Source organism: Kitasatospora sp. NPDC058444 (assembly GCF_042721415.1).
In the GTDB taxonomy this organism is placed as follows: Bacteria; Actinomycetota; Actinomycetes; order Streptomycetales; family Streptomycetaceae; genus Kitasatospora.
This window is the reverse complement of record NZ_JBHXLL010000051.1, coordinates 1-56039: the sequence shown is the minus strand read 5'-3', so window position 1 is coordinate 56039 and position 56039 is coordinate 1. Positions and strand designations below refer to the sequence as shown.

The 56039-nt window shown below is 72.4% G+C and carries 54 protein-coding genes and 1 rRNA gene (1 of these 55 running past the window's edge); 16 read left to right on the top strand and 39 right to left on the bottom strand.

Annotated features, from left to right (window positions below; all coding sequences use genetic code 11):
* The 3 genes from ACFWP2_RS34465 to ACFWP2_RS34455 form a co-directional block, all read right to left on the bottom strand.
* A protein-coding gene (locus ACFWP2_RS34465) for a nuclear transport factor 2 family protein (RefSeq protein ID WP_380458917.1) crosses the window boundary here: on the bottom strand, positions 1-14 show its start. It extends 466 nt beyond the left edge of the window; the window shows 14 of its 480 coding nt (coding positions 1-14); its start codon is at positions 12-14; its stop codon lies off the left edge, out of view.
* Between the two features lie 28 nt (positions 15-42).
* Positions 43-915, bottom strand: coding sequence for a dihydropteroate synthase (gene folP / locus ACFWP2_RS34460; protein WP_380458915.1), 873 nt, complete (start codon positions 913-915; stop codon positions 43-45).
* Between the two features lie 72 nt (positions 916-987).
* The gene (locus ACFWP2_RS34455) at positions 988-2829 is read right to left on the bottom strand and encodes a phosphatidylglycerol lysyltransferase domain-containing protein (RefSeq protein ID WP_380458912.1); all 1842 of its coding nucleotides are present in this window, start codon (positions 2827-2829) and stop codon (positions 988-990) included.
* 376 nt (positions 2830-3205) lie between these two features.
* Here ACFWP2_RS34455 and ACFWP2_RS34450 point away from each other — a divergent pair, with 376 nt between their 5' ends.
* On the top strand, positions 3206-4360 hold the full coding sequence (locus ACFWP2_RS34450; RefSeq protein ID WP_380458910.1) for an alpha/beta hydrolase: 1155 nt from the start codon (positions 3206-3208) through the stop codon (positions 4358-4360).
* Positions 4361-4511: 151 nt separating this feature from the next.
* Positions 4512-5300, top strand: coding sequence for a ferritin-like domain-containing protein (locus ACFWP2_RS34445; RefSeq protein ID WP_380458907.1), 789 nt, complete (start codon positions 4512-4514; stop codon positions 5298-5300).
* Between the two features lie 57 nt (positions 5301-5357).
* Here ACFWP2_RS34445 and folE read toward each other — a convergent pair whose 3' ends face one another.
* The 6 genes from folE to dacB all read right to left on the bottom strand — a co-directional run bounded on the left by folE (position 5358) and on the right by dacB (position 13354).
* The gene (gene folE, locus ACFWP2_RS34440) at positions 5358-5963 is read right to left on the bottom strand and encodes a GTP cyclohydrolase I FolE (RefSeq protein WP_380458905.1); all 606 of its coding nucleotides are present in this window, start codon (positions 5961-5963) and stop codon (positions 5358-5360) included.
* Between the two features lie 107 nt (positions 5964-6070).
* Positions 6071-8125, bottom strand: coding sequence for an ATP-dependent zinc metalloprotease FtsH (ftsH, locus tag ACFWP2_RS34435; protein WP_380458902.1), 2055 nt, complete (start codon positions 8123-8125; stop codon positions 6071-6073).
* A gap of 226 nt (positions 8126-8351) precedes the next feature.
* Positions 8352-8906: a hypoxanthine phosphoribosyltransferase gene (hpt, locus tag ACFWP2_RS34430; RefSeq protein WP_280685463.1), complete on the bottom strand. Its 555-nt coding sequence runs from the start codon at positions 8904-8906 to the stop codon at positions 8352-8354.
* Positions 8907-8978: 72 nt separating this feature from the next.
* Positions 8979-10106 (bottom strand): tRNA lysidine(34) synthetase TilS, encoded by a 1128-nt coding sequence (gene tilS, locus ACFWP2_RS34425; RefSeq protein WP_380458897.1) that lies wholly within the window; start codon positions 10104-10106, stop codon positions 8979-8981.
* A gap of 284 nt (positions 10107-10390) precedes the next feature.
* Positions 10391-11563, bottom strand: coding sequence for a zinc-dependent metalloprotease (locus ACFWP2_RS34420; RefSeq protein WP_380458895.1), 1173 nt, complete (start codon positions 11561-11563; stop codon positions 10391-10393).
* Positions 11564-11683: 120 nt separating this feature from the next.
* Positions 11684-13354, bottom strand: a complete 1671-nt coding sequence (gene dacB / locus ACFWP2_RS34415) for a D-alanyl-D-alanine carboxypeptidase/D-alanyl-D-alanine-endopeptidase (RefSeq protein ID WP_380458892.1) — start codon at positions 13352-13354, stop codon at positions 11684-11686.
* A gap of 76 nt (positions 13355-13430) precedes the next feature.
* Here dacB and ACFWP2_RS34410 point away from each other — a divergent pair, with 76 nt between their 5' ends.
* Positions 13431-13922 (top strand): inorganic diphosphatase, encoded by a 492-nt coding sequence (locus tag ACFWP2_RS34410; RefSeq protein ID WP_030059594.1) that lies wholly within the window; start codon positions 13431-13433, stop codon positions 13920-13922.
* A gap of 245 nt (positions 13923-14167) precedes the next feature.
* On the opposite strand, the gene ACFWP2_RS34405 is transcribed toward ACFWP2_RS34410, so the two are convergent.
* The 3 genes from ACFWP2_RS34405 to ACFWP2_RS34395 form a co-directional block, all read right to left on the bottom strand.
* Positions 14168-14377 (bottom strand): dodecin, encoded by a 210-nt coding sequence (locus ACFWP2_RS34405; RefSeq protein ID WP_360353677.1) that lies wholly within the window; start codon positions 14375-14377, stop codon positions 14168-14170.
* Positions 14378-14496: 119 nt separating this feature from the next.
* Entirely contained in the window at positions 14497-15456 is a 960-nt protein-coding gene (locus ACFWP2_RS34400; protein ID WP_380458888.1) for an asparaginase, read from the bottom strand.
* A 72-nt stretch (positions 15457-15528) separates the two neighbouring features.
* The gene (locus tag ACFWP2_RS34395) at positions 15529-16149 is read right to left on the bottom strand and encodes an ABC transporter substrate-binding protein (RefSeq protein ID WP_380458885.1); all 621 of its coding nucleotides are present in this window, start codon (positions 16147-16149) and stop codon (positions 15529-15531) included.
* A 664-nt stretch (positions 16150-16813) separates the two neighbouring features.
* Here ACFWP2_RS34395 and dtd point away from each other — a divergent pair.
* Positions 16814-17254, top strand: a complete 441-nt coding sequence (gene dtd / locus ACFWP2_RS34390; protein WP_380458882.1) for a D-aminoacyl-tRNA deacylase — start codon at positions 16814-16816, stop codon at positions 17252-17254.
* A gap of 21 nt (positions 17255-17275) precedes the next feature.
* Here dtd and ACFWP2_RS34385 read toward each other — a convergent pair whose 3' ends face one another.
* The 3 genes from ACFWP2_RS34385 to ACFWP2_RS34375 all read right to left on the bottom strand — a co-directional run bounded on the left by ACFWP2_RS34385 (position 17276) and on the right by ACFWP2_RS34375 (position 19509).
* Positions 17276-18238: a YgfZ/GcvT domain-containing protein gene (locus ACFWP2_RS34385; protein WP_380458954.1), complete on the bottom strand. Its 963-nt coding sequence runs from the start codon at positions 18236-18238 to the stop codon at positions 17276-17278.
* Positions 18239-18257: 19 nt separating this feature from the next.
* Entirely contained in the window at positions 18258-18740 is a 483-nt protein-coding gene (locus ACFWP2_RS34380) for a Fur family transcriptional regulator (RefSeq protein ID WP_380458879.1), read from the bottom strand.
* 166 nt (positions 18741-18906) lie between these two features.
* Positions 18907-19509: an FABP family protein gene (locus ACFWP2_RS34375; protein ID WP_380458876.1), complete on the bottom strand. Its 603-nt coding sequence runs from the start codon at positions 19507-19509 to the stop codon at positions 18907-18909.
* 348 nt (positions 19510-19857) lie between these two features.
* Here ACFWP2_RS34375 and ACFWP2_RS34370 point away from each other — a divergent pair, with 348 nt between their 5' ends.
* Positions 19858-20220, top strand: a complete 363-nt coding sequence (locus tag ACFWP2_RS34370; RefSeq protein ID WP_030059603.1) for a DsrE family protein — start codon at positions 19858-19860, stop codon at positions 20218-20220.
* A gap of 114 nt (positions 20221-20334) precedes the next feature.
* On the opposite strand, the gene ACFWP2_RS34365 is transcribed toward ACFWP2_RS34370, so the two are convergent.
* From ACFWP2_RS34365 to ACFWP2_RS34335, 7 genes are all read right to left on the bottom strand, one after another.
* Complete coding sequence (locus ACFWP2_RS34365) at positions 20335-20607, bottom strand: DUF3099 domain-containing protein (protein ID WP_380458872.1); 273 nt, start codon at positions 20605-20607, stop codon at positions 20335-20337.
* A gap of 73 nt (positions 20608-20680) precedes the next feature.
* A complete protein-coding gene (locus ACFWP2_RS34360) occupies positions 20681-20971 on the bottom strand; it encodes a DUF1416 domain-containing protein (protein WP_030059605.1) in 291 nt (96 codons plus the stop codon).
* A 39-nt stretch (positions 20972-21010) separates the two neighbouring features.
* A complete protein-coding gene (locus ACFWP2_RS34355; RefSeq protein ID WP_380458869.1) occupies positions 21011-21847 on the bottom strand; it encodes a sulfurtransferase in 837 nt (278 codons plus the stop codon).
* Between the two features lie 231 nt (positions 21848-22078).
* Positions 22079-22159, bottom strand: a complete 81-nt coding sequence (locus ACFWP2_RS34350; RefSeq protein ID WP_350517234.1) for an Ms5788A family Cys-rich leader peptide — start codon at positions 22157-22159, stop codon at positions 22079-22081.
* Positions 22160-22460: 301 nt separating this feature from the next.
* Complete coding sequence (locus ACFWP2_RS34345; RefSeq protein WP_380458867.1) at positions 22461-23192, bottom strand: DUF2993 domain-containing protein; 732 nt, start codon at positions 23190-23192, stop codon at positions 22461-22463.
* A gap of 251 nt (positions 23193-23443) precedes the next feature.
* Positions 23444-25027: a hypothetical protein gene (locus ACFWP2_RS34340; RefSeq protein ID WP_380458865.1), complete on the bottom strand. Its 1584-nt coding sequence runs from the start codon at positions 25025-25027 to the stop codon at positions 23444-23446.
* A 5-nt stretch (positions 25028-25032) separates the two neighbouring features.
* Positions 25033-25326 (bottom strand): MoaD/ThiS family protein, encoded by a 294-nt coding sequence (locus tag ACFWP2_RS34335; RefSeq protein ID WP_380458863.1) that lies wholly within the window; start codon positions 25324-25326, stop codon positions 25033-25035.
* A 730-nt stretch (positions 25327-26056) separates the two neighbouring features.
* On the opposite strand from ACFWP2_RS34335, the gene ACFWP2_RS34330 reads away from it, so the two are divergent.
* The 5 genes from ACFWP2_RS34330 (at position 26057) to ACFWP2_RS34310 (ending at position 31707) form a co-directional block, all read left to right on the top strand.
* Positions 26057-26788 carry a response regulator transcription factor gene (locus ACFWP2_RS34330; protein ID WP_380458861.1) on the top strand — a complete coding sequence of 244 codons (732 nt, stop codon included), beginning with the start codon at positions 26057-26059 and terminating at the stop codon, positions 26786-26788.
* A gap of 147 nt (positions 26789-26935) precedes the next feature.
* Entirely contained in the window at positions 26936-27994 is a 1059-nt protein-coding gene (locus ACFWP2_RS34325) for a LacI family DNA-binding transcriptional regulator (RefSeq protein WP_380458859.1), read from the top strand.
* Positions 27995-28109: 115 nt separating this feature from the next.
* Positions 28110-29366 carry a S1C family serine protease gene (locus ACFWP2_RS34320; RefSeq protein ID WP_380458857.1) on the top strand — a complete coding sequence of 419 codons (1257 nt, stop codon included), beginning with the start codon at positions 28110-28112 and terminating at the stop codon, positions 29364-29366.
* A gap of 68 nt (positions 29367-29434) precedes the next feature.
* Entirely contained in the window at positions 29435-30208 is a 774-nt protein-coding gene (locus ACFWP2_RS34315) for a response regulator transcription factor (protein ID WP_380458855.1), read from the top strand.
* Complete coding sequence (locus tag ACFWP2_RS34310) at positions 30205-31707, top strand: ATP-binding protein (protein WP_380458853.1); 1503 nt, start codon at positions 30205-30207, stop codon at positions 31705-31707. Before ACFWP2_RS34315 ends, ACFWP2_RS34310 begins: the two co-directional genes overlap by 4 nt.
* A 64-nt stretch (positions 31708-31771) precedes the next feature.
* Here ACFWP2_RS34310 and ACFWP2_RS34305 read toward each other — a convergent pair whose 3' ends face one another.
* The 6 genes from ACFWP2_RS34305 to ACFWP2_RS34280 form a co-directional block, all read right to left on the bottom strand.
* A complete protein-coding gene (locus ACFWP2_RS34305) occupies positions 31772-33571 on the bottom strand; it encodes a bifunctional metallophosphatase/5'-nucleotidase (protein WP_380458851.1) in 1800 nt (599 codons plus the stop codon).
* Between the two features lie 196 nt (positions 33572-33767).
* A complete protein-coding gene (locus ACFWP2_RS34300) occupies positions 33768-35117 on the bottom strand; it encodes an ATP-binding protein (RefSeq protein WP_380458849.1) in 1350 nt (449 codons plus the stop codon).
* A gap of 86 nt (positions 35118-35203) precedes the next feature.
* Entirely contained in the window at positions 35204-36778 is a 1575-nt protein-coding gene (locus ACFWP2_RS34295; protein WP_380458847.1) for an SCO6880 family protein, read from the bottom strand.
* A gap of 7 nt (positions 36779-36785) precedes the next feature.
* Entirely contained in the window at positions 36786-38060 is a 1275-nt protein-coding gene (locus ACFWP2_RS34290) for a hypothetical protein (RefSeq protein ID WP_380458845.1), read from the bottom strand.
* Positions 38050-38871 (bottom strand): hypothetical protein, encoded by an 822-nt coding sequence (locus ACFWP2_RS34285; protein WP_380458843.1) that lies wholly within the window; start codon positions 38869-38871, stop codon positions 38050-38052. The genes ACFWP2_RS34290 and ACFWP2_RS34285 overlap by 11 nt, the downstream gene beginning before the upstream one ends.
* Before the next feature lie 170 nt (positions 38872-39041).
* Positions 39042-39392, bottom strand: coding sequence for a hypothetical protein (locus tag ACFWP2_RS34280; protein WP_380458841.1), 351 nt, complete (start codon positions 39390-39392; stop codon positions 39042-39044).
* 323 nt (positions 39393-39715) lie between these two features.
* Between ACFWP2_RS34280 and ACFWP2_RS34275 the strand changes: the two genes are divergently transcribed.
* Both ACFWP2_RS34275 and ACFWP2_RS34270 read left to right on the top strand, forming a co-directional pair.
* The gene (locus ACFWP2_RS34275) at positions 39716-40828 is read left to right on the top strand and encodes an NlpC/P60 family protein (RefSeq protein WP_380458951.1); all 1113 of its coding nucleotides are present in this window, start codon (positions 39716-39718) and stop codon (positions 40826-40828) included.
* Between the two features lie 193 nt (positions 40829-41021).
* Entirely contained in the window at positions 41022-41744 is a 723-nt protein-coding gene (locus tag ACFWP2_RS34270) for a phosphatase PAP2 family protein (protein WP_380458839.1), read from the top strand.
* Positions 41745-41854: 110 nt separating this feature from the next.
* Here the strand turns inward: ACFWP2_RS34270 and ACFWP2_RS34265 are convergent, their stop codons facing one another.
* Entirely contained in the window at positions 41855-42046 is a 192-nt protein-coding gene (locus ACFWP2_RS34265) for a hypothetical protein (RefSeq protein ID WP_380458837.1), read from the bottom strand.
* Between the two features lie 160 nt (positions 42047-42206).
* Here ACFWP2_RS34265 and ACFWP2_RS34260 point away from each other — a divergent pair, with 160 nt between their 5' ends.
* Positions 42207-43106 carry a hypothetical protein gene (locus ACFWP2_RS34260; protein WP_380458835.1) on the top strand — a complete coding sequence of 300 codons (900 nt, stop codon included), beginning with the start codon at positions 42207-42209 and terminating at the stop codon, positions 43104-43106.
* Between the two features lie 217 nt (positions 43107-43323).
* Positions 43324-43524, top strand: coding sequence for a hypothetical protein (locus ACFWP2_RS34255; protein WP_380458833.1), 201 nt, complete (start codon positions 43324-43326; stop codon positions 43522-43524).
* Positions 43525-43620: 96 nt separating this feature from the next.
* Here ACFWP2_RS34255 and ACFWP2_RS34250 read toward each other — a convergent pair whose 3' ends face one another.
* The gene (locus ACFWP2_RS34250) at positions 43621-43989 is read right to left on the bottom strand and encodes a metal-sensitive transcriptional regulator (RefSeq protein ID WP_380458830.1); all 369 of its coding nucleotides are present in this window, start codon (positions 43987-43989) and stop codon (positions 43621-43623) included.
* A 359-nt stretch (positions 43990-44348) separates the two neighbouring features.
* On the opposite strand from ACFWP2_RS34250, the gene ACFWP2_RS34245 reads away from it, so the two are divergent.
* Complete coding sequence (locus ACFWP2_RS34245; protein WP_360263985.1) at positions 44349-44969, top strand: DUF47 family protein; 621 nt, start codon at positions 44349-44351, stop codon at positions 44967-44969.
* Between the two features lie 5 nt (positions 44970-44974).
* Complete coding sequence (locus ACFWP2_RS34240) at positions 44975-45970, top strand: anion permease (RefSeq protein ID WP_380458828.1); 996 nt, start codon at positions 44975-44977, stop codon at positions 45968-45970.
* Positions 45971-46198: 228 nt separating this feature from the next.
* On the opposite strand, the gene pstB is transcribed toward ACFWP2_RS34240, so the two are convergent.
* From pstB to rrf, 9 genes are all read right to left on the bottom strand, one after another.
* Positions 46199-46975 carry a phosphate ABC transporter ATP-binding protein PstB gene (gene pstB, locus ACFWP2_RS34235; RefSeq protein WP_380458826.1) on the bottom strand — a complete coding sequence of 259 codons (777 nt, stop codon included), beginning with the start codon at positions 46973-46975 and terminating at the stop codon, positions 46199-46201.
* A gap of 42 nt (positions 46976-47017) precedes the next feature.
* Positions 47018-48088: a phosphate ABC transporter permease PstA gene (gene pstA, locus ACFWP2_RS34230; protein WP_380458824.1), complete on the bottom strand. Its 1071-nt coding sequence runs from the start codon at positions 48086-48088 to the stop codon at positions 47018-47020.
* Complete coding sequence (gene pstC, locus ACFWP2_RS34225; protein WP_360355288.1) at positions 48085-49062, bottom strand: phosphate ABC transporter permease subunit PstC; 978 nt, start codon at positions 49060-49062, stop codon at positions 48085-48087. The genes pstA and pstC overlap by 4 nt, the downstream gene beginning before the upstream one ends.
* 150 nt (positions 49063-49212) lie before the next feature.
* Positions 49213-50349 (bottom strand): phosphate ABC transporter substrate-binding protein PstS, encoded by a 1137-nt coding sequence (gene pstS / locus ACFWP2_RS34220; protein WP_380458821.1) that lies wholly within the window; start codon positions 50347-50349, stop codon positions 49213-49215.
* Between the two features lie 227 nt (positions 50350-50576).
* Complete coding sequence (locus tag ACFWP2_RS34215; protein WP_380458948.1) at positions 50577-51086, bottom strand: NUDIX hydrolase; 510 nt, start codon at positions 51084-51086, stop codon at positions 50577-50579.
* A 19-nt stretch (positions 51087-51105) separates the two neighbouring features.
* Positions 51106-52194 (bottom strand): CHAD domain-containing protein, encoded by a 1089-nt coding sequence (locus ACFWP2_RS34210; protein ID WP_380458819.1) that lies wholly within the window; start codon positions 52192-52194, stop codon positions 51106-51108.
* A 103-nt stretch (positions 52195-52297) separates the two neighbouring features.
* Positions 52298-54475, bottom strand: a complete 2178-nt coding sequence (locus tag ACFWP2_RS34205) for an RNA degradosome polyphosphate kinase (protein WP_380458945.1) — start codon at positions 54473-54475, stop codon at positions 52298-52300.
* Positions 54476-54891: 416 nt separating this feature from the next.
* On the bottom strand, positions 54892-55884 hold the full coding sequence (gene mshD, locus ACFWP2_RS34200) for a mycothiol synthase (RefSeq protein ID WP_380458817.1): 993 nt from the start codon (positions 55882-55884) through the stop codon (positions 54892-54894).
* Between the two features lie 72 nt (positions 55885-55956).
* Positions 55957-56039: ribosomal RNA gene (gene rrf / locus ACFWP2_RS34195) — 5S ribosomal RNA — on the bottom strand; the annotation flags it as partial.

The window sequence follows — 56039 nt, the reverse complement described above, 5'->3', positions numbered from 1 at the left end:
GTACCGCCGCTCAACCTGCCGTCACCTGTCACAGACCCTCCCTCACCCCAACCGCGCCGCGTGCTGCCAGGCCGCGACCACCCGGACGGCATCCGCCGTGCCGGACACGTCGTGCACCCGCACCGCCCAGGCCCCGGCCCGCGCGGACAGCACCGACACCGCGGCCGTCGCGTCGTCGCGCTCCCGGGCCGGGCGCAGTTCCCCGGTTGCCGGGTCGGCGAGCAGCGTACCCAGGAACCGCTTGCGCGAAGCCGCCACGAGCACGGGACGGCCGAGCGCGGTGAGCGCGTCCAGCCGGCCGAGCAGCGCCCAGTTGTGCTCGGAGGTCTTGGCGAAGCCGAGCCCCGGGTCGAGGATCAGCTGGTCCTCCTTGACCCCTGCCGCCAGCAGGGCGTCCACCCGGTCGGTCAGCTCGGCGACCACGTCCCGCACCACGTCGCCGTAGACCGCCATCCGGTCCATGTCGGCGGACTGCCCGCGCCAGTGCATCACCACGAAGGGCGCGCCGGTCTCGGCGACCACCCGGGCCATCGCCGGGTCGGCGAGGCCGCCGGAGACGTCGTTGACGATCGTGGCGCCGGCCTCGACGGCCCGCTCGGCGACCGTGGCGCGCATGGTGTCCACGGAGACCATCACCCCGGCGTCGGCGAGCTCGCGCACCACCGGGAGCACCCGGCGCAGCTCCTCCTCCTCGGACACCCGCTGCGAGCCCGGCCGGGTGGACTCGCCGCCGACGTCGACCAGGTCCGCGCCGCGGGCCCGCAGCGCGAGGCCGTGCGCGATCGCCTTGGCGGGGTCGTGCCACATCCCGCCGTCCGAGAAGGAGTCGGGCGTGACGTTGACCACGCCCATCACGGCGCAGCGCTCCAGTCGCGGCAGACCGGCCGGCAGGGAGAAGGAGGGCGAATCGTTCATGTCTCCCATTATCGAACGGGGCCCCCGCCGAGGATTCCCGGCGGGGGCCCGTTCACGCGTCGGGGACGGGCGCTACGCGGCCTCGGTGACCTCGCGGGTCGACGGGACCGGCATCAGCCCCTCACGCTGGCGCCGGCGGCCGAAGCGCGGCATGCCGAGCGTGATGAACGCCTCCGCCTGCATCGCGGCGAAGCCGATCCGCGGCAGGTCCCGGGTGCTCGGGAAGACCAGGAAGCGCGGCTCCCACTCGGGCTGGAACTTGGCGTTGAACTTGTACAGCGACTCGATCTGGAACCAGCGCGACAGGAAGACCAGCAGCCCGCGCCAGGCGCGCAGCACCGGGCCGGCGCCGATCCGCTCGCCGCGGGCCAGCGCCGAGCGGAACATCGCGAAGTTGAGCGACACCCGGCGCACGCCCATCGCGGGCACCGCCTGCAGCGCGGCGACGATCAGCAGCTCGTTCAGGCCCGGGTCGGCGGCGCGGTCGCGGCGCATCAGCTCCAGCGAGATGCCGTCCGGCCCCCAGGGCACGAAGTGCAGCACGGCCTTCAGGTCGTCGCCCTCCTCGCCCTCCTCCGGGGCCTTGTGGGCGGTGACCACCACGCAGTCGTCGTCCAGCGGGTCGCCGAAGCGGCCGAGGGCCATCGAGAAGCCGCGCTCGGTGTCGGTGCCGCGCCAGCGGGCGGCGGCGTCGGCGACCCGGTACTTCTCCTCCGCGGTGAGCTCGGAGACCCTGCGCACCTTGCAGGAGTAGCCGTTGCGCTCGATCCGCTTGACCATCTGGCGCACGTTGCGCATGGCCCGGCCGGAGAGCGAGAAGGAGGCGGTGTCCACGATCGCCTCGTCGCCCAGCTCCAGCGCGTCCAGGCCCGCCTCACGGGTCCAGACCTCGCCGCCGACCTCGCTGCACCCCATCACGGCCGGCACCCAGGCGTGCTCGCGGGCCTCGGCCATGAACACCTTGATCGCGCCGGGCCAGGCCTCGACGTCGCCGACCGGGTCGCCGGAGGCCAGCATCACGCCGGAGACCACCCGGTAGGAGATCGCCGCCTTGCCGGTGGGCGAGAACAGCACGCTCTTGTCGCGGCGCAGCGCGAAGTAGCCGAGCGAGTCGCGCTCGCCGTGCCGCGCGAGCAGCTCGCGGACCTTCTCCTCGTCCTCCGCGGTCAGCTCGGGCTTGGGCTTGCCCGGGCGCAGCGCCAGGTAGGCGGTGGTGAAGGCGGTCAGCAGGCCGAGCCCGCCGAGCAGGTAGGCGACCAGGTCGGACATCCGGACGTTGTTGTACCGGACCGGGCCCTCGAAGCCGAACAGTCCGTACCCGACGTGCTGCAGGCGCTCGGTCAGGCCGGGGTGGCCGATCTCGTACTTCGTCCGGGTGCTCACGATCAGCAGGCCGAGCAGCACGCTGAGGACGCCCATGACGACCAGGTTGACCAGCGCCCGCCAGCGGGTGCGCGGGTCGGCCTTGGCGTAGAACTCGCGCTGGTGGACCAGCATCACGGCGAGGACCACCAGCGAGACGACCGCCGGGCCGATCTGGTGCCAGCGCACGATGTGCAGTCCGGCGCTGATCGGCAGCAGCACGCAGACCGCCCGCCAGGCCCGCCGCTTGCGCCGGCGCAGCGCGTGCGCCAGCGGCACCAGCAGGATGCCGACCATCAGCGCGCCGACCGCCGCCAGGCTGGTGGTGCCGCCCGGCAGCTGCCCCGCGAAGGTGTGCACCTTGGTGTGCCGGAGCTTGGGGAACACCGCGCTGGCGATGTCCATGAGCCCGATCAGCAGACAGGCGTAGCCGACCGCCCCGGGGAGCCAGGCCCTCGGGACGGCGGACGCCTGGTTGCGCAGCGTCTGCAGGCCGCGGCGACGGCGCGGCGGCTGCTCGGGGCTCGGCTCAACGGACACGGGAACGCTCATGGAAGCTCAGCGTAGAGGCTGCGGTGCGGTGTCCTGTCACTCCGGAGGAGGACGCGTGATGGACCTTCATGCCTATTCCTTCATCAGGCAATGCGCATACCAAGGACCCGGAAACGGTCGGTAAACCGGGTCCGTGGCGGCGCTGCGGGTTGAGCCGGCGGTGGGAGCCGGGGGTCCGCCGCAGCGTGGCGCGACGGGCCCCCCGGGACGCGTTACGTACGGTGGACGCCGCATTCTAGGGCGCCGGTTGCCTGCGGTTCGCCCCGCCCTTCCAGCCCGCCTGGGCGTCCGGACGGCCCAGCCGCGGTGGCCGGGCCTGACGGGTCGCCAGAGCATGAAGCCCGCACCGCCAGTGTCCCACCGGAAGGCCGACGGCATGGAACTGACCAGCGACGCGCTGGTGAACTCGCTGCTCGCACTCGGCGTCGCGGCCGTGGCCACGACCCTGTGGGTCTGGCCGCGGCTGGCGCCCCAGCGTCCACTGCCGGTGCTCGGCCGGATCGGCCTGCTGACGGTCGTTCAGGCCTCGGTCCTGGCCGTGCTCGCGCTGTCGGTGAACAACTCCTTCGGGTTCTACACCTCCTGGCACGACCTGCTCGGCTCGGGCGGCGCCAAGCTCGCGCTGACCAGCAACGAGAACCACAAGGGCGGCACCCCGGTCCCCGACGCGCTGGTCCAGCCCACCACCGAGGGCGGCCTGGAGACCATCACCGACCTGCCGAAGGGCCCGCCCGAGGAGGTCGGCAGGGTCGAGTCGGTCCGGGTCAGCGGCAAGGAGACCGGCTACTCCGACCAGATGTTCGTCTACCTGCCGCCCGCGTACTTCGACCAGAAGCTCGCCCTGGTCCGCTTCCCCGTCCTGCTGGCCATCGCCGGCTACCCGGGCACCACGCTGAACCTGCTGCACGAGTTCCCGTTCGCCCAGACCGCGATCGAACTCCAGCGCACCGGCAAGATGCCGCCGACCGTCCTGGTGATGGCCCGCCCGGCCCTCGACCCGTCCCGGGACACCGAGTGCGTGGACGTCCCCGGCGGGACGCGCACCGAGACCTGGTTCGTCAAGGACGTGCCCGAGGCCATCCGCAGCGGCTACCGGGTCGGCCGCACGGCCGGCTCCTGGGGCACCCTCGGCTACTCCACCGGCGGCAGCTGCGCGCTGCGCCTGGCGATGCGCTTCCCGAACGTCTACGGCAACGCGGCGAGCCTGCACGGCGACTTCACCGTGCGCCAGGACAACTACACCGGCGGGGACCTCTTCAACGGCGACAAGGCGCTGGCCCAGCAGCACGACCTCGGCTGGCGGCTGCAGAACCTGCCCGTCCCGGCGCTCAACCTGCTGGCGGTCTCCACCCGCACGGAGGGCGACTACCCCCAGACCGTCCAGTTCGTCGACCAGGCCACCCGGGCCGCGGCGGCCAACCCGCAGTTCACGATCGACTCGCTCTACCTGGACGACGGCGGGCACAACTTCGACAGCTGGACCAGGGAGCTCCCGGCCACGCTCGAATGGCTGGGCGCGCACCTGGGCTAGGGCCGGCACCGGGGCGGGCGCCGGGGCAGCCGCTAGGACAGGTGAGTGATTACCCGCCGGTCGGCCCGGACGGCCGGCGGCCCGGGGGAACGTATCGCGACCGCCCGGCGGTCACCGCCGGGCCCGCCCCGGACCCGCGCAAGGAGGCACCGTGCTGAGCACCCGCTCGCTCTTCGACGAGATCTACCGGAACGACCAGGCGTACCAGCTGTTCTGCAGCATCGCGGCCGACGGCGAGGACCAGGGCGGCTGGGAGAACGAGCGGATCACCGCGCTCACCCGGGATCCGGTCCTCGCCCCGAAGGTCGCCCGGCACGGTGCCGACGAGCGCAAGCACGGCCGGATCTTCGCCCAGCTGCTGCACAAGCGCGGCCTGCCCAAGGTGCCCGTGCCGGACGAGGCCGACTACTGCATGCTGCTGGAGCGCCAGGGCATCGGCCTCTCGCACGAGCGGCTGAACAGCGACGTCCCGCTGACCGACCGCGAGATCATCACCTACCTCGCGCACAGCCGGGTCACCGAACAGCGCGCCGCCGAGCAGATGCGCCAGCTGGTCCGGGTGTACGGGGAGAACCCCGACCTCGGCCGGGCGATGCGGATGATCTCCGCCGACGAGGACAACCACCTCGCCTACTGCCACGAGGAGCTGCTGCGGCTGGTCTCCGAGGGCCACGGCCCGTACATCCGGCACGCCCTGGAGACCAGCGCCCGCGGCGAGATCCGCACCCACCGGGACGTCGGCCTCGCCGTCACCGCCCGGATGGCCCGGATCCTGCGCTGGCCGCGCTGGCAGCTCGCCCTGGTCGCCCTCGGGGTGCACGCGCTCTACCTGTACGACCGCGCCTACGGCTGGCGCCGGATGGTCGCCCTGCGGATGCCCGAGCGGCGCAACGCGCTGGGCACCCCGGCTCCGCCGCACGCGGAGCACGAGGTGTTCTGAGCAGCGCCCGGCCGTGGCCACCGCCCGGCCGGCCGACGCTCCCGGGCCCGGGAGCGCTTAGCGGCCGATGATGAGGCTCATCGCCTCGGCGCGGGTGGCCGGGTCGCGCAGCTGGCCGCGCACGCAGGAGGTGATGGTCTTGGCACCGGGCTTGCGGATGCCGCGCATCGACATGCACATGTGCTCGCACTCGACCACGACGATCGCCCCGCGCGGCTCCAGGATCCGCATCAGCGCGTCGGCCACCTGGCTGGTCAGGCGTTCCTGCACCTGCGGCCGGCGGGCGTAGACGTCGACCAGCCGGGCGAGCTTGGACAGCCCGGTGATCTTGCCGCTCAGGGACGGGATGTACCCGACGTGGGCCACGCCGCGGAACGGCACCAGGTGGTGCTCACAGACCGAGGTCAGCTCGATGTCCTTGACCAGCACCATCTCGTCGTGGCCGAGGTCGAAGGTGGTGGTCAGGACGTCCTCGGGCTCCTGCCACAGGCCCGCGAATATCTCCTTGTAGGCCCGCGCGACCCGGGCCGGGGTCTCCAGCAGACCCTCGCGGTCCGGGTCCTCACCGACGGCGAGCAGCAGCTCGCGGATGGCGTTCTCGGCCCGCTTCTGGTCGAAGGTACCGACGGCGGGCGGACCGTCGAACGTCACCGGGTCGATCATGCGGGCCTCGCTTTTGTATCGGAAGACTCTGGCTGAACAGCACGGATGCCGCGCCTCCAGGGTACAAACCCTGGTGACGCGGCATCCATTCCCTGCGATTCGGGAGGTCAGCCCTCGGTCGGCGGCTCGCCGGCCGGCATCGGCGGGAGCTTCACGACGTCCACCGGAGCGCTCTCGCCGGAGGCGGCGCCGTTGGTGAGCGCCAGCTCCTTCGGGGACTGCACCGGCGGCCGGGTGGACGGCGTGCGGCGGGCGGAGCCCGTCCAGGCCGGCCGGGCCGGGCGCTTGACGATCGGGGCGAAGACCTCGGCGATCTGCTCCTTGTTCAGGGTCTCCTTCTCCAGGAGCTCCAGGACCAGGTTGTCGAGCACGTCGCGGTTCTCGACCAGGATCTCCCAGGCCTCGTTGTGCGCCGTGTCGATGAGCTTCTTGACCTCTTCGTCGACCAGCCCGGCGACCTCTTCCGAGTAGTCGCGCTGGTGGCCCATCTCACGGCCCAGGAACGGCTCCGAGTTGTCGCTGCCGAACTTGATGGCACCGAGGCGCTCGGTCATGCCGTACTGGGTGACCATGGCCCGGGCCGTCGCGGTGGCCTTCTCGATGTCGTTCGAGGCGCCCGTGGTCGGGTCGTGGAAGACCAGCTCCTCCGCCGCGCGCCCGCCCATCATGTAGGCGAGCTGGTCGAGCATCTCGTTGCGGGTGGTGGAGTACTTGTCCTCGTCCGGCAGCACCATGGTGTAGCCGAGGGCCCGGCCGCGGGACAGGATGGTGATCTTGTGCACCGGGTCGCTGTACTGGCAGGCCGCCGCGACCAGGGCGTGGCCGCCCTCGTGGTACGCGGTGATCTTCTTCTCCTTGTCGGACATGATCCGCGTGCGCTTCTGCGGACCGGCCACGACGCGGTCGATCGCCTCGTCCAGGATGCCGTTGTCGATCAGCTTCTTGTCCGAACGGGCGGTCAGCAGCGCCGCCTCGTTGAGGACGTTCGACAGGTCGGCACCGGTGAAGCCGGGGGTGCGCTTGGCGACGGCCGACAGGTCGACGTCGGGCGCGATCGGCTTGCCCTTCTGGTGCACCTTGAGGATGTCCAGCCGGCCCTGGAGGTCGGGGCGCTCCACCGCGATCTGGCGGTCGAAGCGGCCCGGGCGCAGCAGCGCCGGGTCCAGGATGTCGGGGCGGTTGGTCGCGGCGATCAGGATCACGCCGCCCTTGACGTCGAAGCCGTCCATCTCGACCAGCAGCTGGTTGAGGGTCTGCTCGCGCTCGTCGTGGCCGCCGCCGAGGCCCGCGCCGCGGTGCCGGCCGACGGCGTCGATCTCGTCGACGAAGACGATCGCCGGGGCGTTCGCCTTGGCCTGCTCGAAGAGGTCGCGGACGCGGCTGGCGCCGACGCCGACGAACATCTCGACGAAGTCCGAGCCGGAGATGGAGTAGAACGGCACCCCGGCCTCGCCCGCGACGGCGCGCGCCAGCAGGGTCTTGCCGGTACCGGGCGGGCCGTAGAGCAGCACGCCCTTGGGGATCTTGGCGCCGACGGCCTGGAACTTGGCCGGCTCCTGGAGGAACTCCTTGATCTCGTGGAGCTCCTCGACCGCCTCGTCCGCGCCGGCGACGTCGGCGAAGGTGGTCTTCGGGGTGTCCTTGGTGAGCAGCTTGGCCTTGGACTTGCCGAACTGCATGACCCGGGAGCCGCCGCCCTGCATCTGGTTCATCAGGAACAGGAAGACCAGGACGATGATCACGATCGGGAGCATCGACAGCAGCAGGCTGACGAAGGTGCTCTGCTTCTCGGGGCTGATCGTGTAGCCCTCGGCGAGCGTGCTCTGGTCCTTGTCGTTGACCTGGGCCTGGAGCTTGTCGGCGATGGCGACGCCCTGGTCGCCGATGTACGAGGCCTGGAACTTGCTGCCGGACGGGGTCTTGCCCGTACCGGCGCTGGGCAGCGTGGCGCCGTCCTTCAACTGGATCTTGATCGTGTTCGAGTCACCGGTGGTGATCTGCGCCGACTTGACGTTGTGCGCGTCGATCGCCGCGACGACCTGACCGGTGTCCACCGTCTTGTAGCCGTTCGAGTCCGAAACGACCTGCATCAGTACGATGACGGCGAGGACGGCCAGCACGATCCACATGATCGGCGCACGGAAGTATCGCTTGACGTCCATCCATGCGGGGCGTTGCCGCCCCGTCCCTCCTGCCACTCAACGGCGCCGGTGGTCTGTTGGCCGCGGCGCATCCGATTGGTGCTCATGTGAAGAGCGGTTTATTGGACCGTACCGCAGTCCGACCCACCCATGGCGGGAGCACGGCGACACGGCTTTGCTTCTTTGTCCCCCGGGTCCAACGGGCGGGAACGGCCCACTGTTCCCGCCCGTCGCCCGAACGGGGCCCTCAGCCGCCGTAGACGTGCGGGGCGAGGGTGCCGATGAAGGGAAGGTTGCGCAGCTTCTCCGCGTAGTCCAGGCCGTAACCGACCACGAACTCGTTGGGGATGTCGAAGCCGACGTACTTCACGTCGATCTCGACCTTGGCCGCGTCCGGCTTGCGGAGCAGGGTGCAGACCTCCAGCGAGGCCGGGCCGCGCGACCCCAGGTTGCCCAGCAGCCAGGACAGCGTCAGACCGGAGTCGATGATGTCCTCGACGATCAGGACGTCCCGGCCGGCGATGTCGGTGTCCAGGTCCTTCAGGATCCGCACCACGCCGGAGGACTTGGTGCCCATGCCGTACGAGGAGACCGCCATCCAGTCCATGGTGACCTGCGAGTGCAGGGTCCGGGCGAGGTCCGCCATGACCATCACGGCCCCCTTGAGGACGCCGACGATCAGCAGGTCCTTGCCTGCGTAGTCCCGGTCGATGCGCTCGGCCAGCTCCAGGAGCTTGGCGTCGATCTCGTCCTTGCTGATGAGCACCTTCGCGAGGTCAGCGCCCATGTCGTTCTGGTCCACCGGGGATACGTCCTCAAACGTTCGGGGTCTGTGTGGCCGGCGGCCGGCTCCCCCAGGGGCATGCCTCGCCCGTCAGTCGCCCTGCCGCCGAAAGACCAGCGTGCCACACCTGCGGGTGGCCTCGACGCCCCCGGGTAGGTGCAGCGGCCCCTGTCCGCGCCATCCGGTGACCAGCAGGTCGATCGTCTCCAGGTGCCGGGCGAACAGGTCCCCGGCCGGACAGCCCGCCCGCAGCGCGGCCCGGCGCAGCACCCGGCGGCGCACCGCGGGCGGCAGTTCGGCCAGTTTCACGGCGTCCAGGGCGCCGTCGCCCGTACGGAGGTCGCGTTCGGCCAACGAGGCCCACTGGTCGAGGGCGTCGGCGTCGTCGCGGAACAGCCGGGCGGTGCGGGCCAGCGCCTCGACCACTCCGCCGCCCAGGTGCTTCTCCAGGACCGGCAGCACCTCGTGGCGGACCCGGGAGCGGGTGTAGGCGGGATCACAGTTGTGCGGGTCGTCCCAGACCGGGATCGACTGGGCGGCGCAGGCCTGCCGGGTGGCGGCCCGGTCCAGTTCCAGCAGCGGGCGGCGGTAGCGGCCCTTCTGGGCGGGCATCCCGGCCAGCGAGCGGGCGCCGGAACCGCGGGCCAGGCCCAGCAGCACCGTCTCGGCCTGGTCGTCCCGGGTGTGGCCGAGCAGCACCGCGATCGCCCCGTGGCGGTCGGCGGCGGCGTCCAGGGCGGCGTAGCGGGCGTCCCGGGCGGCGGCCTCCGGGCCCCCGGCGCGGCCGACCCGCACCGGGACGGCCTCCACCGGGTCGAGGCCGAGCGTGCGCAGCCGGTCGGCCACCTGGTCGGCGCGCTCGGCGGAGCCGGCCTGGAGGCCGTGGTCGACGGTGACGGCGCCGACCCGCAGCCCGATCTTGGGGGCCTCGAAGGCGGCGGCGATGGCCAGCGCCATCGAGTCCGCGCCGCCGCTGACCGCGACCAGGACCAGCGGCGAGCCGGGCGCGGCCGGGGTGCGGGGCAGCCCGGAGGGGTGGCGCGCGGCGTTGCCGATCAGGGTGGTGCCGACCGCGGCACCGACCAGCGGCACCCCGGCCGGGCGCTCGCGCGGCTCGCGCACGGGTGCGGTGAAGGTGGAACCGGCCTCGGCGGCGAGGTCGGTGAGCGTACGGCGAACGGCCAGGCGTATCGCGGCGACAGCGGGGTGAGGGCCCACGGCGGACGACTCCTCGACGGAGGGGGACAGGACTCGCGGCGGACGCGGCGGGAACCGCGTACCGCATGAGCGCCCTGTTACCGGGCGCTCACAGATGGTGGCAGATAGTGGCCACCCACTACGCCACCCGCGCCCCCGGTACGACCACCGTCCCACGTTCGGGTGAATGAAGAAACGCTTCTTCACCCGTCGTCTGGCCTATTGGACCACTCGTACGAGCGGGTTTGACCGACGCGCGCCGCTTGCCGTCCGGCTCACGGCGCGCCCGCGCCACCAGGGGCCGCTCAGCGGGCCACCCGGGCCACCCAGGCGGCCGGGTCGTGGATCTCGTCCTTGGTCGGCAGGGTGTTCGGCGAGGTCCACACCCGGTTGAACCCCTCCATGCCGACCTGCTCCACCACGCCGCGCACGAACACCGCGCCGTCCTGGTACTGGCGCAGCTTCGCGTCCATGCCGAGCAGCCGGCGCAGCAGCAGGTCGAGCCGGTTGGCACCGCGGTCCCGGCGCTGCTGGAACTTCTCCCGGATCTCGGCGACCGTCGGCACCACGGCCGGGCCGACGCCGTCCATCACCACGTCCGCGTGGCCCTCCAGCAGCGACATCACGGCCGTCAGCCGGCCGAGGATCTCGCGCTGCGCGGGCGACTGGACGATCTCCAGCAGGTTCCCCGAGGAGGCGCCCTCCCGGCTGCCGCCGCCCGGCAGGCCGCCGAACGCGCCCGCCGCGTCCCGCAGCCGCTCCAGCAGGGCGCCCGGGTCGACGTCCGTCTCGGCGAGGAAGGACTGCACCTCGGACTGGATGTGGTCGCGCAGCCACGGCACCGCGGTGAACTGCGTCCGGTGCGTCTCCTCGTGCAGGCAGACCCAGAGCCGGAAGTCGGACGGGTCGACGTCCAGCTCCCGCTCGACGTGCACGATGTTCGGCGCCACCAGCAGCAGCCGGCCCGGCCCGGGACCGTCCGGCCCCAGCCGCGGCTTGTCGAACAGCGCGGCCGGGCTGTCCGGCGCCTCCAGCGGGGGCTCCGCCGGGGCGAAGGTCTCGTACTGGCCCAGCACCTTGGTCGACAGGAACGCCAGCAGCGCCCCGACCTCGATCCCGGTCGCCTTCTCGCCCACCGCGCCGAACACCCCGGCCGCCGCGCCGTTCGCCCGGCGCGCCTGGAGCTTCTCCACCAGCGGCTGGACGACCGTGCGGAAACCCGCCACGTTGGCCCGGATCCAGCCGGGCCGGTCGACCACCAGCACCGGCGTCGCCGCGGCCCGGGACAGGCTGGACGAACGCATGCCGGTGAACGCCCGCACGTGCTCCTCCGCCTCCAGGGCGTGCCGGCGCAACTCGGCGACCACCGCCGCCGCTTCCTCCCGGCTCACTTCCGGACCCGGCCGCACCAACCTGGTCGCGGTTGCGACCGCGAGGTTCCAGTCGACCATGTCAGCACCGCCACTCGCGCTCGTCATGCCCTCACCGTACGTGCTCCCCACCACCAACGGCAGCCACCCGCCGCCAAGACCTCTCCTCCGCCCCGCCCCCGGCACCGCGGGCGGCCCCGCCGGGGGCCGGCGGCGGCCGGGGCGGGGTCAGTGGCAGCCGCAGGCGGTGAGACGGCCGGCGAAACGGTCCATGGCGGCGCGCGCGGTGTCGACGGGGGCGGTGGTGCGGGTCATGACGGCGAAGGCGAGCAGCCGTCCGTCGGCGTCGACGACGGTGCCCGCGAGGGTGTTGACGCCGTTGAGGGTGCCGGTCTTGGCACGGATCAGGCCGGCCGCGTCGGCCGCGCCGGACCCGGAGCCGTAGCGCTTGTTGAGGGTCCCGGTGAAGCCGGCGACCGGGAGGCCGGTGAGCACCGGGCGCAGGGTGGGGTGCTGCTCGGAGGCGGCCAGCACGAGGAGCCGGGTCAGCACGGCGGGCGGGATCGCGTTGCCCGGGTGCAGGCCGCTCCCGTCGTTGAGGACCACGCCGCCCATCGGCACGCCGAGCCTGGTGAGCTCCTGGGTGACGGCGGCCGCGGCGCCCTCGAAACTCGCCGGCTGGTGGGCGGCGACGGCGACCTGACGGGCCATCGCCTCGGCGAGCTGGTTGTCGGAGGTGGTCAGCAGGCGTTCCACCAGCCGGGCGACCGTCGGCGAGAAGACGTCGCCGAGGGGAGCCGCGCCGCCGGCGGTCGGGGCGGGGGCGGGCGCCGCGGCGGGCTTGGGCTTGCCCGTCACGGTGATGCCGCGGGCGTTGAGCAGAGCGGCGAAGGTGTCGGCGGCCGCGGCCGCCGGGTTGGCGACCCGGTCCGGCGCGTCCTCCCGGCTCTTCGGGTCCACCTTGCCCTCGTCCACCATCAGCGGGACCACCAGGGCGATGTTCTGACCGTCGTGGTTCCTGTGCTGCGGGCTGCCCGCGTACAGCGACAGGTCGTAGTCCAGCTGGACCGTCGTGAGGCCGAGGTTCCGGAGGCTCTCGGCGGTCTGCCGGGCGAGGAGGTCCAGCGAGGCGGGGGCGGTGTCGGCGTCGGCCGGCTGTCCGCCGATCTGCACCTGGTCGGCGGGCAGCGCGGTGAGCGTCGGATCGCCGCCGCCGACCAGGGTGATCGTGCCCGGGTCCGCACCCCGGACCACCCGGGTGTGCAGCCGGGTGTCGCCCGGGATGAGGGACAGGGCCGCGACCGCGGTGGCCAGCTTGGTGGTGGAGGCGGGGGTGGCCGCGGCGTTCTCCCCCGAGCCGTACAGGAGTTGACCGGTCGCGACGTCCGCGACGGCGAAGTTGACCTCGCCGAGGCTCTGGTCGGCGCGGACGGCGGCGAGCGCCTGCTGGAGGCCCTGCGGGGTGGGGGCGGCGGCCCCCGTGGCACCGTCGACGGCGGCCAGCACGGCGCCCGGTGCGGGGGCCGGGCGTGCACCGGACGCGTCGCCACCGCCGGTGGCGGGGGCGGAACCGGTGGACGCGGAGCCGGTGGGCGCGGGGGCGGTGGGCGCGGGGGCGGTGGGCGACCCGGCCCGACGGCCGGGCGCGGCGATCGGGCCGTCGTCCGACCGGGATCCGGCGCCGCCCTTCCCTTGGTCGCCCTTCCTCCCGTCGCGGCCGCCCTGCCCGTCGTGGTCCTCGTCCTCGCCCTGCCCCGCACTGTGCCCGCCCGGCGGCGGGGACGGCTGCGCGTACGCACCGCCCGAGGTCAGGACCGTACCGACCACCAGCAGCGCCGCCCCGAACAGCCCCGCGGCCGTCCCCCCGCGGCGGCGCGGCGCCCCTCCCCCTGCTCCCACCGACCGGCCCCTTTCCCGAGCACTCACTCCCGTAGGAGACACTTGGATTCTGTCAGTCCCTACCTTGGAGGAACCGTTGGAGTTCGACGTCCTTATCGAAATCCCGAAGGGCTCTCGTAACAAGTACGAGGTCGACCACGAGACCGGCCGTCTGCGGCTCGACCGGATGCTCTTCACCTCGACCCGCTACCCGGCCGACTACGGCTACGTCGAGGGCACGCTCGGCGAGGACGGCGACCCGCTGGACGCCCTGGTCATCCTGGACGAGCCGACCTTCCCGGGCTGCCTGATCAAGTGCCGCGCCATCGGCATGTTCCACATGACCGACGAGGCCGGCGGCGACGACAAGCTGCTCTGCGTCCCGGCGACCGACCCGCGCTGGGAGCACCTGCGCGACATCCACCACGTGTCGGAGTTCGACCGCCTGGAGATCCAGCACTTCTTCGAGGTCTACAAGGACCTGGAGCCGGGCAAGTCCGTCGAGGGCGCCAACTGGGTCGGCCGCGCCGAGGCCGAGGCCGAGGTCACCGCTTCGATCAAGCGTCTGGCGGAGCAGGGCGGCCACTGAGCCGTCGTTCCGATCTCATTCGATCGAGGACGGTTCGAGGCAGGTCGGGACAGCCCGGGGCCGGGGTTCGCGGATTGCTCCGCGGGCCCCGGCCTCCGTCGTGTCCGGAGGCGGGACGGTTTGCCGACACCCGTCGGCATGACGCGGATCCGCGCCACCGGGAGCCGGCGCCGCGGGTCGCCCGGGCCCGGGTGGAACACCGGGCCCGGGCGGGCTTCCGGGCCTGGGTGGGCTTCCGGGCCCGGTCAGTCCTCCAGCCGGAAGCCGACCTTCATGCACACCTGGTAGTGCTTGATCCGGCCCTCCTCCAGGTGGCCCCGGACCTGCGAGACCTCGAACCAGTCGAGGTTGCGCAGCGTCCGGGAGGCCCGTTCCACCCCGTTGCGGATCGCGGCGTCGACGCTCTCGGTCGAGGACCCGACGATCTCGGTCACCCGGTACACATGGTCGGTCATGGCGGACTCCTCAGCTGTGCGACGGCCCCCGGTCCACCGTGCACCGGCCCGGGTCCGCCCGCACCCGGACGGGCGGCCGCCGACCGCCTCGGTCCTGGGGCGTGTCCGGCGGAAACGCCCTAGAAGGCCGCCCGCACCCCGCCGACCGGCACCCCGCCGCCGAGCAGCGGGGCGGCGCCTATCCGCTCGACGGTCTCCTCCGCCCCGGTCACCCCGAGCCGGCGCAGCGCGGCCGCCAGGACCGGGCCGCGGGCCCGCTCGGCGCCGTCCTCGATCTTGAAGGCCAGGGCCCGGCCGTCCGGCAGGGCGACCACCTGGACGGCCTCGGCGCCCATCTTGGACAGCGCGCCCGGCACCGCCCGCATCAGCCAGGTGTCGGCCCGGCGGGTGCCGGCCACGTACTCGGGGTGGGCGCGCATCGCGTCGGCGACGCGGCGCGGCTCGGTGCCCTCCGCGGCCAGCACCAGGCCGCGGTAGCCGCGGGCCAGCCCGGTCAGCGACACGGCCAGCAGCGGCGCGCCGCAGCCGTCCACCCCGGCGTGCGCGGCGGTCTCCCCGGTGGCCTCCTCCAGGGCCTCACGGGCCAGCCGCTGGATCGGGTGGGCCGGGTCGAGGTAGCTCGCGGTGTCCCAGCCGTTGGCCGTGCAGGCGGCCAGCCAGCCGGCGTGCTTGCCGGAGCAGTCCATCAGGATCGGGGCGCGCCCGCCGCCGGCGGCGAGCAGCAGTTCCGCCTCGGTGTCGTCCAGCGGCAGGTCGGCCGGGGTGCGCAGGGCCGACTCGTCGAGCCCGGCGGAGCCGAGGATGCTTCGGACACCATCGAGGTGAAACGATTCTGCGGAGTGGCTGGAGGCCGCCAGCGCCAGCATCGCGCCCTCGATCGCCAGCCCGGCCCGCAGCGTGGCCACCGCCTGGAACGGCTTGGCGGTCGACCGCGGGAAGACCGGGGCGTCCGGGTCACCGAGCGCGAACTCGACCGAGCCGTCGGCCGCGAGCAGCACCAGGGAGCCGTGGTGGCGGCCCTCGACGAAACCGGAGCGCACGACCTCGGCGAGAACGGGCGCGGTGGCGGGCAGGGACATGGCGGGTGAGCCTTCCGGGGCGAGGGTGGGCCGGGCGGGAGCAGGGCCCACCGCCCGCGGCGACTCACCCGGTCAGAGCGGCCCCCCTGCGAGCAGGTCGTCGACCCGTGCTTCCCCATCACGGTACCTGCGGGTGATCTCGGCACTGCAACCGTCGGCCGTGCGCAGCAGCAGCCGGCGCCGCCCGGACACCTCCCGCTCGTGCGCCCGCAGCCGCTCCAGCGCGGCCAGCAGCTCCTCGGCCGGGTGCGCCGCCAGGTCGGCGAGCTGGACGTCGCCCATCAGGGCGTCCGCCTCCAACCGGGACTCCTGGGTGCGCGGCGGGCCGAGGGTGACGTGCCGGGCCGAGCGCCGCACGGTGGAGGGCGCGTCGGTCAGGATGGCCGGCAGCCGGTCCAGCAGGTCGCCGGGGAGCGGATCGGAGCCGGACGGGTCGGCCGTACGGACCGGGCCCACGCCGGGCCGCCGGTCGAGTTCGGCGCGCAGGATGTCCATCCGCCCGTGCAGCAGCCGCCGCAGGTACGACAGGTCGGCCTCCTGCTCCAGGGTCTCCCGGCGCAGCACCCGCAGCTGCTCCAGACCCAGCCGTTCCAGGTCGGGCTCGTCACCAGCACCCGCCACCGGGCCGTGCGAACCCCCGGGGGCCCGCACCGCCGGCCCGGACCGGTCCCGCGCCGCGCTGCTCGCGTCCATCACCCAACCACCTGACGTCGTCCGATCCCGCCCGCTCGCGGCGCCCCGTCCCTGCCGCCGGTCCGGCCCGTCCCCCGACGGGCCGCGCGTCCCGTCCACCGGCACGCCCCGGGTACCCCGGAGGCTCCGGTCACGTGCCGCGACCGCCCACCGGGGCGGTGCTGCCGGACGCCTGACCCACCGGCTCGACCGCCCGGCCGAACCCGGCCCGGCGCGGCGGACCTCCTGGCGCCCCGGACCCTTCGTACGGTCCACCAGCGTGCCACCCCGCCCGGCGCACGCGCACCGCCCGTGCACCCGAACGGCCCCCTGGCGAACAGGGGTGGCTGATATGACCGGACCTTTCCGCAGGGAGAGCGGCGCCCGATTCAGCGCAGGCGCGCACCCCAGGGCGTGCACAGCCGCTGTACGCGCCCCTGGTGTGCGCCCCGGGGCGGCGGCTGAGGGGGCGGCGAAGGAGGCCGCCGGGGCGTACGGGACGGGTGCGGCGCGGACCCGGGAGCACGGCGGGTGCGGGGGGGGTGCGCGGGGGCGGGGAGAGGGCGGACGCACGGGGCCGCCACCGGCTCGGGGGCGCGACGGGTGCGCAGGGGGCGCGGATGCGGCGGATACGGGCCCCCAGGGGCCCTCCGGGGGCCGTACGGCCCTCCGGCACAATGGCGGCATGCGAGCAGTGGTGCAGCGAGTGACCGAGGCCCGGGTGACCGTGGCCGGTGAGACCGTCGGCGCGATCGAGGGGCCGGGGCTCTGCGTCCTGGTCGGCGCCACCCACGACGACACCCCCGCGAAGGCCGCCCAGCTGGCCCGCAAGCTCTGGACGCTGCGGCTGCTGCCCGCGAACGAGGAGGGCGTCGAGCAGAGCTGCTCGGACCTCGGCGCCCCGCTGCTGGTGATCAGCCAGTTCACGCTCTACGGCGACGCCCGCAAGGGGCGCCGCCCCACCTGGAACGCCGCCGCCCCCGGCCCCGTCGCCGAGCCGCTGGTGGACGAGGTGGTGGCGCAGCTGCGGGCACTGGGCGCCAAGGTGGAGACGGGCCGGTTCGGCGCCGACATGCAGGTGGCGCTGGTGAACGACGGCCCGTTCACCGTCCTCGTCGAGGTCTGAGCGGCCCCTTCCGCCCGCCCGCTACTGCGGGACGATCACGTCCTGGGTGCCGGGCACCGTCCCGGCCAGCAGCACGGCGTCCACCGGAACGTTCCGCTTCACGATCGCCAGCGCGATCGGCCCCAGCTCGTGGTGCCGGGCCGAGGAGGTCACGAAGCCCAGCGCCCGCCCGTCCGGGTCGGTGGCCAGCCGCACCTCGGTCCCGTGCGGGGGCAGCGACTCCTCGGTGCCGTCCAGGTGGAGGAAGACCAGCCGACGCGGCGGCCGGCCCAGGTTGTGCACCCGGGCGACGGTCTCCTGGCCGCGGTAGCAGCCCTTCTGCAGGTGGACGGCGGTGCGCAGCCAGTCCACCTCGTGCGGGATGGTCCGGTGGTCGGTCTCGAAGCCCAGCCGGGGCCGGTGGCCCTCGATCCGCAGCGCCTCGTACGCCCAGACCCCGGCCGCCGGGCCGAACCCGGCGGTGAGCCGCTCCAGCTCGCCGCGCGGCACGAACAGGTCACGCCCGTACGGGAGTTCGCGGACGGCGGCGGCGCCCTCGACCGAAGCGGTGGAGCCGGCCGGCAGGTGGACCACGGCGTACTCGGCGGTCGCGTCGGCGACCTCCACCCGGTAGAAGAACCGCATGCCGTCCAGGTAGGCCACCAGCGCCTCCTGGGTGCCCGGCTCGACGTGCGCCCAGGTGGTGGTGCCGTCGTCGACCAGGTAGAGCGCGTGCTCGACGTGCCCGTTCGGGGAGAGCACCAGCGCCTCGGCGGCCTGCTGCGGCGGCAGCTCGCTGACGTGCTGGGTGAGCAGCAGGTGCAGCCAGGAGAGCCGGTCCGGGCCGGTCACGGTGACCACGCCGCGGTGCGAGAGGTCGACGAAGCCGGCGCCCTGCGACAGGGCGCGTTGCTCGCGGAAGATGTCGCCGTAGTGGGCGGCGACCCCCTCGTCGGCCCCCTCGGCGGGGACGGCTCCGGGCAGGGAAAGCAGCGGGCTCTTCAGACCGGTCATACCGGCCAGCTTACGACCGGTCCCCGGCGGCCTCGGCGGCGCAGTCGGCACAGCGGCCGAAGATGGCGAAGTGCTTGAGGTCGGTGTCGAAGCCGTGCCGCTCGCGCAGGCTGTCGATCAGCGGCTGGGCGATCTCGGTACCGGTCTCGGTGACCTTCTCGCAGTCCCGGCAGACCAGGTGCAGGTGGTGGTGGCGGCCGGCCAGGTGGTAGGTCGGGGCGCCGTGGCCGAGGTGGGCGTGCGAGACCAGGCCCAGCTCCTCCAGCAGCTCCAGGGTCCGGTAGACGGTGGAGATGTTGACGCCGCTGGCGGTCCGGCGGACGTGGCAGAGGATGTCGTCGGGGGTGGCGTGGTCGAGCTCGTCGACGGCCTCCAGCACGAGCTGGCGCTGCGGGGTGAGCCGGTACCCGCGTTCGCGCAGGTCGGCCTTCCAGTCGTCGGAGAGGTGCCAGTCGCCGGAGAGCTGCCAGTCGGTGGTGCCGGTGTCCGCCACGGTACTCGTCCCTGCCAATGGTCGGGGGTCCTGAGGCAAGTGTAGGGACCGGCCGCGGGCCGGTCCCTACCTCGTGCACGGAAGTGCCGGTCGTGCGACCGGTCGCGCCACCGGCCTACGTGGACCGGCGACCTACCTGAACCGGCGGCCCACGTGAACCGGCGGCCTACTTGAAGAAGGCGATGCCGTCGTCCGGCAGGTCGTTGATGTCCTTGATCAGCTGGGCCGGGCTGAGCACCTTCTTCAGCTGCGCGGACATGTACGGGCGCAGCGGCACGTTCGGGGCGGCCTTCTCGCCGACCCAGAGCAGCTCGCCGTTGACGAAGCCGTACAGCCGCTTGCCGCCCGAGTACTCCGGGGAGCCCTCGATCCGGGCGACGGCGTCGGTGGAGACGTCGACCTGGGGCTTGCCGTCGGCCAGCTCGCCGTACCAGATCTCGACCGTGCCGTCGTCACGGACGGAGGAGATCTCGATCCCCCGGGCACCGCTGGTGCCGTCGTGGTTACTGGTGATGCGCCAGAACGCGTGCTCGTTCTCCAGCGGACGGACCTTCTCGCCCTCGCTGTTCAGCACCCAGGTGCGGGAGCGGAACTCCAGGAAGGGGCGGCCGTCGTGGCGGATCACGATCTCCTGGCCGAAGTTGCACTTCTCCGTGCCTGGGCCGCTTTCATCCGGGAGAGGGGCGAAGACTCCCGCGCCCTCCCAGGTGCCGAGGAGGAAGGCGAGCGGGACGACGTCCTTGTGGAGGTCAGAGGGGATCTCGATCATGTTCCTGGTCGCTGTTCTCGTCGGTGTGGGCCTGCCTCAACCGTACGGCAGGCTCAGCGCTGGCCCTGGTACAGCTTCATCACGGAGAAGATGGCGAACCAGGTGATCAGCACGGCCATGAGGGCCAGCAGACCGTCGAAGAAGATTTCCAGACCGGACACGGGTGGCTCCCAGGCGGCGACAGTGTGGTGGATTGTGCTCCGCTTACTCTATCGGCCGGGTTCCGGCCGGTCGCGGTGAGCCCCACCACGTCGCGCTTCGCGCCGTCTTCCGGCGGCTGCCCAAGCTTTGCCCAAGGGTTCCGGAGATGCCGGACGGCGGGAGCGGCGGGACCTCTAAGGTGGCGCCATGTCGAAGAAACTGGTCATCAAGGTCACCGCAGGGGCGGACGCGCCGGAGCGGTGCTCGCAGGCGTTCACGGTGGCGGCGGTGGCCGTCGCCAGCGGGATCGAGGTCTCGCTCTGGCTGACCGGGGAGTCCTCCTGGTTCGCGCTGCCGGGCCGGGCGGCGGAGTTCGAACTGCCGCACGCGGCGCCGCTGCCGGACCTGCTGGAGTCGATCCTGGCGGCCGGCTCGGTGACGCTCTGCACCCAGTGCGCGGCCCGGCGCGGGATCGAGCAGAAGGACACCGTCGAGGGCGTCCGCATCGCGGGCGCCCAGGTCTTCGTCAGCGAGATCATGGCGGACGGCGTCCAGGCGCTCGTGTACTGACGTCCGCCGTCTGACGTCCACCCTCTGAGGCCCGCTGCCTGAGGCCCACCGGCTGGGGCCCGTCGACTGGGGCCCGTCGACTGGGGCCCGCCGGCGCTTCCGGGCCGGGCGGGGCTACGGGCGCTGCTCGTGGTCGGGGCGGTCCCGGTCGTGGCCGGGCTCGTCCCACTTCGGGTCCTCCCAGCGCGGGTCGTCCCACCAGTCGTCCTCGGGGTCGCGCTTGTTGGCGAACACCGCGGCGGCGGGCGGGATGACCATCGCGACCACGCACATGCCGATCGCCGCGCCGACCGAGAAGAACCGCACCACGCCCCAGGCCATGACGAACAGGCCCAGGCACACGCCCATCATGGCGAAGTAGTAGCGACGCCGCCGCCTTGCCTGCACCCCTCCACGGTACGGCCGAGGGCCCCTGCACGGCAGGGGCCCTCGGGGTGGTCCGGAAGCTTCGCGGCTCCGGTCAGACCGCGATCGCGACCTCGACGGCGGTGCCCTGGGAGGCCACCACCTGGCGGTCCACGGTCTGGCCTGGCACCAGCGCGCGCAGGGTCCACTTGCCCGGGCGGGCGAAGAACCGGAACTGGCCGGTCGCCGAGGTGGGCACCTCGGCCGTGAACTCGCCGCCCTCGTCCAGCAGCCGGACGTAGCCGTTGACCGGCTCACCGTCGCGGGTCACCGAACCCTGGATGATCGTCTCGTTCGCCACGTCAACTCCTGCCAGGTCCGGGCCGCCGGCCTTCGCACCGCACATGTCTGTACTTCCCTTCTGACTTACGGGCTGAGCCGGGGCTCAGTTGCTGCCGAGCTCGATCGGCACGCCGACCAGGCTGCCGTACTCGGTCCACGAGCCGTCGTAGTTCTTGACGTTCTCCTGGCCGAGCAGCTCGTGCAGCACGAACCAGGTGAGCGCGGAGCGCTCGCCGATGCGGCAGTAGGCGATGGTGTCCTTCGCCAGGTCGATGCCCTCGGCCTCGTACAGCGCCTTGAGCTCGTCGTCGCTCTTGAAGGTGCCGTCGTCGTTGGCGTTCTTGGCCCACGGGATGTTGCGGGCGCTCGGCACGTGGCCGGGGCGCTGCGACTGCTCCTGCGGGAGGTGGGCCGGGGCCAGCAGCTTGCCGGAGAACTCGTCGGGCGAGCGGACGTCGACCAGGTTCAGGTTGCCGATGGCGGCGATCACGTCGTCGCGGAAGGCGCGGATCGAGGAGTCGGCGGCCTGCGCCGTGTACTCGGTGGCGGCGCGGGCCGGCACCTCGGCGACCAGGTCGCGGGAGTCCAGCTCCCACTTCTTGCGGCCGCCGTCCAGCAGGCGGACGTCGCCGTGGCCGTACAGCTTGAAGTACCAGTAGGCGTACGAGGCGAACCAGTTGTTGTTGCCGCCGTACAGGACCACGGTGTGGTCGTTGGCGATGCCCTTGGCGCTGAGCAGCGCCTCGAAGCCGGCCTGGTCGATGAAGTCGCGGCGGACCGGGTCCTGGAGGTCCTGCTTCCAGTCGATCCGGACGGCGTTGCGGATGTGGTTCTTCTCGTACGCGGAGGTGTCCTCGTCGACCTCGACGATCACGACCTTCGGGTCGTCCAGGTGGGCCTGGACCCAGTCGGCGTCGACCAGGACGTCGCTGCGGCTCATGGTGGTGTTCTCCATCCGAGGGCGGTTGTGCGGAAGGTGCTGCTCAGGAGGGTGCTGCAGGGGCCCGGATGGGTGCGGTCCGAAATCCTGTCCGAATGATGGGACGACGGGCGGACCGGCGCGGCCGGGCGGTGAACTGCGGAGTACATCGGCGGCCACCCGCTCACAGAGCCGGGCGCGATCGCCGGGAAGATCGGCGGCGGGCGTCAACTGCCCAGCCGGGGCGCCGAGTCAGCGCATTCGACACAGACAGGCGGCCACGCGGCACAGGTCTACCGCCCGCCGCTTCGTGAGGTCCGTCTGTCGCTTCATGCCGACGATGCTAGGGACACCGGAGGCCCGCTGTCATCAGCGTATCGAATGGTGGGATCCAAACAGCCGCATGGTGGGATTCTGCCCCGGATCGGCCTACCGGGGCCCGCCCGGAGGCCCTCCGACGGCACCCACGGGGCGGAAACGGCACCGCTCCGCGGTCCGCGCTGGACAGCGCGTCTCGCGGAGCGGAACGATTCGGCGGCACCGGGAACGGCCCGGCGGCCGGGATCGGAAAGCGGGATCGGAAAGCGGGATCGGAAGGCGGGATCAGGAAGCGGGACCGCCACCGGGCCGGGGATCAGCCCAGGAGCTTGACGTCCTTGCCGTCGAAGGACAGCTGGAGGCCCTCCGGCAGCGGCGTCACACCACCGCCGCCCTCCTTGTCGGCCAGCTTCAGCCCGGCCGGCAGCGTGTCCAGGATGAAGCTCATCGGCTCGAGCTGCTGACCGGTCGCACCGGCCACCATCCCCGCCAGCGAGCTCAGCCGGAAGCCGTCCACCGTGACGGTGTTCCCCTTGTTGTGCACGGTGCCCTCGCCGATCGCGACCGGCCCCAGTGAGGCCTTGACCTTGCCCGGACCGGCGTAGGCCAGGGTCAGCCGCGAGTTGCCGCCCACCGGCAGCTTGGCCCCGTGCAGCAGCTGGGAGGCCGGCGGCAGCAGCTGCCCGAGGTCCTGGTAGGAGATCACCCCGCTGCCGGTGCCGCTGTCCACCATGGCGTTGCTCATGCTGTCGCTGACCTTGACGCCGGAGAGCCGCGCCTCGAACGAGTGCAGCGCCACCCGGTGGCCGCCGTCGCCGACGGTCAGGCCGTCGGAGGAGATCCGGACGTCGTCCAGCTTCTTCGACAGCACCTGGGTGAGGAACGGGAAGCCCTCGATCGAGACGTCCGGGCGCTGGCTCATCCGGCCGCTCTTCACGATCCGGTCCGCGGCCTCGTCCTCGGCCACGCCCACCGCGATCCGGTCGGCCCCCAGCAGCAGGCCGGAGAGCACCGCCAGGCCGATCGTGGCCTTCAGCCATCCGCGCATCGTGTCCCCCGTCGTCGCCGCTCGCTGTGGTCGTCGTTCGCTGTGGTCGTTCGTCGCCGAAATCGTTCGCCGTGGGTGGTTCACCGTGGGTGGTGCGCCGTGGGTGGTTCACCGTGGGTGGTGCGCCGCGGGTCGTTCGCCGTTCCGCGGCGGACGCGGGACACGTCCGCCCTCGCACGACCGTACGACGTCCGGCCCCGGAACATGGTTCCGGGGCCGGAATCCGACCTGGCGACGACCCGGCGGAACGGTCAGGCCAGCAGCTCGGTGGCGATCCAGATCAGCGGCGCGGCCACCGCCAGCGGCAGCGCCACGCCCGCCGTCATGTGCACGAAGCGGGACGGGAAGTCGTACGCCGCGACCCGGCGGCCGACCAGCGCACCCAGCCCGGCCAGCGCGCCCAGCGCCACCGGCGCCCCGACCAGCAGGCCCAGCACCACCGCCGCGGCCAGGCCCAGCACCGGGCCCAGCTGCTTCGGCCCGGGCAGCGGCGCCGCGGCCAGCAGGGTGGCCAGCGCCACCGCGCCCACCGCGGCCGGCACCCAGTCGGCCAGCAGCAGCGTGGTGCACAGCACCGTCACCACGGTGGCCGAGCCGAGCACGGTCAGCGCGTAGAACCGCTCCTTCGGGTCCGACGGACGGAACGTCTGCAGCACCAGGACGAGCAGGAAGAAGCCGCCCAGGGTGCCCACCACGGCCGCCACGCCGCCGTCGGAGTCCGCCAGCAGCACCGCCACGTCCGCGGTGAAACCGGCCAGCGCGGCGAGCAGGATGCCCTGCCGGGCCGGCCACATGCCGTTCAGCCGGAACCAGCCGGCCGCCGTCAGCAGCTGGAGCAGCGCGACCACCAGGGCCAGCGCGACCTGCCCGAGCGCGGCACCGCCGGCCAGCAGCGCCGCCGCGCCGGCGGTGATCAGGGCCGGCTGCAGGCCCGGGTCGATGATCGGCGAGCCGGTCCGGCCGCGCGGGCCCGCGGGCGGCGCGGGCCGCGGCGGGACGGGTGCGAACGGCGCCGCGGCGGGGACGCCCAGCGGGCCGGGGGCCCCGGCCTGGCCCGGCGGGCCGGGGACCATCGGGCGCTTGAGCGTCATGGTCGGCGGATCGAAGGCCTCCGCCGGCTGCTGCCCGGGGGCCGGCTGCGGTGCGGGAGCCGACTGCGGCGCGGGGGCCGCGTGCCGGGCCCGCGGCCTCGGCGGCTGCTGGAGCTGGATCGTCGGGTCCGGCTGAGGCTGTACCGGCTGCTCCGGCTGCCGACGCCGCTGCTGCCGCGACTGCTGGGGCTGCTGGGGCTGCTGGGGCTGCTGGGCAGGCTGCGGCTGCTGCTGCTGGAAGGAATGCTGGGGCTGCTGGAACGACTGCTGCGGCTGCTGATGCTGCCGGGGCTGGTGCGGCGCGACCGGCATCGCACCGGACACCACCACCGGCGGCAGCAGCGTCGTCGCCTCGGCGTCGTCCAGGGCCACCACCGGCGGCAGCAGCGTCGTCGCCTCGGCGTCGTCCAGGGCCGGCACCGGCGGCAGCAGCGTGGTCGCGGCCGCGTCGTCGAACGCGGGCACCGCCGGCAGCACCGCGGTCGCCGCCGCGTCGTCCGCCGGGTAGCCGTACGGCGGCTGGTGGCCGGGCCGGCCGGGCTGCTGCGGCGGGAAGTACTGCTGCGGCTGGGGGTGCTGCTCTGCCTGCGGCGGGTACGGCTGCTGCTGGTGAGGGTGGGGCTGGTGAGGGTGGGGCTGGTGGGGCTGGGCCTGCTGGGGCTGAGGCTGGGGCTGGTGGGGCTGCTGCGGCCACTCGCCGTAGCCGCCGCGGTTCGGGTCGTTCGGGTTGTTCATGTCCGTCACGCCGCTCACCCTCCCGCGAACGGGGGGAGGACCTCCACCGTCCCGCCCTCGGTCAGGACGACGGTCGCGTGGTCGCGGCCGCCCACCTGGGCCCCGTCGACCAGGTACGAGCAGTGCCCGAGCAGCCGGACGAACGCCGGCCGGTCGGCGTGCCGCTCCCTGGCCGCCGTCAGCGCCTCGGCCAGGGTCGCCGCCTCGTACGGCTCCTCGGCCAGCCCGGCCTCGGACTTCGCCGCCGCCCAGTAGCGGATCGTCCCGCGCACCCGGGCGCCGCTCGCGGGCTCGGTGGTCGCGCCCATCGGGCCACCCCTTCTCGTCGTCCTCGCCCGGTCCCGGTGCCCCGGTCCGGCTCGCCACCGCGACGGCCGCCCGACCACCCGAACGATGGATCCGAACAGCGCCTTCGATGTGCGCCCCCATGATGGCGTGTCCGCCGCCACGAGCGGCAATCGCCCTGGCCGGGCCGGACCCGGGGAACGCGCCGGCCTCCCGCCGGTCCGCCCCCCGCGCGGCGCCGGACCGGCGCTCGAAGCTGTGTCCAGCCTCACCCGGCGCACGCCCGAATTGGGCGAACCGCCGGATTCCCGCACTCCCGGCGGCGGAGCCGGTCGGCTATCCTCGACCACCAAGAGGGATCCGGGCAGAGTCGCCCCCGGGTCCTTTTGTGCTTTCAGGACGCCAGTACGGACGTTCGTGCGATTCGTCGGCCCACCCCCGGCGCGCAGCAGGACCGCCCCGCCTGACGCGGCACAACGACGTGCCCCGGCCGGCCGGGGCACCGCCACCGGCACCGGGCCGCCACCCGGCACCGGACCAGACCGGAGGGTTCGCGGTGATGAACAGGGCAGAAACGGTGCGCCAGGGGTTGCGGGACCCCCGGCGAGCCCGCCGTCGCGCCCTGCACGCCGTCCGCTCCCTCGGTTCGCCGCGGCCGACCGTCGTCCTCCCCTCCCCCTCAGCACGTGCGCCATCCGGCTGTGGCGGCAGCCGTAACGCGACCGCGACGACCCGGAAAGGGGACCACCGGGCATGAGTTCTCTCCTCCTCCTCACCAATGCGCTGCAACCCTCCGCCGAGGTGCTGCCCGCCCTCGGACTGCTGCTGCACAACGTCAGGGTGGCTCCCGCCGAGGGCGCCGCCCTGGTGGACACCCCCAGCGCGGACGTCATCCTGGTCGACGGCCGGCGTGACCTGCCGCAGATCCGCAGCCTCTGCCAGCTGCTGCGCTCCACCGGCATCGGCTGCCCGCTGATCCTGGTGGTGACCGAGGGCGGCCTGGCCGCCGTCACCGCCGAGTGGGGCATCGACGACGTCCTGCTGGACACCGCCGGCCCGGCCGAGGTCGAGGCCCGGCTGCGACTCGCGCTCGGCCGGCTCCAGGTCGTCACCGACGACAGCCCGATGGAGATCCGCAACGGCGACCTCTCGGTCGACGAGGCCACCTACTCCGCCAAGCTCAAGGGCCGGGCGCTCGACCTCACGTTCAAGGAGTTCGAGCTGCTCAAGTACCTCGCACAGCACCCCGGCCGGGTCTTCACCCGGGCGCAGCTGCTCCAGGAGGTCTGGGGCTACGACTACTTCGGCGGCACCCGGACCGTGGACGTGCACGTCCGGCGGCTGCGCGCCAAGCTCGGCGTGGAGCACGAGCAGCTGATCGGCACCGTGCGCAACGTCGGCTACCGCTTCGTCGTCCCGGAGAAGCCCGAGAAGGGCGAGCGGCCGGAGCTCGCCCAGCGCCCCGCCACCCCCCTGGACGCCTGAGTCCGGGCCTGCCGGACAGCGCTCCGGAGCCGGGCGGGCCGTCCCCCGCCCGGCTTGTCCGGTTCCTCCCGGAGAGGCCCGTCGGCCTGCCGAACGGGGCCCCGGACCCCACTGCCGCCCCGGAGGCCACACGCGTAGACTCCCCCCGTGGCCAAAGTGACGCGCGACGATGTAGCCCGGCTGGCTGGTACCTCGACCGCGGTCGTCAGCTACGTCATCAACAACGGGCCGCGCCCGGTCGCGCCCGCGACCCGGGAGAAGGTCCTCGCGGCGATCGAGCAGCTCGGCTACCGGCCGAACAGCGTCGCCCAGGCGATGGCCTCCCGCCGCACCAACCTGATCGGCATGGTCGTCCCGGACGCCCGCCAGCCCTTCTTCGCCGAGATGGCGCACGCCGTGGAACGCGCCGCCTCCGAGCGCGGCAAGCTCGTGCTGATCGGCAACTCCGACTACGTGGACGACCGCGAGGTGCACTACGTCCGCGCCTTCCTCGGGATGCGGGTCTCCGGCCTGATCCTGGTCAGCCAGGGCCCCTCGCAGCGCGCCGCCGAGGAGTTCGCCGCGATGGAGGGCGCCAAGGTGGTGCTGCTGCACCGCCGCCCCGAGGCGATCGACGACGTCGCGGTGGTCACCGACGACGTCGCGGGCGCCGAGGCCGTCGTGCGCCACCTGCTGGAGGTGCACGGGCACCCGTACGTGGCCTGCTTCGGCGGCCCGGTCGAGTCCCCCGCTCCCGGCGACCCGGTCATCGACCACGTCGAGGGCTGGCAGCGCGCCATGGACGCGCACGGCGTCCCCAGCGAGCCGTACCTGATCGACGCGCCCTTCCACCGCTACGGCGCCTACGAGGTCGCGCTCGGCGTGCTCGGCTCGCCGGACCGGCCGCGGGCGATCTTCTGCTCCACCGACGACCAGGCGATCGGCGTGCTGCGGGCCGCCCGCGAGGTCGGCCTGCGGGTCCCGGAGGACCTCGCGGTGGCCGGCTTCGACGACGTGCCGGAGGCCGCGCTCGCCGACCCGCCGCTGACCACCGTCGCCTCCGACCGCGACGCGATGGCCCGGGCCGCGGTGGACCTGGTGCTGGACGACTCGCTGATGGTGCCCGGCTCGGACACCGAACGGGTCCGCACCTTCCCGTCCCGGCTGGTCATCCGCCGCTCCTGCGGCTGCGACGGCCCCGCCCCGGGCCGGTCCGTACCGGAGTAGCCGGTTCCGGCCGACAGGCGGGCTGACCAGGCTTTATGAGAATCGAACGGGCTTCTCTCCCCGTTCTGAGCCCGTTCTCATGAAGTCCTCATGCACCGGGCAGAGCTTGGTCGGCATGAGCGAACAGCAGCGGCACCCCGACGAGCAGTACGACCCGTACCAGCCCTACGCGCGGTACCAGCCCGACGCGCAGTACTCGCAGTACTCGCAGTACGAGTACGCGCAGGACGGCCAGCAGCACGCGCAGCACGACCCGCACCGGGCCCAGGAGCCCCGGGTGATCGAGGGCACCGTGCTCGGCAGCGGCCCGGCCACCGGCGGCCCCGACGCCACCGGCCCGGCCGGGTACGGCTACCGCGAGGACCACTCCGGCGGCGTCTTCGACGGCCCGCCGCCGCCCCCGCCCACCCCGCCCGAGCCGCCCACGATCCTCGGGCCGGGCTCCCCCGACGGCCCCGGCGACCACGGCAGCCGGGCCCGGCGCGGACTGCTGCGCGGCCGGCTCGTCCTGGTCACCGCCGTCGCCGCGATCGCCGCCGTCCTCGGCGGGGTCACCGGCGGCCTGGTCGCCACCGACCGGCACGGCTCCGACAACCGTGTCGGCACCACCGCCAGCCCGGTCTCCGCCCGCTCCGACGGCAGCGCCGACGTGGCCGCCATCGCCGCCGCCGTCTCGCCCAGCACCGTCCAGATCACCGTCAGGACCGGCAACGGCACCGCCACCGGCACCGGCGTCGTCCTCGACACCGACGGCCGGATCCTCACCAACTACCACGTGATCGACACCGCGACCGCCGGCGGCCGGATCACCGTCACCTTCAAGGACGGCTCCACCGCCCAGGCCACCGTCACCGGCACCGACAAGGCCCTCGACGTCGCCGTGATCACCGCGACCGGCGCGAAGAACCTCACCCCCGCCGTCCTCGGCGACTCCTCCACCGTGGCCATCGGCGACCCGGTCGTCGCCATCGGCAACCCCGACGGCCTCACCGGCACCGTCACCTCCGGCATCATCAGCGCCGAGAACCGCGACGTCACCGTCCAGCTCGACGAAGGCAGCACCAGCAACAACGGCGGGTTCGGCCTCCCCTTCCTGCCCGGCCTGCGCGGCACCGCCCCGCAGTCCACCAGCGGCAGCAGCACCACCTACAAGGCCTTCCAGACCGACGCCGCGCTCAACCCCGGAAACTCCGGCGGCCCGCTGATCAACGCCAACGGCCAGGTCATCGCCATCAACTCGGCGATGTACGCGCCCGGCGGCTCCGGCACCTCCGGCGGCGGCTCGGCCGGCAGCGTCGGCCTCGGCTTCGCCATCCCGATCAACGACATCAAGCAGGTCCTGCCGAAGCTCGAAGCCGGCCAGAACCTGTGAGCCACACCCGCTGAGACGGACAATTGCTCCCAGCAGGCCCTCCACCCGACGAGAAAGGGCACCCGCCCATGACCCCGTCCGCCGACGACCGCACCACCGCCGAGGCCGCCCACGCCACCGCCCGGCTCCTCGTGGTCGACGACGAACCCGCCCTCCGGGACGCCCTGGAGAGCAGCCTCGCCTTCGAGGGATACGAGGTCGCCACCGCCACCGACGGCTACGAAGCCCTGGAATCCGTCGAACGCGACCGGCCCGACCTCGTCCTGCTGGACATCATGATGCCCCGGATGGACGGCCTCACCGCCGTCCGCCGGATGCGCTCGCGCGGCGACACCGTCCCGGTCCTGATGCTGACCGCCCGCGACGCCGTCGGCGACCGCGTCACCGGCCTCGACGTCGGCGCCGACGACTACCTCGCCAAGCCCTTCGAGCTCGACGAACTGCTCGCCCGCGTCCGCGCCCTGCTGCGCCGCAACGCCCTCGCCGCCGAGGCGGCCGCGCGCGCCGCCGTCGTCGAGGACGAGACCGAGGTGCTCTCCTTCGCCGACCTGCGGATGAACACCGCCACCCGCGAGGTCACCCGGGCCGGCAAGCCGATCGAACTCACCCGCACCGAGTTCATGCTGCTGGAGATGTTCCTCGCCCACCCCCGCCAGGTCCTCACCCGCGAACAGATCCTCAAGGCGGTCTGGGGCTTCGACTTCGAGCCCTCCTCCAACTCCCTGGACGTCTACGTGATGTACCTGCGCCGCAAGACCGAGCAGGGCGGCATGCCCCGCCTGATCCAGACCGTACGCGGCGTCGGCTACGCCCTGCGCCAGGCCGCCGGCGCGAGCGCGTGAACAACGTTCCGCCCCCTCCGCTGGCCCCTCCACAGATCCGGCCCCGCACACCCGGCCGCCGGCAGCGCCTCCTCCACTGGTTCCGCTCCCGCTCGCTGCGCAGCCGCCTCACCTTCCTGAGCGCGGCGGCGGTGGCGGTGGCGATCGCGCTGTCGGCACTGGCGTGCTGGTTCATCGTGGAGAAGCAGCTGTACGGGCAGGTGGAGACGGAGCTCCGCAACGCGCCGCAGCCGCGCGGGGTGTTCATCCATCTCCCCTGTCCCAGCACTCCCGAGGCGGCCCTCCAGCAGGTGCAGTCCGCCTTGCCGGAAGTGACCGGTGGCCCCGTTCCCCGCGACACCCAGTACGTCGTGACGGATCCGACGCAGGTGTGCCTGCCTCCGAACGCGACCAGGGCGATCGAGCTCCAGAAGGACGACGCCCAGGCACTCCGGCTCAAGGGCAACCAGTCGATCATCCGCGACGGCCGCTACACCAACGGCGATCCCGCCATGGTCCGGATCTCGGTCGGCCGTCCGACGTCCGGTCCGCCCGTACTGGTCATGGTCGCCACCCCCACCCAGTCCGTCGAGGACGCCCTCCAGGGCCTCGCCATCCTCCTCGGCTCCGTCTCCGTCGGCGGCATCCTGCTCGCCGCCATCGCCGGCCGCCTGGTCGCCCGCTCCGCTCTGAAGCCCGTCGACCAGCTCACCGACGCCGTTGAGCACATCGCCCGGACCGAGGAGGTGGGCACCACCATCCCGGTCCACGGGGACGACGAGATCGCCCGGCTCTCCACCTCCTTCAACTCCATGAGCACCGCCCTCGCCAACTCCCGCGAGCGGCAGACCCGGCTGATAGCCGACGCCGGGCACGAGCTCCGCACCCCGCTGACCTCCCTGCGCACCAACGTCGACCTGCTGATCCGCAGCAACGACACCGGCCGCCCGCTGCCCGCCGCGACCAAGACCAAGCTGCTGGGCAACATGAAGGCGCAGATGCAGGAGCTCACCGTCCTGATCGGCGACCTGCTCCAGCTCTCCCGCCCGGACACCCCGAAGAGCGGCCCGGCCCTCACCGTGGTCGCCCTGCACGAGATCGCCGGCCGGGCCGTCGAGCGGGCCGAGCTGCGCGGGCCCGGGCTGGTCTTCGAGACCGACACCGAGCCCTGGTACGTGCAGGGCGACGCGGCCGGGCTGGAGCGGGCGGTGATCAACCTGCTGGACAACGCGGTCAAGTACAGCCCGCCCGGCGGCACCATCGAGGTCCGGCTGCGCCGGGGCGTGCTGACCGTCCGCGACCACGGCCCCGGCATTCCTCCGGACGAGCTCCAGTACGTCTTCGACCGGTTCTGGCGCTCGCCCTCCTCCCGCCAGCTGCCCGGCTCCGGCCTCGGGCTGTCGATCGTCGCGCAGAGCGTCCGGGAGGCGGGCGGCGAGGTCACCCTCGGCCCGGCCGCCGACGGAGGTCCGGGCGCACTGGCCACCGTCCGGCTGCCCGGCGGCCCCGCCCCGGAATGACGGAGGGGGCGGGCGGGGCGCCCCGACAGCGCCCCACCCGCCCCCTCCTTGGGCCGGCTCACGGTCAGTCGATGTCGCTGCCCGGGCCGATGACCTTGATCCGGTCCTGCGCCGGGGCCCGCAGCGGCGCGCTCGCCGAGCTGTGGGCGCCCAGGTAGGCCGTGAAGACGTCCAGGTCCGAGGCGCCGACCAGCTTGTCGGTGCCGGCCGCGAAGGCCGGGAATCCGTCGCCGCCGCCGGCCAGGAACTCGTTGGCCGCGACCCGGTAGGAGGCGGCCGGGTCGACCGGGGCGCCGTTCAGCCGGATCGAGTCCACGACCACCCGGTCCGCGCCGGTCTTGCGCATGTCCAGGGTGTAGTGCAGGTTCGAGGACACCTGGAGGACCTTCGGCGCGGCGGCGTTGGAGCCGCTCACCTGCTGCTGGAGCAGCTGGATCAGCTGGGCGCCGGTCAGCGTCTTGACCTGCATCATGTTGGTGAACGGCTGGACGGTGAACGCCTCGCCGTAGGTCACCACGCCGTCGCCCTCGCCGCCCGAGGCCTTGTGGACCAGGTCGGAGCGGATCCCGCCGGGGTTCATGAAGGCGACCTGCGCGCCGCCCTTGTCGGCCGGGGCGAGCCCGGCGAGCTGCGCGTCGGCGATCACGTCACCGAGCGGCTTCTCCGGGTCGCTGTTGCCACGGCCGTTGATGTCCGAGGCGATGTAGCCCACCGGGCGGTTGGCGATCGGGGCGGCCAGCTTGGAGTAGTGGTCGATCAGCGCCGTCATGTCGGGCGCCTTCTCGGCCGTGCGGCGCACCACGTGGTTCTCGGCCTTGACCGAGGGACGCACGATCTCGCCGGTGGTCTTGTCCAGCTTCATGTCGATCTCGGTGAAGAGCCGGCCGAAGGAGGCGGCACTGGTGACCGAGCGCGGGACGCCGTTGGGGTCGGGGATGCTGCAGGCGTACGCGTTGTGGGTGTGGCCGGTGACGATGGCGCCGACCGCCGGGTCGATCTTCTTGGCGATGTCGACGATCGGGCCGGAGATGCCCTGGCCGGCCGCGCCGCAGTCGTAGTTGTAGACGGTGCTGGCCGGGTAGCCGCCCTCGTGGATCAGCGCGACGATCGAGTTGACGCCCTTGGCCTTGAGCTCCGCGGCGTACTTGTTGATCGTGGTGACCTCGTTGGCGAACTTCAGGCCCTTGACGCCCTCGGCGGTCACGATGTTCGGCGTGCCCTCCAGGGTGACGCCGATGAAGCCGACCTTCACGCCCTGGGACTTGGTGATCCAGTACGGGGCCAGCAGCGGCTTGCCGGTCTTCTCGTCGGTGACGTTGGCCGACAGGTAGTTGAAGTTGGCGCCCTTGAAGGTGCGGCCGGGCTCGTAGCAGCCGTCGGTCGGGTGGCAGCCGCCGTCCTGCATGCGCCGCAGCTCCTGCGCGCCCTCGTCGAACTCGTGGTTGCCCACGGAGGTGACGTCCAGGCCGAGCTTGTCCATCGCCTCGATGGTCGGCTCGTCGTGGAAGAGCGCCGAGGTGAGCGGGCTGGCGCCGATGATGTCGCCGGCCGCGACGGTGATCGAGTCGTCGGCCGGGACGCGCGCCTTGCGCAGCTCGGTGGCCAGGTACTCGATGCCGCCGGCCGGGGTGGCGACCTCCTTCCCGGTGGCCGGGTCGATCTCCTTGACCGTGCCGGACGAGCCCGCCGGGGGCTCCAGGTTTCCGTGGAAGTCGTTGATCGCCAGCAGCTGGAGGTTGACGGTCTTGTGGCGCTTGGCGTTGGCGTCGGCGGCCTGGGCGGCCGTCGGCACGACCACCGTGCCGAACAGACCTGCGGCGGCGACGACGGCGAGCGCCGTCCGTCGGGATCTGACGGTGAGCATGAAGGGTTCCCCTGCACCTTGGAAGGAGTACCGGCTGTGGACAGCATCGGCGTTCGGTCATGTGTTGCGACTGCGAAGCCTATGGTCAACGCGCGTAGCTGTCAGGACGTCGAACGTAACGAGAGGATTACCTACTGACGAACCATCGCCGTCCGCCGGGTGCGGAGCCTGCGGAGAGAGGCTCCCGAGAGGCCGCTCAGACCCCCGGCTCGGCGGCCAACTGCCGCTCCGCACGCACCCGTTCGGCCACCGCGTCCTCGGTCATCGCCCGGTCGGTGTAGACCAGCGGGCGCTCGGCCTCGGTGATGATGTGCTTGACCACCTGCACGTTGCCGTTGACGTCCCAGACCGCGATGCCCGGCGACAGGGTGGGGATGATCTCCACCGCCCAGCGCGGCAGACCCAGCACCCGGCCGGTGGACCGCGCCTCCTCGGCCTTCTGCATGTAGATCGTCCGGGTGGACGCCATCTTCAGGATCGCCGAGGCCTCCTTGGCGGCCGCGCCGTCCACCACGTCGGACAGGTGGTGCACCACCGCGACGAAGGACAGGCCGAGCCGGCGGCCGAACTTCAGCAGCCGCTGGAACAGCTGCGCCACGAACGGGCTGTTGATGATGTGCCAGGCCTCCTCGACCAGGAAGATGCGCTTCTTCCGGTCCGGCCGGATCCAGGTGTGCTCCAGCCACACGCCGACGATCGCCATCAGGATCGGCATCGCGATCGAGTTGCGGTCGATGTGCGAGAGGTCGAAGACGATCAGCGGCGCGTCCAGGTCGATGCCCTCGGTGGTCGACCCGTCGAACATGCCGCGCAGGTCACCGTCGACCAGCCGGTCCAGCACCAGCGCCACGTCCAGGCCCCAGGACTGCACCTCGTCCACCGCCACGCCCAGCGACTCCACCGAGGACAGGTCGGGGTTGCGCAGGGTGTCGATGATGTCGTCCAGCACCGGCTGACGGCCCTTCACCGAGGCCACCACATGGGCGTGCGCCGCCTTCAGCGCGAAGCCGGCCCGCTCCTCCAGCCCGCGCCCCATCGCCACCTCGACGATGGTGCGCAGCAGCGACAGCTGGCCGGTCTGGGTGATCGCCGGGTCCAGCGGATTGAGCTTCACCCCGCCGTCCCGGGCCGCCATCGGGTCCAGCCGGATCGACTTTATGCCCAGCGCCTCGGCGATCAGGTTCCACTCGCCCACGCCGTCCTCGCCCTGCGCGTCCAGCACCACGACCTGGCGGTCACGGAACCTCAGCTGCCGCAGCACGTACGTCTTCTCCAGCGCCGACTTGCCGTTGCCGGACTCGCCGAGCACCAGCCAGTGCGGGGCGGGCAGCTGCTGCCCGTACAACTGGAACGGGTCGTACACGTACCCCTTGCCGCTGTACACCTCGCGGCCGATGATCACGCCGGAGTCGCCCAGCCCGGGCGCGGCCGTCGGCAGGTAGACGGCCTGCGCCTGACCGGTGGAGGTGCGCACCGGCAGGCGGGTGGTCTCCACCTTGCCGAACATCAGGCTGGTGAACGCATCGGTGAGGTTGCCGATCGCCATGGGCGGCCTCCTGACTGGTCAGCGGTGGACGGGGACGGGGACGGGCTTGCGCGGACGTACGGGCCCACGCCGGAGCGGGGGCCTGCTCAGCGGCGGATGCCGGTCGCGAACGGGAGCGTGTTGACGAAGGCCCGGTGGTGCTCGCGGTCGCACCACTCCAGCTTGAGGTAGCTCTTGCCGGCCGAGGCGCGGATGGTCCGCTTGTCGCGGGCCAGCGCGTCGGGGTTGCGCGAGGAGACCGTGATGTAGCCGACCAGGTTCACCCCGGCCGCGCCGGACGCCAGGTCGTCGCCGCGCTGGTCCACCCGGCCGGTGTGGGCCAGGTCGCGCGGGTCCACCGTGCGGTTCATCTTGGCCGCACGGCTGGCCTCGGCCTCGTCGTTGGTCTTCTCCGTCAGCATCCGCTCGATCGCGACGTCGGTGGGCTCCAGGTCCATCGTCACCGCCACCGTCCGGATCACGTCCGGGGTGTGCACCAGCAGCGGCGCCAGGAAGTTGACGCCCACCGGGGTGAGCGGCCACTCCTTGACCCACGCGGTGGCGTGGCACCACGGCTCCCGGGTCGCCGACTCGCGGGTCTTCGCCTGCAGGTACTGCGGGTGGGTCGCGTCCAGCTCCGCCGGCCAGGCGTTCCGCCGGGACATCGCCTGGATGTGGTCGATCGGGTGGTCCGGGTCGTACATCGAGTGCAACAGCGAGGACAGCCGGGCCTGGCCCAGCGGCTGGCGCACCCGGATGTCCGCCTCGGCCAGCCGGGCGCAGATGTCGGTCAGCTCGCGCGCCATCACGGCCGCCAGCCCCTCGTCGTCCCGCGCCCGCCGCCCGGTGGCCGTCCGGCCCATCGCGTGCGCCTCGGCCGCCAGGTCACGGGTGTAGTGCATGCAGGCCACCAGGTACGCCCGGTGCTGCTCCGAGGACGTCGACACCATCGACTGGAGCTGGTCGTACGAGTCCTGCAGCCAGCGCGGCGAGGACGGGTCGCCGCGCCGCTCGACGTCCTTCGCGTGCGCGTCCGGATCGGCCGGCAGGGTCCGGGCCAGGATCTGCAGCCGGGTCACGAAGCCGTCCCCGTTGGCGACGTGCTTCAGCAGCGTCCCGAACCGGTCGACCAGGGCCTCCTGGTCCTCCGAGTCGCGCAGGCCCACGCCCGGGCCCTCGATCTCGATCGCGGCCGTCACCGTGCGCCGCTCCAGGTGCATCAGCACCCCGACCTCGTCCGGCCCGAACGGCGCCGTCAGCCAGCGCAACCGCCCCACCCCGGGCGGCGGGCCGACCTCCACCTCCCGGCCGTCCAACCGGGTGCCGGCGTCCATCACGTCCGAACGCCACACCGCCCGCCCGCTGCGGACCGTCCGGCGGTAGGTGCGGTTGATCTCCACCCACTTGTAGAACGTCCGCTTGCGGTACGGCACGTACACCGCCGCGATGGCGAGCGCCGGCAGACCGACCAGACCGCCGATCCGCAACGGCAGGACCGGCATCAGCAGGCCCCAGAGCATGCCGAGAAACGCCCCGAAGATGATCAGCATGATCTCGCCGGACTCCCGGTTCCGGCCGATCGGCGCGTTCGGGCGGGCCTTGCCGATCAGGTAGGTGCGGCGCTGGTGCACGTACGGCTGGGCGTACTGGGCACCGTACTGGCCGAGCGGTTCACTGCTCACTTACCCGTCACCCTCCCTTCGCTGGATTGCTGTCACGGATCGGAACCGGGGCCTGCGGCGGCCCGCCCTGGGGCGGCGGGGCCGGCGTCCGGCCGGCGTGGGCGGCGATGCCCGGCGCGACCGAACCGCCGCCCGCCCCACCGCCACCCGTACCGGCCGCCTGCGCACCGCGGTCGCCGTGGGTGGTGATGCCCTGCTTCATCAGGTTCGCGGTGCCGTTGATCATCGCCGAACCGGCCTGCACGGCGTTGGCCCGGGCCCCGCGCATGTTCAACAACTCGTCGCCGAAGCCCGGCACGAAGCGGTAGACCGCGGCACTCGCGAAGATCGACAGGAACAGGATCGCCAACCCGGACAACACCCGGGCGAAGTCGTCGTCGGCCCCGGACCCCGTCGCCACCGCACCCGCCAGCCCCAGGATGACCACGATGATCGGCTTCGCCAGGTCCACCGCCAGCATCACGCCCGCCCAGCGCCGCACGTGCTTCCACAACTGCCGGTCCACCAGCCCCGCGTACACCGCCGTCCCCAGCAGCGCGCCGACGTACAGCATCGCCGCCCGGATCAGCAGCTCGATCCAGAGCACCGCCGCCGCCAGCACCGCGACCAGCGACACGATCACCAGGATCAGCGGACCGCCGCCCACATCGCCCTTCTCCAGCGTGTCGGCGAACCCCCCCAGGTACGACCCGGTGTCCGTCTTCGTCCCGACCGCTATCGCCTTGGTCAGCCCGTCCGTCACGCTCACCACGGTGAACAGGATCAACGGCGTGAACGCGGACGCCACCACCGTCAGCCACAGGAAGCCGATCGCCTCCGAGAACGCCGTCGTCAGCGGCGCCCCCCGCACCGCCCGCTTCGCCACCGCCAGCAGCCACAGCACCAGCGTGATCACCGTCGACACGGCGAACACCACGGCGTACTGCTGCAGGAACGACGCATTGGTGAAATCCACCTGCGTCGTCCCGTCGATCGCCCCCGACAACTTCCGCACCACCCACGCCGCGGCCTGCGCACAGCTCTTGGCCAACGACCCGAGGGGATCGGTCACCGCCCCTACGGTGCCACCGCCGGGAATCGAACCTCCAGGCTTGGACGCGCAGTAGACGTCGCTGCCGGGCAACGGCAGGACGTCGCAGTTGTTGCTGGCCGAAGGGCTCGGGCTCGGTTCCGCGATGGCCCGGGATGCCATGCCGATGGCTACAGCCTGGAACAGGCCCAGGACCGTCACGACCCGGCCGATCCGAGAAAGCAGCTTTCCGGCCGCACCGTCAACGCGCATAGCGGAACCCTCCGAACTGCTCTGCCGATCCGGCGATCTCATCCGCTGTGGCTGCCTGCTGGTCGCCCGGCAGCGGGGCCGGGCCTGACTTTCTAGTGAAGTCGGTGAGCTTCCAGTCGCTGCCCGTCCAGTGCAGCGAGAGCGTGAGGGTGAACCAGTTGGTGGTCACCGGCTGGACGGAGCGCTCGCCGGCGAGGCCGGTGAGGCCGGTGCACCACACCTCGACTTTGGCGTCGCCCTCGCTGTAGCCCGTCGACTTGGTGCCGACGGGGACGGTGCGGCTGACGAAGGTGAGGCCCTTGGGGGCGCGGCCCTGGGCGTCGAGGCCGTAGCGGGTGGCGGTGTCGCCGCCGAAGCCCTGGTCCAGCCGGTTCTGGAGCCCGGCCAGGGCGCCCGGGTCGGCGATGGTGGCGACGATGCCGTGGCGGTTGTCGGTGCGGAACATGTCCGCGGAGCCGATCGCCACGGCGTAGTTGGTGGCGGCGGACTGGGCGCCCGGTTCGGTGTGCGGGTAGCCGGTCGGGATGCCGTTGACGGTGGTGCCGACGGGCTGGTCGCCGCTGGGCGCAGGGCCTGCGCCGGAGGCGGCCCCGGAGCCGGCGCGGTCGGCGGAGGCGCCGTCGCTTCCGGAGCCCGTGCCGGGTGTGACGCGGTTGGCGATGGCGATGGCGACGACGAGCAGGGTGACGACCGCCAGGACGGCCACCAGGGCGCGCAGCGGCCGGGGCTGACGGTGGTTCGACGGGAGGGAGGACTGTTCGCCGACGGGCAGGCGCGTACGGGTGCGCGGCTGGTCGTCGGACAACGGCACGGCGGCCCTCCTGGTGCGGGGAGCCGGGGCGGCTCCGGGGGCCCTCCGGCCGGGGGCGGGCGCGGACGGAGGGTGGGAACGGGGGTGGATTCCTGGCGGGTCGGCTGCCGGAGGGGGTCCGGACGGGGACCTGGTCTCAGGCCGGTCGGACGGCTACTGCTGTCCGATCGTCAGATCGCCATGCCGTAGACAATGGTGAACAGGGTGCCCAGTGATCCGATGATGAACACGCCGGTCAGTCCGGCGACGATCAGCCCCTTGCCCTGTTCGGCGCCGAAGCTGTCGCGCATCGCGGTCGCACCGATCCGCTGCTTGGCCGCTCCCCAGACCGCGATGCCGAGGCAGATGAGGATGGCCACGGCCATGACGACCTCGACCATCACCCGCGCCTCCGACCCGAGGGTCGCGAACGGCCCCCAGTCCGGGGCGATTCCGCCGATGATGGTGTCGATGTTCGGCTTCTTGGGGGGGTCCTCGGCCAGGTGGCCGACCGCATTGGTGTGCACGCTGCTCAGGTTCATTTCCATCTCACCGCCCGATCAGGCAAATTCAAGGGCCCGGACCCGGCCCGCGCGAAGGGTCGGTACCTATTCTTGGCCAGATCTGATGTCGACTTGGCTACTTCTCGCGAATTGGTCGTGAGGCATCGGACACGTACGCGAGGATGTACACCGTACGAAGGATAGCGCTCACTGTTCGTATCTCTGATGATTGCGGTGAGCAACGCCTTCCGGGACACTTCGACTGACGATTCGTCGGGATGGTGCTGATGGTACTCCGGAAGGCCGGTACGGCCGCTGCCGCTGCGGGAGTTGTCGCGTTCGGGTTCATCGGGCTGGTGACGATGGGGACTTATGCGGCGAGTGGGACGCCGCAGCAGTCGGCGAATCGTTCCTCCCTCTCCCCTGGAACGGTCCCCGCGGCCTACCAGGACCCGATCCAGAAGTGGGGCTCGCTCTGCCCCGAGATCTCCCCGCCGATGCTCGCGGCACAGCTGTACCAGGAGAGCGGTTTCGACCCCAAGGCGCGCTCCGGGGTCGGGGCGCAGGGAATGGCGCAGTTCATGCCGGGCACCTGGCCCGCGTACGCCACCGACGGCAGCGGGGACGGCAGGGCGGACGTCTGGGACCCGCTGGACGCGATCGCCTCGGCGGCGACCTACGACTGCGCGATCGCCAAGGAGGTCGCGAAGGTCCCGGGCGACCCGCAGGCCAACCTGCTGGCCGCCTACAACGCCGGCGAGGGTGCGGTGAAGCAGTACAAGGGGATCCCGCCGTACAAGGAGACCCAGGGCTACGTGCGGAACATCCAGGCGATGGCCCGCAGCTTCACCGCGCCGGCCTCGCCGACCGCGCCGCTGGAGGTGTCCGCGCAGTCGTCGGCCGCGATCTACTTCGCGCAGACCAAGCTCGGCACCCCGTACCTGTGGGGCGGTGAGGGCCTGCCCTCGCAGAACGGGCGGTTCGACTGCTCGGGCCTGACCCAGGCCGCGTTCGCCAGTGTGGGCATCACCCTGCCCCGGGTGGCCAACGACCAGTGGTACGCGGGCCCGCACCCGTCGCGCGATCAGCTGCGGCCGGGCGACCTGGTGTTCTGGGCGACGGACCTGGGCGATCCGCGGAGCATCCACCACGTCGGGATCTACGTCGGCGGCGGGTACATGATCAACGCGCCGCACACCGGTGCGGTGATCCGCTACGACAAGATCGACACCAGGGAGTACATCGGCGCGACCCGGGTCACCTCGGACGGGGCCCAGGCGCTGCCGACCCGCAACGACGACGGCACGGTCAACGCTCCGTCCCGCCCGGGCGGGACGGGGGCCACCGCCCCCGCGGGGAACCAGGGCGGCAGCCAGGGCGTCCCCCAGGGCGGCGCCCCGGCGACCCCCGTCCGGTCGGCCGTCGCCGCCCCGCCCGCGCCGGCCGGTCAGGCCCCCGCCGGGGCGGGCCGGTAGCCGTGGTGGGGCCGGGACGGCCGGGAGCTGTGTGCGCGCTGTGGACGCTGAGTCAAGTTTCCATAACCGCGCGTTTCCGTGGAACGCTGTGTCCCGGCGATGACGTTGGGTCCGGTGGTCCCTCGTCAGCTTTCGGCGCCGGGCGGGCCCCGGCGGGAACGTACAGGTGCAGCGGACCAGAAGGAGGTGCGGCGTGTCGACGCCGCTTGCCGACACGACCAACCCCGACCTCGACCTGCTCTACGCCGTCAACGGTCTGGCCAAGCGCTCCCCGCAGTGGCTGGACCACCTGGTCTCGTGGATCGGCGAGTACGGCATCCTGATCGGCCTGGCCATGCTCGGTCTGGTGGCCTGGCTCCAGGCCAGGCGCCGTCCGGACGCGCCGGTGGCGATGGCCGGGCTGCTCTGGGTGCCGCTCTCGGTGGCCGTCGCCGAGCTGGCCAACCTGCCGATCGCCGCGATCGTGAACCGCCCGCGCCCCTTCGTCGACCATCCCGGGCTGCTGGTGCTGGTGGACGGCAAGGCCGGCACCCACTCCTTCGTCAGCGACCACTCGACCATGACCATGGGCGTCGCGGTGGCGCTGTTCCTGGTGAACCGTCGGCTGGGCTGGATCGCCAGCGGGCTGGCGGTCCTCCAGGGCTTCTGCCGGATGTTCATGGGCGTCCACTACCCGACCGACGTGATCGGCGGCTTCGCGCTCGCCGTCGCCGTGGTGCTGCTGCTGGCGCCGATCGCGATGGCGGTGCTGGTGCCGTTCTGCCACGCGCTGAGCCGGACGGCGGTCGCCCCGCTGATCCGGGCGCCCGAGCGGGGCGGCGCGGCCCGGGGCGGGGCCGGTCCGCGCGGTCGTCGCCGCGGGCGCGGGGCGGTGCGGGCCGGGGAGCAGCCGCCGGAGTCCGACCTCGCGGCCTGACCGCGTCTCCGGGTCCGGGCCCGCGAAGTGTCCCAACCTTCGGGTCCCGGCCCGCGGCCTGACCCCGCCTCCGGGCCCCGATCCGCGGAGTGCCTCCGGCCCCGGTGAGATCAGTCCGGCCTGGCACCGCTCTCGGCGAGGTGCTCGGCTCCCTCGCGGCGGGCCAGGTCGCGCGAGCGGCGGGCCGGGGAGTACCAGCCGCAGCTGCAGGTCGCGAAGGCGAAGGATCCGCGCTCGCTGACCGCGAGGCGGTGTTCGGGCATCCGGGCGGTACCGGGCGCGGCCGGCAGCTCACTGTGCACGTGGTTCACGGTAACGCGCCGGGCGGGTCCGGCGCGACGCTCCCGCCACACCGGCCCCGTAACCCTTTGCGTCCCAACTCGTTTGCCCGGAAAGAGCTCTGCCCACCCGGTGGTGGCCGGCGGGGCTGTCGGGCCCGAGGGGGTTGTCGCGAGGATGAAGATGACCGACCAGCACCGCACCGGACGGCCGGCGCGCCGTCCGGGTCCGCACCTGCGTTCGGCGGCCGGGACCGCCCTGCTCGCCGCCGTCCTGGTGGCGGGGGCCGCCGGCTGCTCCGGCGGCTCCGTCGACGGCTCCTCCGACCAGCAGTCGGGCGCCCCCGACCAGCTCGCCGCGGACGCGCTGACGGCGGTGCGCAACGCCGCCGACATCACCGGCCGCACCGGCTCCGCACGCGCCGCGACCGAGCTGGTCACCGAGTCCACCGAGAAGAAGGCCTCGTTCAGCGGCACGGGCGGCTACGACTACGTCAAGCGGATCGGCCGGCTGGAGGTCCAGGTGCCACCGGGCGCGGCGACCACCGGGAAGATCGTCGAGGTGGTCCTGCCGGGCACCGTCTACCTCCAGAACAGCGGCGCCAAGGTCCCCGCGGGCAAGTGGGTCAAGCTCGACGTGCGCCAGCTGCCGGACGGCAACCTGGTCAGCAGCGGCGCCACCGACCCGGCCTCGGCGGCGGGGGCGCTGCGCGGGGCGCAGAAGGCGGAGGCGGTGGGCACCGAGACCGTCGACGGGGTAGCGCTGCACCACTACAAGGGCACCCTGGACCTGGCCAAGGCGGCCGACGCGACGGGCGGCAGGGGCGGGGACGGTCTGCGGATGGGCGCGCAGACCTTCACCGTCAAGGAGGTCCCGTACGACGCCTGGCTGGACGACCAGGGCCGGCTGCGCAAGGTGGTCGAGGTGTTCACCTTCGCCGGGGTGGCCGGGTCGAAGGAGTCCAAGGACCAGGTGAGGGTGACGTCGACGACCTCGCTGTCGGACTTCGGCAAGCCGGTGGAGGCGGCCGAGCCCTCGGCCTCGGACATCTACCAGATGAAGCCGACGGAGAGCCCGAAGTAGGGCTGGTCCGACACGCCCCGGACCGTCGGGGCAGCGCTCCGGCGCCGGGGCGAGACGGGGTGCCGACGGGGCGGGTGGCCGTCCGGGGAGCGGCGGCCACCCGTTTCGGCGGCGCCGAGATGGCCCGTCCGTGCCATGTGGACGGGCCCCGAAGTGCCTAGGCTGGACTCCGGGTGGCTGCCGCCCGGGCTGGCGAGGCACTGAAGGGGTGGTGCAGGTGGTGTCGTCCACGGGCGGCCGCAGCGGCGGCCACGACGACGCGGCCCTCGACGAGATCGATCTGGCCGGCGAGCTGATGATCGCCGCGACGGCCAGCTCCGGCGACCGGCTGCCGACCGAGCGGATCGACGAGGTGCTGCTGGACCGGACCGAACCCGGGCAGGGCGGCCGGGAACCCGGCCGGGAGGCCGACGGCTAGCGGCTACCGGCTACCGGCTAACGGGCCCCGGGAGTGACGCGGGCCGTCCGCCGCTCCGGTGGCGAGGCGCCCCGGAGCGGCGGACGGCCCGTCGGCTCAGCTGCGCAGCAGCCGGCTGATCGCGGCGGTGGCCTCCGCCACCTTGGCGTCGAGCTCGGTGCCGCCCTCCTCGGCGGCCGCGGCGACGCAGTGCCGCAGGTGCTCCTCCAGCAGGGAGAGCGCGAAGGACTGCAGCGCCTTGGTGCTGGCCGAGACCTGGGTGAGCACGTCGATGCAGTAGACGTCCTCGTCGACCATGCGCTGGAGGCCGCGGATCTGGCCCTCGATCCGGCGTAGCCGCTTGAGGTGGGCGTCCTTCTGCGCGCTGTAGCCGTGCGGGCCGTGGTGCCCCGCCGGGGCGTGGCCGGCGTGCGGGTCGGTCCCCTGCGCGTGCTCCGGCTCGGTGCGCGCTTGCGTCGTGGTCATCGGCCCCGCCTTCGTCTCAGTGCCTGGTGGCTGCGTCGGCCACAAGTGTCCAACACCGGGGCCCTCCGTGGTGTTCCGACGGGCGGCCCGGCGGGTGCGGCGGGGCCCGGGCGGGGGCGCCCGGCGGTTCACCCGTCTGAGCGGCGCCCCGTTCCCCGGCGTGCACGACGGGGACAATCCGGGCGAGGTTCCGTCAGACTGGGGACTCGCGTCCACAGGTGGTGGTGCGCCCGGGTCAGCCGGTGCGGCGGCCGAACGGAAGGGGAGGCTCCGGCTCCTTTCCCGACACCCCGTTTGCGTGATTGCGCTCGGTTGCACCTAGCATCGTTCAGTCCCTACCCCGCACATCGGAGATTTCCGTGCGTTTTAGCCTGACCCCGAAGGAGACGAGCTTCTACGACATGTTCGCCGCCGCGGCGGAGAACCTCGTCGTCGGATCGAAGCTCCTTTTGGAGCTGCTTGGATCGGACGTGTCGGCCCGTGCGGAGATCGTCGAGCGCATGCGCGCCGCCGAGCACGCCGGGGACGACACCACCCATGCCGTCTTCCACCAGCTGAACTCGTCCTTCATCACGCCCTTCGACCGCGAGGACATCTACAGCCTCGCCTCGTCGCTGGACGACATCATGGACTTCATGGAGGAGGCCGTCGACCTGGTCGTCCTCTACGACATCCAGACCCTGCCGAAGGGCATCGAGCAGCAGATCGAGGTGCTGGCGCGCGCCGCGGAACTCACCGCCGCGGCGATGCCGAACCTGCGCAGCATGTCCAACCTCACCGAGTACTGGATCGAGGTCAACCGCCTGGAGAACCAGGCCGACCAGATCCACCGCAAGCTGCTCGCCCACCTGTTCTCCGGTCAGTACGACGCCATCGAGGTCCTCAAGCTCAAGCAGGTCGTGGACGTCCTTGAGGAGGCGGCGGACGCGTTCGAGCACGTCGCCAACACGGTGGAGACCATCGCCGTCAAGGAGTCCTGACCCTCGTGGACATGGCAGCACTCATCGCCGTCATCGGCGTTGCGTTCTTCTTCACGTACACCAACGGCTTCCACGACTCGGCGAACGCGATCGCCACGTCGGTCTCCACCCGGGCGCTCACCCCCCGGGCGGCGCTGGCGATGGCCGCGGTGATGAACCTGGCGGGCGCGTTCCTCGGCAGCGGTGTGGCGCACACCGTCTCCCAGGGGATCATCGAGACGCCCACCGGCAACCAGGGGATGGCGATCCTGTTCGCGGCCCTGGTCGGGGCGATCGCCTGGAACCTGGTCACCTGGTACTTCGGGCTCCCGTCCTCCTCCTCGCACGCGCTGTTCGGCGGCATGGTGGGCGCGGCGCTGGCCGGCGGCACCGAGGTGATCTGGAGCGGGGTCCTCGACAAGATCGTCATCCCGATGATCCTCTCGCCGGTGGTCGGCCTGGTCGGCGGCTTCCTGGTGATGCTGGCGATCCTGTGGATCTTCCGCCGGGCCAACCCGCACCGGGCCAAGCGCAACTTCCGGGTCGCCCAGACCGCCTCGGCCGCCGCGATGGCCCTGGCGCACGGCCTCCAGGACGCCCAGAAGACCATGGGCATCGTGGTCATGGCACTGACCATCTCCGGCCACCAGACCGGCAGCGGCATTCCGGTCTGGGTGAAGATCTCCTGTGCGACGATGCTCTCGCTGGGCACCTACGCGGGCGGCTGGCGGATCATGCGGACGCTCGGCCGCAAGATCATCGAGCTGGACCCGCCGCAGGGCTTCGCGGCCGAGGCCACCTCCGCGACGGTCATGTACATCTCGTCGTTCGTCTTCAAGGCGCCGATCTCCACCACCCACGTGATCACCGCGGCGATCATGGGCGCGGGGGCCACCAAGCGGATCCGCGCGGTGCGCTGGGGCGTCGCGAAGAACATCGTGCTCGGCTGGTTCATCACGATGCCGGCGGCCGCCATCGTCGCAGCGCTGATGTACTGGTTCGTCCACCTGTTCTGGGGCTGACGGCCCCACCGGACGCCCGGAGCAGGACGCACCGGGCAGGACGCCGGAGCAGGACGCCGGAGCAGGACGCACCGCGCGGGACGCACGGAACGGACAGGGCCCGCCCCCACATCTCGGGGGCGGGCCCTTTTCCATGTCCCGCGGCGGCACCGCCATGCAGCACCGCGGGACAGCTCGCGGTCCGCCACGCGTCCCGGCGCCTCGGCGCCGCCCGTGACGGGGTCCGGTCTAGCCGAAGCGGCCGGAGATGTAGTCCTCGGTCGCCTGGACCTGCGGGTTGGAGAAGATCCGCTGGGTGTCGTCCAGCTCGATCAGCTTGCCCGGCTGGCCGACGCCCGACAGGTTGAAGAAGGCGGTGCGGTCGCTGACGCGGGCCGCCTGCTGCATGTTGTGGGTCACGATGACGATGGTGAACTGCTCCTTGAGCTCGCCGATCAGGTCCTCGATGGCGAGGGTGGAGATCGGGTCGAGCGCGGAGCAGGGCTCGTCCATCAGCAGGACCTGGGGCTCGACCGCGATGGCGCGGGCGATGCACAGGCGCTGCTGCTGACCGCCGGAGAGGCCGGCCCCCGGCTTGTTCAGCCGGGTGTGGACCTCCTTCCAGAGGTTGGCGCCCTTCAGCGAGCGCTCCACCACCTCGTCCAGCACGGACTTCTTCTTCACGCCGGAGAGCCGCAGACCCGCGATCACGTTGTCGTAGATCGACATGGTCGGGAAGGGGTTCGGGCGCTGGAAGACCATGCCGACCGAGCGGCGCACGGCGACCGGGTCGACGTTGGAGGCGTAGAGGTTCTCGTCGTCCAGGAGGACCTTGCCCTCGACCCGGGCGCCGGGGATCACCTCGTGCATGCGGTTGAGGGTCCGCAGGAAGGTGGACTTGCCGCAGCCGGAGGGGCCGATGAAGGCGGTCACCGAGCGGGGCTCGATGCTCATCGAGATGTCCTCGATGGCCTTGGTGGTGCCGTAGTAGGCCGACAGTCCGCTGACGTCGATGCGCTTGGCCATGATCGTTGCTTCTCTCGTCTGTCTCGTGCGTCAGTCGGTCGCTCAGTGCCCGCCCTTGGGCGAGCGCCAGCGCGCGATGCCCCGGGCGATGAGGTTGAGCCCCATCACGAAGGCGATCAGCACCAGCGCCGCACCCCAGGCACGGGCGTAGCCGTAGTCGTTGTTGACCTGCGAGTACTGCGTCCAGATGTACATCGGCAGGGACTGCTGCGGTCCGTCGAACGGGTTGTTGTTGATGTAGTCGGCGCCGAACACCAGCATCATCACCGGGGCGGTCTCGCCCGTGATGCGGGCGACCGCGAGCATCACACCGGTGGTGATGCCGCCGATCGCGGTGGGGAGGACGATCCGCAGGATGGTCTTCCACTTCGGCACGCCGAGCGCGTACGAGGCTTCGCGCAGCTCGTTCGGGACGAGCTTCAGCATCTCCTCGGTGGACCGGACCACGACCGGCATCATCAGGATCGCCAGCGCGAGGCTGCCCGAGAAGCCGGAGTAGCTGAAGCCCAGGGCGAGGTTCCAGAGCGAGAGGATGAACAGACCGGCGACGATCGACGGGATGCCCGTCATGACGTCGACGAAGAAGGTGACCGCCTTGGCGAGCGTGCCGCGGCCGTACTCGACCAGGTAGACGGCGGTCAGCAGACCGATCGGGGCGGCGATCGCGGTGGCCAGGGCGACCTGCTCCAGGGTGCCGATCAGCGCGTGGTAGATGCCACCGCCGGGGCCGGACTGGATCACGCCCTTCATCGAGTGGCTCAGGAAGTTCCCGTTGACCACCTCGATGCCCTGCTGGACGGTGTAGAAGGTCAGGGCGACCAGCGGGACGACGGCCAGGATGAAGGCGACCCAGACCACCGAGGTGGCGAGCCGGTCCTTGGCCTGTCGGCGGCCCTCGACCCGGGCCGAGAGGACGTAGCCGATCAGGACGAAGAGCAGGGCCGAGATCAGGCCCCACTGCAGGTGGCTGGCCAGCCCGCCGAGCGCGCCGATCGCGCAGCCGAGGGCGATCGAGCCGGCGGCGACGGCGGCGGGGGCCCACTTGGGCAGTCGGTTGGCGGTCAGCGGACGGCCGACGGGCCGGGCGTCCTCGATGACGGCGGTGACGGTCATGCGTTGGCCCCCGAGTACTCCTTGCGGCGGGCGATGATCAGTCGCGCGGCACCGTTCACCAGCAGGGTGATGACGAACAGGACGAGGCCGGAGGCCATCAGCGCGTTGCGGCCGTTGTCGCCGGCCTCGGCGAACTTCAGCGCGATGTTCTGCGCGAAGGTGCCGCCGCCCGCGTCGAGGATGTGCAGCGACAGGACGTTGCTGGCGGAGAGCACCACCGCGACCGCGATGGTCTCACCGAGCGCGCGGCCGAGGCCGAGCATCGAGGCCGAGATGATGCCGGGGCGGCCGAACGGCAGCACCGCGGTGCGGATCATCTCCCAGCGGGTCGCGCCGAGCGCGAGCGCCGCCTCCTCGTGCATCCGGGGCACCTGGCGGAACACCTCGCGGGAGACCGCGGTGATGATCGGCAGGACCATGATCGCCAGCAGGATGCCGACGGTGAACAGGTTGCGCGGGGTGCCGGTCCTGGTCTGGTCGAAGATGTACGTCCAGCCCAGGTACTCGTTGAGCCAGCTGGTCAGGCCGTCCATGTGCGGCACCAGGAAGAGCGCGCCCCAGAGGCCGTAGACGATGCTGGGGACGGCGGCGAGCAGGTCGACCAGGTAGGCGAACGGCTGGGCGATCCGGCGCGGCGCGTAGTGCGAGATGAACAGCGCGATCCCGATGGCCACCGGGACGGCGATCGCCATCGCGATGACGGCGCTGACGATGGTGCCGAAGGCCAGGACGGCGATGCCGAAGACCGGCTTCGGGGCGTCCGGCGTCCACTCGAAGGAGGTGAGGAAGTTGCCTTCGTTGGTGGTCAGGGCCAGGACGGACCGCCAGGTCAGGAACGCGGCGATCGCGGCCATGACGACCAGCAGCAGGATGCCCGAGCCCCGGGCGAGGTTCATGAAGATCTTGTCGCCGACCCGGCTGTCGCGCGGCCGGCGTTCCCTGCCTCGCGGGGCGGCAGGGGAGGATGAAGTCATTGGTCTACTCCGGTCTGGTGGTGCCGCCCCGGAAGGGGGACGGCACCATGGCGGCGGTGCCCCGGACGTGGTGCTGGGTGTGGTGCCTTCCGGTGGGACGGCCCCGGCCCCCCTCGCTCACGGGGCCGCCCCACCGGGGGTCCTGTCGGGTCAGGCCAGGGTGGCGATGACGCCGTTGACCTTGTCGGTCACGGTCTTCGGCAGCGGGACGTAGCCCTTCTCGCCGACGGCCTTCTGACCCGCGTCGCTGGCGGTGTAGGTCAGGAAGGACTTCAGGGTGTCGAGGGTCTCGGCCTTGTTGCCCTTGTCGCAGACGATCTCGTACGTGATGAGGACCAGCGGGTAGGAGCCCTCTTCCTTGGTCGCGTAGTCGAGCTTCAGCGCGAGGTCGCTGCCGGAGCCGGCGGCCTGGGCCTTGCCGATGGTGCTGGCGGCGTTCTCGGCGGTGGCCGCGACCGGCTTGGAGGCACCCGTGTTGATCGCGGCGCTCTTCAGGCTGTTGGTCTGGGCGTAGGCCAGCTCGACGTAGCTGATCGAGTTCTTGACCTGCTTCACCTGGGCCGAGACACCGGCGCTGCCGTTGGCCGACTGGCCGCCCTTGCCCGCCCAGGCCTTGCCGGCCGGGTAAGACCAGGCGCCGCCGCCGGCGGCGGCGAAGTACTTGGTCAGGTTCTCGGTGGTGCCGGCGTCGTCCGAGCGGTGGAAGGTCTGGATCTCCGCGTCCGGCAGCTTGGCGCCCGGGTTCAGGGCGGCGATCTCCGGGGCGTTCCACTTGGTGATCTGCGAGTCGAAGACCTTGGCGGCGGTCGGGCCGTCCAGGACCAGGTTGTCGACACCGTCGACGTTGTAGACCAGCGAGATCAGACCGCCGACCATCGGCAGGTCGATGCCCTGGCCGCCGGTGCAGACCGCCTTGGAGGCGTCGACCTCGGCCGGCTTGAGGGCCGAGTCGGAGCCGGCGAACTGGATCTTGCCCTGGTTGAACTGCTGGATGCCGGCACCGGAGCCGCCACCCTGGTAGTTGATCGTGGTGCCGGAGCAGGCGGCGGCGAAGCTGGTCTTCCAGACGTCCATCGCCGCGCCCTGCGCGGTCGAACCGGCGGCGATCAGCGAACCCGGCTTGCCACAGTTGATCGCGGAGGCGGGCGCGGCGGTACCGCTGTTGCCGTTGGACGCGGTCGTGTTGTTGTTGTTGTCCGACCCGCAGGCGGCGAGCGACAGCGAGCTGACGAGCGCCATGGCACCGATCGCGAGGGCCTTGGAGCGGCCGTTCCGCTGGAGCTTCACAGGGGTGTCCCTTTCTGTGGCATTGCCCTTCGCTCAGGCCGTACGGGTACGGCCGAGCGCGGGTTTTGCTGTGGTCCGGGGCCCGTGCGGCCCTCCGGTGGTCCCGAAGTTAGGCCGGGTAAGTGACACGACAGCCGGTCGCAAGTGAACGGAGAGTGAACCTCGAAGGGATGACAGGAAACTACGTCAGGTAGTAACGGTTGCGTCACGGCAAGGGCGCGGGGAGATCACTTCCACGGTTCCTTCACCGGCGCCGCCCCGGCCGCCCGCACCGGCCTCGCCCCCAGGACCGCCAGCAGCGCGTCGACCAGCAACCGGTCGTGGTCGTGGGTGAGCCGTGCGCGCGCCTTCCCGGCCGGCAGCCACTCCAGCCGGTCCACCTCCCGGTTGGGCCGGAAGGACCCGCTCGACGGCACCGCCGCCCAGTAGCGGACCTCCTTGGGACGGCCCTGCACCCGGTAGTGCTGGGTGGGCAGCTCCGGGCCCAGCAGGCAGTGGAACCCGGTCTCCTCCCGGACCTCGCGCAGCGCCGCGTCGACCACGCCCTCACCGGCTTCGAGCTTGCCCTTCGGCAGGCTCCAGTCGTCGTACTTGGGACGGTGGATCACCGCGATCCGCGGCCGCCCCAGCCGGCCGCTCTTCTTCGGCCGGCCCGGCAGCCACAGCACCGCGCCCGCCGCCAGCACCACCGGGGCGTGCCCCGCCCCGGCCGCGTCCCCCGCGGCCGGCCGGCCGATGCGCGGACGCCGGTCCACCTCAGACCGCCCTGGGCGCGGCGGGGTGCCCCCAGGCGTCGGCCGGGACGAGCTTCAGCCAGCCCTCCGGGCCGGGCGGCAGGTCCGGCCAGCGGCGGCCGACGGCGTAGCGCGCCGACTCCACCTCCAGCCGCTGGTCGGCGTGCACCACGCCCAGCACGTACGCGGTCGCCGGGGTGATCCGCGGCGTGCGCGCCGCGGTGGCGGCGGTGACGGCGGCGTCCGCCGCCTCCTGCTGCCGGGCCAGCACCAGGTCCAGCTCGTCCAGCTCGGAGGACCCGCGGCCGCACACCTCCAGCGCGTACCGGGCCCGCTTCACCAGGATCCGCAACCGGGCCCAGGGCGCGTCGTCGGCCGCCAGCGCGGTGTCCGCGTCCGTCGCCCCGCGGGACGGCGGCACCGTGCCCAGCCGGCGCAGCCCGTCCCCGCCGTACGGCGTCGCGGCCCGCTGCAGCGGCAGCTGCTGGGCGCCCGCGGACAGCGCGGCGAACGCGGCGGCGGCCTGCGGCAGCAGCACCGCCGGGGCCCGGCCGCCCGCCGACTCCAGCAGCGGGGCCTCGCCGACCAGCAGGGTCATCCGGTCCGCCAGGGCGTGCAACCGGGCGGAACGGAGCTCCTGGAGCACCGTGGAGTGCGCCCTGGTCCGGGCCAGGGTCAGCTGCCGGTCCAGCAGCGCCCGCGCCTTGGGGGCGCCCGTGTGGCCGGCCAGCATGCCCGTCCCCTCCGGGTCGGTGCCGCTCAGCGAGTCCAGCGCGCCCAGCAGCCGGGCCGAGCGGCGGACGTAGCCGGGCTCCAGCGCCAGCAGGTTGAGCAGCCAGCGCAGCTCGGTGCGCGACTCCTGCGCCCAGGTCTGCTCGAAGAGCGAGCCGAAGGTGTGCAGCAGCCCGCCGACCCGCCGGACGGCCCCCAGCAGGTCCGAGGTGCCGGCCGACGGGACGACCGAGGCCGTCCCGGGTCTGGCGCCGACCTCGCCCACCGCCAGCGGCAGCGCGCGCAGGAAGGCGCCGGCCTGGGCGGTGAGGTGGCGGGAAAGGATGTCCCCGGCGGTCGCTGTGGAGGCCGCCTGGGCCGTCATCGGCGCTTCGGTCATGGCGTGGTAGATCCCCGTTCCTCCGAGGTGGTCCCCGGAGCTGGTGGCCGACCGCCGGGACAGGTCCCCTTACCGTCCCGGCGGCTTCGCATCAGTGGACGCGTCAGCGCGAGGTCGCGGCCCGGCGGCGCTGGCGCGAGTCGATCAGCAGGTCCTGGACGTGTCGCAGCGGGCGGCCCTCGGCGTCCTGGGAGTGACGGGCCCACGCGCCGTCCGGTCCCAGGTGCCAGGACTCGGTCTCGTCCGACACTCCCAGGTCGATCAGCCCGGACAGCTCGGCGCGGTGCGCCGGATCGGTGATCCGCAGCAGCGCCTCGATCCGGCGGTCCAGGTTGCGGTGCATCATGTCGGCGCTGCCGATCCAGACCTCCGGGTCGCCGTTGTTGCCGAACACGAAGACCCGGGAGTGCTCCAGGAAGCGGCCCAGGATGCTGCGGACCCGGATGTTCTCGCTCAGCCCCGGTACGCCCGGGCGGATCGCGCAGATCCCGCGCACCCAGACGTCCACCGGCACACCGGCCTGGGAGGCCCGGTACAGCGCGTCGATCACGGCCTCGTCGACGATCGAGTTGACCTTGAGCTTCACGTAGGCCGGGCGGCCCGCCCGGTGGTGGGCGATCTCGTTGTGGATCCGCGAGACCAGCCCGTCGCGCAGGCCGCGCGGGGCGGTCAGCAGGCGGCGGTAGGACTCGCGGCGCGAGTATCCGGAGAGCCGGTTGAACAGGTCCGAGAGGTCCGCGCCGACCTGGGGGTCGGAGGTGAGCAGACCGAGGTCCTCGTACAGCCGGGCCGTCTTCGGGTGGTAGTTGCCGGTGCCGACGTGCGAGTAGCGGCGCAGGGTGTCGCCCTCCTGCCGGACCACCAGCGAGAGCTTGCAGTGCGTCTTCAGCCCGACCAGGCCGTACACCACGTGACAGCCGGCCTCCTCCAGCTTGCGGGCCCACTTGATGTTGGCCTGCTCGTCGAAGCGCGCCTTGATCTCGACCAGCACCAGCACCTGCTTGCCGGACTCGGCCGCGTCGATCAGCGCGTCGACGATCGGCGAGTCGCCGGAGGTGCGGTACAGGGTCTGCTTGATCGCCAGCACGTCCGGGTCGGCGGCGGCCTGCTCCAGGAAGGCCTGCACCGAGGTGGAGAAGCTGTCGTACGGGTGGTGCAGCAGGACGTCGCGCTCGCGCATCGCGGCGAAGATGTCCGGCTGGGAGGCCGACTCGACGTCGGTGAGCCCGCGGGCCGTGCCGGCCACGAACTTCGGGTACTTGAGCTCCGGGCGGTCCAGCTCGGCGATCCCGAACAGCCCGGTCAGGTCCAGCGGCCCGGGCAGCGGGAAGACCTCCGCCTCGGTGATGTTCAGCTCCCGCACCAGCAGGTCCAGGATGTACGGGTCGATCGACTCCTCGACCTCCAGCCGGACCGGCGGGCCGAAGCGCCGCCGCATCAGCTCCTTCTCCAGGGCCTTGAGGATGTTCTCGGTGTCGTCCTCCTCCACCTCCAGGTCCTCGTTGCGGGTGACGCGGAAGGCGTGGTGGGCCAGCACCTCCATCCCCGGGAAGAGCTCCTCCAGGTGGGCGCCCATGACGTCCTCCAGCGGGACGTACCGCTGGGGCGAGGCCTCCAGGAAGCGGGCCAGCGACTGCGGCACCTTGACCCGCGCGAAGTGCTTGTGCCCGGAGACCGGGTTGCGCACCACGACGGCCAGGTTGAGCGAGAGTCCCGATATGTACGGGAAGGGGTGCGCCGGGTCGACGGCCAGCGGGGTCAGCACGGGGAAGATCTTCTGCCGGAACAGGGTGTGCAGCCGGGCCTGCTCCTTCTCCGCCAGCTCCGACCAGCGGACCACCTCGATGCCCTCGGCGGCAAGGTCCGGCAGCACCTCCTGCTGGAAGGCGGCGGCGTGGCGGGCCATCAGCTCGCGCGAGCGGGTCCAGATGAGGTCCAGCACCTCGCGCGGCTGGAGGCCGGACGCGCTGCGCTGGGCGACGCCGGTGGCGATCCGGCGCTTGAGGCCGGCCACCCGGACCATGAAGAACTCGTCCAGGTTGCTCGCGAAGATCGCCAGGAACTTCGCCCGCTCCAGCAACGGGATGCCCGGGTCCTCGGCCAGTTCCAGGACCCGCTCGTTGAACGCGAGCCAACTGCGCTCACGGTCCAGGAAGCGGCCCTGCGGCAACGCTTCGAGCTCCTCTTCGTCCGTGGCCGGCAGCTCCGGCGGAATACCCAGCGCACTGGACATCCGGGCCGTGGACGACAGCGGGGCAGAGACGGGGCGGGGGATGCTCATGGGCTCCAGCTCCTCCAGCAGCAGGACGGCGTCCGGACGCGAATGGCTCTGCGGGCCGTCGCCCTCGCCCCGGGCCGAACCCGGGGACAGCACCCACCCTCCGGGTGCGGTCCGTACAGGACCGGCCGGTGCGTGGCGGTCGACTCTGCACGAGCGAGACACTACGGACTTCATCCTGTGATCTTCGCGGCAGCAATTGAATCCACGGTAAACACCGCATGGCCAGGAGGAAAGCTGAGTCGGTCGGAGCAAGGGGCGTCGCCGTCCCGTCCCTCGCCCGCGACCGCTCCGGAGGCGGTCCCGGCCGCTCTCGACGACGTCGAAGGACCAGGTCGAAGGACCAGATCCTTCGACCTGGTCGAGGAACCTGGTCGATGGAGCTGGGGGTCCGGTGCGAGGACGCTCCGCGGACCCGGCTAGGCCGGCCGGCTCGCCCGGTACCGGGCTCGGTACATGAGGTCCACCTCGTGAACGGCGAATCCCAATCGTTCATATACCCGCACGGCGGCCGGATTGTCGGCGTCGACGTAGAGAAGGACGGTGTCCAGTCCGCGCTCGCCGGCAGCGGTGCCGGTCAGGTGGCGCAGGCCCGCCGCGGTCAGCGCACGGCCCAGGCCGCTGCCCTGCTCGGCCGGGTCCACCCCGACCACGTACACCTCGCCGAGCTCGGGCTCGGTGGCGCTCGCCGGATGCACCTTGGTCCAGTGGAAGCCGACCACCTTGCCGTCGCGCGTGGCGAGGAAGAAGCCGGCCGGGTCGAACCAGGGCTCGGCGATCCGCTCGGCCAGGTCCTGTTCGGTCCAGGAGCCCTGCTCGGGGTGGTGGGCGAAGGCCAGGGCGTTCAGCCGCAGCCACGCGGCATCGTCCTCCCCCGGGCGGAAGGTGCGGAACTCGATGCCCTCGGGAACGGCCACCTCCTCGGTCTGCCGGCCGGTGCGGCGCATCTGCCGCAGCTCACGGACCAGCTCGGCGCCGTACGCCTCGGCCAGGTGCCGGGCCGCCGGGTGGCCACCGTGCACCCAGAAGTCCACCGCGTCGCGCCCCGCCAGGTGGGCCTGCTCCAGGACGGCGTCGACCAGCGGGCGGGCCAGACCGCGGCCGCGGGCTGCCGGGTCGACCACCAGCTCGGCGGCGGGGTTGGCCGCCGGGCTCTCCGGCACTTCGAGCTGGCCGTAGCCGAGGACGGCTCCGGTGTCGGTCTCGGTCTCGGTCTCGGTCTCGGTCTCGGTCTCGACGAGGTGGATCACCCCGGGACGCGGGGTCTCCGCATTCCGCAGCCGAAGCCGGCCCTGCTCGGACACGGCGGCCCGGCCGTCCACCGCCTGGGCGTCCGCCAGAACGCGCAGGGAACCGTCGCGCTGCTCGGGCCGGAGCACATCGTTCGCAATGACCGCTGTCTGATCGTCCATGCCCTGACGATACGACACCGGAAATGCAAAAAGCCCCTGATCCGAGTGGATCAGGGGCTTTTCTGAAGAATTGTTCGGCGGCGTCCTACTCTCCCACAGGGTCCCCCCTGCAGTACCATCGGCGCTGTGAGGCTTAGCTTCCGGGTTCGGAATGT

What these genes read in the sequence shown, in the direction of transcription:
- ACFWP2_RS34250 (WP_380458830.1), bottom strand. Translation starts at nt 43,989, where the DNA reads ATGACCACGACGCAAGCGCGCACCGAGCCGGAGCACGCGCAGGGGACC.
- folE (WP_380458905.1), bottom strand. Translation starts at nt 5,963, where the DNA reads ATGATCGACCCGGTGACGTTCGACGGTCCGCCCGCCGTCGGTACCTTC.
- ACFWP2_RS34345 (WP_380458867.1), bottom strand. Translation starts at nt 23,192, where the DNA reads ATGCGCGGATGGCTGAAGGCCACGATCGGCCTGGCGGTGCTCTCCGGC.
- ACFWP2_RS34260 (WP_380458835.1), top strand. Translation starts at nt 42,207, where the DNA reads ATGACCGACCAGCACCGCACCGGACGGCCGGCGCGCCGTCCGGGTCCG.
- pstC (WP_360355288.1), bottom strand. Translation starts at nt 49,062, where the DNA reads ATGACTTCATCCTCCCCTGCCGCCCCGCGAGGCAGGGAACGCCGGCCG.
- ACFWP2_RS34455 (WP_380458912.1), bottom strand. Translation starts at nt 2,829, where the DNA reads ATGAGCGTTCCCGTGTCCGTTGAGCCGAGCCCCGAGCAGCCGCCGCGC.
- ACFWP2_RS34315 (WP_380458855.1), top strand. Translation starts at nt 29,435, where the DNA reads ATGACCCCGTCCGCCGACGACCGCACCACCGCCGAGGCCGCCCACGCC.
- ACFWP2_RS34275 (WP_380458951.1), top strand. Translation starts at nt 39,716, where the DNA reads ATGGGGACTTATGCGGCGAGTGGGACGCCGCAGCAGTCGGCGAATCGT.
- ACFWP2_RS34420 (WP_380458895.1), bottom strand. Translation starts at nt 11,563, where the DNA reads ATGACGAGCGCGAGTGGCGGTGCTGACATGGTCGACTGGAACCTCGCG.
- ACFWP2_RS34360 (WP_030059605.1), bottom strand. Translation starts at nt 20,971, where the DNA reads ATGTGCGGTGCGAAGGCCGGCGGCCCGGACCTGGCAGGAGTTGACGTG.
- ACFWP2_RS34400 (WP_380458888.1), bottom strand. Translation starts at nt 15,456, where the DNA reads ATGTCCCTGCCCGCCACCGCGCCCGTTCTCGCCGAGGTCGTGCGCTCC.
- ACFWP2_RS34290 (WP_380458845.1), bottom strand. Translation starts at nt 38,060, where the DNA reads ATGCGCGTTGACGGTGCGGCCGGAAAGCTGCTTTCTCGGATCGGCCGG.
- folP (WP_380458915.1), bottom strand. Translation starts at nt 915, where the DNA reads ATGAACGATTCGCCCTCCTTCTCCCTGCCGGCCGGTCTGCCGCGACTG.
- dtd (WP_380458882.1), top strand. Translation starts at nt 16,814, where the DNA reads ATGCGAGCAGTGGTGCAGCGAGTGACCGAGGCCCGGGTGACCGTGGCC.
- ACFWP2_RS34330 (WP_380458861.1), top strand. Translation starts at nt 26,057, where the DNA reads ATGAGTTCTCTCCTCCTCCTCACCAATGCGCTGCAACCCTCCGCCGAG.
- ACFWP2_RS34450 (WP_380458910.1), top strand. Translation starts at nt 3,206, where the DNA reads ATGGAACTGACCAGCGACGCGCTGGTGAACTCGCTGCTCGCACTCGGC.
- ACFWP2_RS34350 (WP_350517234.1), bottom strand. Translation starts at nt 22,159, where the DNA reads ATGAAGCGACAGACGGACCTCACGAAGCGGCGGGCGGTAGACCTGTGC.
- ACFWP2_RS34370 (WP_030059603.1), top strand. Translation starts at nt 19,858, where the DNA reads ATGTCGAAGAAACTGGTCATCAAGGTCACCGCAGGGGCGGACGCGCCG.
- ACFWP2_RS34305 (WP_380458851.1), bottom strand. Translation starts at nt 33,571, where the DNA reads ATGCTCACCGTCAGATCCCGACGGACGGCGCTCGCCGTCGTCGCCGCC.
- ACFWP2_RS34280 (WP_380458841.1), bottom strand. Translation starts at nt 39,392, where the DNA reads ATGAACCTGAGCAGCGTGCACACCAATGCGGTCGGCCACCTGGCCGAG.
- mshD (WP_380458817.1), bottom strand. Translation starts at nt 55,884, where the DNA reads ATGGACGATCAGACAGCGGTCATTGCGAACGATGTGCTCCGGCCCGAG.
- ACFWP2_RS34375 (WP_380458876.1), bottom strand. Translation starts at nt 19,509, where the DNA reads ATGATCGAGATCCCCTCTGACCTCCACAAGGACGTCGTCCCGCTCGCC.
- ACFWP2_RS34355 (WP_380458869.1), bottom strand. Translation starts at nt 21,847, where the DNA reads ATGAGCCGCAGCGACGTCCTGGTCGACGCCGACTGGGTCCAGGCCCAC.
- pstB (WP_380458826.1), bottom strand. Translation starts at nt 46,975, where the DNA reads ATGGCCAAGCGCATCGACGTCAGCGGACTGTCGGCCTACTACGGCACC.
- ACFWP2_RS34205 (WP_380458945.1), bottom strand. Translation starts at nt 54,475, where the DNA reads ATGAGCATCCCCCGCCCCGTCTCTGCCCCGCTGTCGTCCACGGCCCGG.
- ftsH (WP_380458902.1), bottom strand. Translation starts at nt 8,125, where the DNA reads ATGGACGTCAAGCGATACTTCCGTGCGCCGATCATGTGGATCGTGCTG.
- ACFWP2_RS34395 (WP_380458885.1), bottom strand. Translation starts at nt 16,149, where the DNA reads ATGGACGCGAGCAGCGCGGCGCGGGACCGGTCCGGGCCGGCGGTGCGG.
- ACFWP2_RS34405 (WP_360353677.1), bottom strand. Translation starts at nt 14,377, where the DNA reads ATGACCGACCATGTGTACCGGGTGACCGAGATCGTCGGGTCCTCGACC.
- ACFWP2_RS34210 (WP_380458819.1), bottom strand. Translation starts at nt 52,194, where the DNA reads ATGACCGAAGCGCCGATGACGGCCCAGGCGGCCTCCACAGCGACCGCC.
- ACFWP2_RS34300 (WP_380458849.1), bottom strand. Translation starts at nt 35,117, where the DNA reads ATGGCGATCGGCAACCTCACCGATGCGTTCACCAGCCTGATGTTCGGC.
- ACFWP2_RS34320 (WP_380458857.1), top strand. Translation starts at nt 28,110, where the DNA reads ATGAGCGAACAGCAGCGGCACCCCGACGAGCAGTACGACCCGTACCAG.
- ACFWP2_RS34335 (WP_380458863.1), bottom strand. Translation starts at nt 25,326, where the DNA reads ATGGGCGCGACCACCGAGCCCGCGAGCGGCGCCCGGGTGCGCGGGACG.
- pstA (WP_380458824.1), bottom strand. Translation starts at nt 48,088, where the DNA reads ATGACCGTCACCGCCGTCATCGAGGACGCCCGGCCCGTCGGCCGTCCG.